General features: G+C 61.2%; 55 protein-coding genes and 1 pseudogene (2 of these 56 only partly in view). 26 read left to right on the forward strand and 30 right to left on the reverse strand.

Annotated features, from left to right (window positions below):
• Both M5C71_RS00515 and M5C71_RS00520 read left to right on the forward strand, forming a co-directional pair.
• Positions 1-4: the 3' end of a LysR family transcriptional regulator gene (locus M5C71_RS00515; protein WP_248745804.1), read on the forward strand. 890 nt of this gene lie to the left of the window's left edge; 4 of the gene's 894 nt are visible here — the last part of the coding sequence; its start codon lies off the left edge, out of view; the stop codon is at positions 2-4.
• Between the two features lie 149 nt (positions 5-153).
• Positions 154-990, forward strand: coding sequence for an alpha/beta hydrolase (locus M5C71_RS00520; protein ID WP_248767473.1), 837 nt, complete (start codon positions 154-156; stop codon positions 988-990).
• A gap of 72 nt (positions 991-1,062) precedes the next feature.
• Here the strand turns inward: M5C71_RS00520 and M5C71_RS00525 are convergent, their stop codons facing one another.
• The 3 genes from M5C71_RS00525 to M5C71_RS00535 are packed head-to-tail and all read right to left on the reverse strand — an operon-like array spanning position 1,063 to position 2,678.
• Positions 1,063-1,773, reverse strand: a complete 711-nt coding sequence (locus M5C71_RS00525) for an SDR family oxidoreductase (RefSeq protein WP_248766999.1) — start codon at positions 1,771-1,773, stop codon at positions 1,063-1,065.
• Between the two features lie 42 nt (positions 1,774-1,815).
• Complete coding sequence (locus tag M5C71_RS00530) at positions 1,816-2,466, reverse strand: DsbA family oxidoreductase (RefSeq protein ID WP_248767000.1); 651 nt, start codon at positions 2,464-2,466, stop codon at positions 1,816-1,818.
• Positions 2,463-2,678, reverse strand: coding sequence for a 4-oxalocrotonate tautomerase family protein (locus tag M5C71_RS00535; protein ID WP_100939466.1), 216 nt, complete (start codon positions 2,676-2,678; stop codon positions 2,463-2,465). Before M5C71_RS00535 ends, M5C71_RS00530 begins: the two co-directional genes overlap by 4 nt.
• A gap of 294 nt (positions 2,679-2,972) precedes the next feature.
• On the opposite strand from M5C71_RS00535, the gene M5C71_RS00540 reads away from it, so the two are divergent.
• The 3 genes from M5C71_RS00540 to M5C71_RS00550 all read left to right on the forward strand — a co-directional run bounded on the left by M5C71_RS00540 (position 2,973) and on the right by M5C71_RS00550 (position 6,743).
• A complete protein-coding gene (locus M5C71_RS00540; protein WP_248767001.1) occupies positions 2,973-4,862 on the forward strand; it encodes an ATP-binding protein in 1,890 nt (629 codons plus the stop codon).
• Positions 4,863-5,055: 193 nt separating this feature from the next.
• On the forward strand, positions 5,056-6,294 hold the full coding sequence (locus tag M5C71_RS00545; protein ID WP_103494360.1) for a porin: 1,239 nt from the start codon (positions 5,056-5,058) through the stop codon (positions 6,292-6,294).
• Complete coding sequence (locus tag M5C71_RS00550; RefSeq protein WP_248767002.1) at positions 6,294-6,743, forward strand: substrate-binding domain-containing protein; 450 nt, start codon at positions 6,294-6,296, stop codon at positions 6,741-6,743. The genes M5C71_RS00545 and M5C71_RS00550 overlap by 1 nt, the downstream gene beginning before the upstream one ends.
• A 4-nt stretch (positions 6,744-6,747) precedes the next feature.
• Here M5C71_RS00550 and M5C71_RS00555 read toward each other — a convergent pair whose 3' ends face one another.
• Together M5C71_RS00555 and M5C71_RS00560 are read right to left on the reverse strand one after the other, a co-directional pair.
• The gene (locus M5C71_RS00555; protein WP_248767003.1) at positions 6,748-9,120 is read right to left on the reverse strand and encodes an EAL domain-containing protein; all 2,373 of its coding nucleotides are present in this window, start codon (positions 9,118-9,120) and stop codon (positions 6,748-6,750) included.
• Positions 9,121-9,468: 348 nt separating this feature from the next.
• Positions 9,469-10,371, reverse strand: coding sequence for a LysR family transcriptional regulator (locus tag M5C71_RS00560; protein ID WP_248767004.1), 903 nt, complete (start codon positions 10,369-10,371; stop codon positions 9,469-9,471).
• 117 nt (positions 10,372-10,488) lie between these two features.
• Here M5C71_RS00560 and M5C71_RS00565 point away from each other — a divergent pair, with 117 nt between their 5' ends.
• Genes M5C71_RS00565 through M5C71_RS00585 form a run of 5 tightly spaced genes read left to right on the forward strand, consistent with a single transcriptional unit; the run spans position 10,489 to position 15,341 of the window.
• On the forward strand, positions 10,489-11,679 hold the full coding sequence (locus M5C71_RS00565) for a CoA transferase (RefSeq protein WP_152740877.1): 1,191 nt from the start codon (positions 10,489-10,491) through the stop codon (positions 11,677-11,679).
• Between the two features lie 15 nt (positions 11,680-11,694).
• Entirely contained in the window at positions 11,695-12,663 is a 969-nt protein-coding gene (locus M5C71_RS00570) for a hydroxymethylglutaryl-CoA lyase (protein WP_248767005.1), read from the forward strand.
• The gene (locus tag M5C71_RS00575) at positions 12,660-13,055 is read left to right on the forward strand and encodes a VOC family protein (RefSeq protein WP_103494366.1); all 396 of its coding nucleotides are present in this window, start codon (positions 12,660-12,662) and stop codon (positions 13,053-13,055) included. Before M5C71_RS00570 ends, M5C71_RS00575 begins: the two co-directional genes overlap by 4 nt.
• Positions 13,052-13,993: a D-2-hydroxyacid dehydrogenase gene (locus M5C71_RS00580; protein WP_248767006.1), complete on the forward strand. Its 942-nt coding sequence runs from the start codon at positions 13,052-13,054 to the stop codon at positions 13,991-13,993. The genes M5C71_RS00575 and M5C71_RS00580 overlap by 4 nt, the downstream gene beginning before the upstream one ends.
• Before the next feature lie 31 nt (positions 13,994-14,024).
• Complete coding sequence (locus M5C71_RS00585; protein WP_248767007.1) at positions 14,025-15,341, forward strand: dicarboxylate/amino acid:cation symporter; 1,317 nt, start codon at positions 14,025-14,027, stop codon at positions 15,339-15,341.
• A gap of 31 nt (positions 15,342-15,372) precedes the next feature.
• Here the strand turns inward: M5C71_RS00585 and M5C71_RS00590 are convergent, their stop codons facing one another.
• On the reverse strand, positions 15,373-15,555 hold the full coding sequence (locus M5C71_RS00590; protein ID WP_248767008.1) for a hypothetical protein: 183 nt from the start codon (positions 15,553-15,555) through the stop codon (positions 15,373-15,375).
• Positions 15,556-15,570: 15 nt separating this feature from the next.
• Positions 15,571-15,747: a hypothetical protein gene (locus tag M5C71_RS00595; protein ID WP_248767009.1), complete on the reverse strand. Its 177-nt coding sequence runs from the start codon at positions 15,745-15,747 to the stop codon at positions 15,571-15,573.
• 209 nt (positions 15,748-15,956) lie between these two features.
• On the opposite strand from M5C71_RS00595, the gene M5C71_RS00600 reads away from it, so the two are divergent.
• A complete protein-coding gene (locus M5C71_RS00600) occupies positions 15,957-16,814 on the forward strand; it encodes a helix-turn-helix transcriptional regulator (RefSeq protein ID WP_152740883.1) in 858 nt (285 codons plus the stop codon).
• A 57-nt stretch (positions 16,815-16,871) separates the two neighbouring features.
• Here the strand turns inward: M5C71_RS00600 and M5C71_RS00605 are convergent, their stop codons facing one another.
• The gene (locus tag M5C71_RS00605; protein ID WP_247263142.1) at positions 16,872-18,929 is read right to left on the reverse strand and encodes a carbon starvation CstA family protein; all 2,058 of its coding nucleotides are present in this window, start codon (positions 18,927-18,929) and stop codon (positions 16,872-16,874) included.
• 163 nt (positions 18,930-19,092) lie between these two features.
• Here M5C71_RS00605 and M5C71_RS00610 point away from each other — a divergent pair, with 163 nt between their 5' ends.
• The 4 genes from M5C71_RS00610 to M5C71_RS00625 all read left to right on the forward strand — a co-directional run bounded on the left by M5C71_RS00610 (position 19,093) and on the right by M5C71_RS00625 (position 23,565).
• Positions 19,093-20,454, forward strand: a complete 1,362-nt coding sequence (locus M5C71_RS00610) for a cache domain-containing protein (RefSeq protein WP_152739601.1) — start codon at positions 19,093-19,095, stop codon at positions 20,452-20,454.
• A gap of 28 nt (positions 20,455-20,482) precedes the next feature.
• On the forward strand, positions 20,483-21,115 hold the full coding sequence (locus M5C71_RS00615) for a response regulator transcription factor (RefSeq protein ID WP_103499785.1): 633 nt from the start codon (positions 20,483-20,485) through the stop codon (positions 21,113-21,115).
• A gap of 108 nt (positions 21,116-21,223) precedes the next feature.
• Positions 21,224-22,549: an LLM class flavin-dependent oxidoreductase gene (locus M5C71_RS00620; RefSeq protein ID WP_248767010.1), complete on the forward strand. Its 1,326-nt coding sequence runs from the start codon at positions 21,224-21,226 to the stop codon at positions 22,547-22,549.
• A gap of 77 nt (positions 22,550-22,626) precedes the next feature.
• The gene (locus M5C71_RS00625; RefSeq protein WP_177099177.1) at positions 22,627-23,565 is read left to right on the forward strand and encodes a 5'-nucleotidase; all 939 of its coding nucleotides are present in this window, start codon (positions 22,627-22,629) and stop codon (positions 23,563-23,565) included.
• Here M5C71_RS00625 and M5C71_RS00630 read toward each other — a convergent pair.
• Entirely contained in the window at positions 23,550-24,314 is a 765-nt protein-coding gene (locus M5C71_RS00630; RefSeq protein ID WP_177099176.1) for an SDR family NAD(P)-dependent oxidoreductase, read from the reverse strand. The two genes, M5C71_RS00625 and M5C71_RS00630, sit on opposite strands and share 16 nt — an antisense overlap.
• A 108-nt stretch (positions 24,315-24,422) precedes the next feature.
• On the opposite strand from M5C71_RS00630, the gene M5C71_RS00635 reads away from it, so the two are divergent.
• Positions 24,423-24,854: a helix-turn-helix domain-containing protein gene (locus M5C71_RS00635; protein WP_103499782.1), complete on the forward strand. Its 432-nt coding sequence runs from the start codon at positions 24,423-24,425 to the stop codon at positions 24,852-24,854.
• 111 nt (positions 24,855-24,965) lie between these two features.
• On the opposite strand, the gene M5C71_RS00640 is transcribed toward M5C71_RS00635, so the two are convergent.
• The 3 genes from M5C71_RS00640 to M5C71_RS00650 all read right to left on the reverse strand — a co-directional run bounded on the left by M5C71_RS00640 (position 24,966) and on the right by M5C71_RS00650 (position 28,650).
• Positions 24,966-25,964: a bile acid:sodium symporter family protein gene (locus tag M5C71_RS00640; protein ID WP_248745826.1), complete on the reverse strand. Its 999-nt coding sequence runs from the start codon at positions 25,962-25,964 to the stop codon at positions 24,966-24,968.
• A gap of 174 nt (positions 25,965-26,138) precedes the next feature.
• Positions 26,139-27,215, reverse strand: a complete 1,077-nt coding sequence (locus M5C71_RS00645; RefSeq protein ID WP_248767011.1) for an alginate lyase family protein — start codon at positions 27,213-27,215, stop codon at positions 26,139-26,141.
• 181 nt (positions 27,216-27,396) lie between these two features.
• Positions 27,397-28,650 (reverse strand): MFS transporter, encoded by a 1,254-nt coding sequence (locus M5C71_RS00650; RefSeq protein WP_248767012.1) that lies wholly within the window; start codon positions 28,648-28,650, stop codon positions 27,397-27,399.
• A gap of 74 nt (positions 28,651-28,724) precedes the next feature.
• Between M5C71_RS00650 and M5C71_RS00655 the strand changes: the two genes are divergently transcribed.
• Entirely contained in the window at positions 28,725-29,417 is a 693-nt protein-coding gene (locus tag M5C71_RS00655; protein ID WP_248767013.1) for a helix-turn-helix transcriptional regulator, read from the forward strand.
• A gap of 5 nt (positions 29,418-29,422) precedes the next feature.
• Here the strand turns inward: M5C71_RS00655 and M5C71_RS00660 are convergent, their stop codons facing one another.
• On the reverse strand, positions 29,423-30,145 hold the full coding sequence (locus tag M5C71_RS00660; protein WP_248767014.1) for a CerR family C-terminal domain-containing protein: 723 nt from the start codon (positions 30,143-30,145) through the stop codon (positions 29,423-29,425).
• 99 nt (positions 30,146-30,244) lie between these two features.
• Between M5C71_RS00660 and M5C71_RS00665 the strand changes: the two genes are divergently transcribed.
• From M5C71_RS00665 to M5C71_RS00675, 3 genes are read left to right on the forward strand one after another with little or no spacing between them, the layout of a single operon-like run.
• On the forward strand, positions 30,245-31,351 hold the full coding sequence (locus tag M5C71_RS00665; RefSeq protein WP_103499777.1) for an HlyD family secretion protein: 1,107 nt from the start codon (positions 30,245-30,247) through the stop codon (positions 31,349-31,351).
• Positions 31,344-32,930, forward strand: coding sequence for a DHA2 family efflux MFS transporter permease subunit (locus tag M5C71_RS00670; RefSeq protein WP_248767015.1), 1,587 nt, complete (start codon positions 31,344-31,346; stop codon positions 32,928-32,930). The genes M5C71_RS00665 and M5C71_RS00670 overlap by 8 nt, the downstream gene beginning before the upstream one ends.
• Entirely contained in the window at positions 32,927-34,351 is a 1,425-nt protein-coding gene (locus tag M5C71_RS00675; protein ID WP_248767016.1) for an efflux transporter outer membrane subunit, read from the forward strand. Before M5C71_RS00670 ends, M5C71_RS00675 begins: the two co-directional genes overlap by 4 nt.
• A gap of 41 nt (positions 34,352-34,392) precedes the next feature.
• Here M5C71_RS00675 and M5C71_RS00680 read toward each other — a convergent pair whose 3' ends face one another.
• From M5C71_RS00680 to M5C71_RS00690, 3 genes and pseudogenes are all read right to left on the reverse strand, one after another.
• The gene (locus M5C71_RS00680; RefSeq protein ID WP_248767017.1) at positions 34,393-35,961 is read right to left on the reverse strand and encodes a sensor domain-containing diguanylate cyclase; all 1,569 of its coding nucleotides are present in this window, start codon (positions 35,959-35,961) and stop codon (positions 34,393-34,395) included.
• Between the two features lie 162 nt (positions 35,962-36,123).
• Positions 36,124-36,216, reverse strand: a pseudogene (locus M5C71_RS00685) (AsnC family transcriptional regulator); the annotation flags it as partial.
• Positions 36,217-36,256: 40 nt separating this feature from the next.
• Complete coding sequence (locus M5C71_RS00690) at positions 36,257-36,712, reverse strand: GFA family protein (RefSeq protein WP_248767018.1); 456 nt, start codon at positions 36,710-36,712, stop codon at positions 36,257-36,259.
• Positions 36,713-36,977: 265 nt separating this feature from the next.
• Between M5C71_RS00690 and M5C71_RS00695 the strand changes: the two genes are divergently transcribed.
• Positions 36,978-37,871: a LysR family transcriptional regulator gene (locus tag M5C71_RS00695; protein ID WP_248767019.1), complete on the forward strand. Its 894-nt coding sequence runs from the start codon at positions 36,978-36,980 to the stop codon at positions 37,869-37,871.
• 17 nt (positions 37,872-37,888) lie between these two features.
• Here the strand turns inward: M5C71_RS00695 and M5C71_RS00700 are convergent, their stop codons facing one another.
• The 3 genes from M5C71_RS00700 to M5C71_RS00710 all read right to left on the reverse strand — a co-directional run bounded on the left by M5C71_RS00700 (position 37,889) and on the right by M5C71_RS00710 (position 40,191).
• Positions 37,889-38,575 (reverse strand): amino acid ABC transporter permease, encoded by a 687-nt coding sequence (locus M5C71_RS00700; RefSeq protein WP_248767020.1) that lies wholly within the window; start codon positions 38,573-38,575, stop codon positions 37,889-37,891.
• A gap of 1 nt (position 38,576) precedes the next feature.
• Entirely contained in the window at positions 38,577-39,305 is a 729-nt protein-coding gene (locus tag M5C71_RS00705) for an amino acid ABC transporter permease (RefSeq protein WP_248767021.1), read from the reverse strand.
• A gap of 79 nt (positions 39,306-39,384) precedes the next feature.
• Positions 39,385-40,191: an ABC transporter substrate-binding protein gene (locus tag M5C71_RS00710; protein WP_152739620.1), complete on the reverse strand. Its 807-nt coding sequence runs from the start codon at positions 40,189-40,191 to the stop codon at positions 39,385-39,387.
• A gap of 214 nt (positions 40,192-40,405) precedes the next feature.
• Here M5C71_RS00710 and M5C71_RS00715 point away from each other — a divergent pair, with 214 nt between their 5' ends.
• Positions 40,406-41,065, forward strand: a complete 660-nt coding sequence (locus tag M5C71_RS00715) for an isoprenylcysteine carboxylmethyltransferase family protein (RefSeq protein WP_152739621.1) — start codon at positions 40,406-40,408, stop codon at positions 41,063-41,065.
• A gap of 9 nt (positions 41,066-41,074) precedes the next feature.
• Here M5C71_RS00715 and M5C71_RS00720 read toward each other — a convergent pair whose 3' ends face one another.
• Positions 41,075-41,509, reverse strand: coding sequence for a GNAT family N-acetyltransferase (locus tag M5C71_RS00720; protein ID WP_248767022.1), 435 nt, complete (start codon positions 41,507-41,509; stop codon positions 41,075-41,077).
• 172 nt (positions 41,510-41,681) lie between these two features.
• Between M5C71_RS00720 and M5C71_RS00725 the strand changes: the two genes are divergently transcribed.
• On the forward strand, positions 41,682-42,605 hold the full coding sequence (locus M5C71_RS00725; RefSeq protein WP_248767023.1) for an alpha/beta fold hydrolase: 924 nt from the start codon (positions 41,682-41,684) through the stop codon (positions 42,603-42,605).
• Between the two features lie 46 nt (positions 42,606-42,651).
• Here M5C71_RS00725 and M5C71_RS00730 read toward each other — a convergent pair whose 3' ends face one another.
• Both M5C71_RS00730 and M5C71_RS00735 read right to left on the reverse strand, forming a co-directional pair.
• Positions 42,652-42,960 carry a hypothetical protein gene (locus tag M5C71_RS00730; protein ID WP_103496189.1) on the reverse strand — a complete coding sequence of 103 codons (309 nt, stop codon included), beginning with the start codon at positions 42,958-42,960 and terminating at the stop codon, positions 42,652-42,654.
• Between the two features lie 40 nt (positions 42,961-43,000).
• Complete coding sequence (locus M5C71_RS00735; RefSeq protein WP_248767024.1) at positions 43,001-44,113, reverse strand: AbrB family transcriptional regulator; 1,113 nt, start codon at positions 44,111-44,113, stop codon at positions 43,001-43,003.
• Between the two features lie 109 nt (positions 44,114-44,222).
• Here M5C71_RS00735 and M5C71_RS00740 point away from each other — a divergent pair, with 109 nt between their 5' ends.
• Positions 44,223-44,828 (forward strand): TetR/AcrR family transcriptional regulator, encoded by a 606-nt coding sequence (locus M5C71_RS00740; RefSeq protein ID WP_177099162.1) that lies wholly within the window; start codon positions 44,223-44,225, stop codon positions 44,826-44,828.
• Positions 44,829-44,830: 2 nt separating this feature from the next.
• Here M5C71_RS00740 and M5C71_RS00745 read toward each other — a convergent pair whose 3' ends face one another.
• Positions 44,831-45,055, reverse strand: coding sequence for a hypothetical protein (locus M5C71_RS00745; protein ID WP_248767025.1), 225 nt, complete (start codon positions 45,053-45,055; stop codon positions 44,831-44,833).
• 44 nt (positions 45,056-45,099) lie between these two features.
• Between M5C71_RS00745 and M5C71_RS00750 the strand changes: the two genes are divergently transcribed.
• Positions 45,100-45,492: a hypothetical protein gene (locus M5C71_RS00750; RefSeq protein WP_248767026.1), complete on the forward strand. Its 393-nt coding sequence runs from the start codon at positions 45,100-45,102 to the stop codon at positions 45,490-45,492.
• A gap of 381 nt (positions 45,493-45,873) precedes the next feature.
• On the opposite strand, the gene M5C71_RS00755 is transcribed toward M5C71_RS00750, so the two are convergent.
• From M5C71_RS00755 to M5C71_RS00770, 4 genes are all read right to left on the reverse strand, one after another.
• Positions 45,874-46,062: a hypothetical protein gene (locus tag M5C71_RS00755; RefSeq protein ID WP_177099156.1), complete on the reverse strand. Its 189-nt coding sequence runs from the start codon at positions 46,060-46,062 to the stop codon at positions 45,874-45,876.
• 137 nt (positions 46,063-46,199) lie between these two features.
• The gene (locus tag M5C71_RS00760) at positions 46,200-47,126 is read right to left on the reverse strand and encodes a sugar ABC transporter substrate-binding protein (RefSeq protein WP_103496195.1); all 927 of its coding nucleotides are present in this window, start codon (positions 47,124-47,126) and stop codon (positions 46,200-46,202) included.
• Between the two features lie 98 nt (positions 47,127-47,224).
• Positions 47,225-48,013: a TIM barrel protein gene (locus tag M5C71_RS00765; protein WP_248745847.1), complete on the reverse strand. Its 789-nt coding sequence runs from the start codon at positions 48,011-48,013 to the stop codon at positions 47,225-47,227.
• Entirely contained in the window at positions 48,013-49,032 is a 1,020-nt protein-coding gene (locus M5C71_RS00770; RefSeq protein ID WP_103496197.1) for a Gfo/Idh/MocA family oxidoreductase, read from the reverse strand. The genes M5C71_RS00765 and M5C71_RS00770 overlap by 1 nt, the downstream gene beginning before the upstream one ends.
• 211 nt (positions 49,033-49,243) lie before the next feature.
• Between M5C71_RS00770 and M5C71_RS00775 the strand changes: the two genes are divergently transcribed.
• Positions 49,244-51,247, forward strand: coding sequence for a sigma 54-interacting transcriptional regulator (locus M5C71_RS00775; RefSeq protein ID WP_248767474.1), 2,004 nt, complete (start codon positions 49,244-49,246; stop codon positions 51,245-51,247).
• Between the two features lie 110 nt (positions 51,248-51,357).
• Here the strand turns inward: M5C71_RS00775 and nhaA are convergent, their stop codons facing one another.
• The 3 genes from nhaA to M5C71_RS00790 form a co-directional block, all read right to left on the reverse strand.
• A complete protein-coding gene (gene nhaA, locus M5C71_RS00780) occupies positions 51,358-52,701 on the reverse strand; it encodes a Na+/H+ antiporter NhaA (RefSeq protein ID WP_248767027.1) in 1,344 nt (447 codons plus the stop codon).
• Between the two features lie 167 nt (positions 52,702-52,868).
• Positions 52,869-54,191 carry a chloride channel protein gene (locus M5C71_RS00785; RefSeq protein WP_248767028.1) on the reverse strand — a complete coding sequence of 441 codons (1,323 nt, stop codon included), beginning with the start codon at positions 54,189-54,191 and terminating at the stop codon, positions 52,869-52,871.
• 133 nt (positions 54,192-54,324) lie between these two features.
• On the reverse strand, positions 54,325-55,832 hold the 3' portion of the coding sequence (locus tag M5C71_RS00790) for a methyl-accepting chemotaxis protein (protein ID WP_103496200.1). The gene runs 166 nt beyond the window's last position; the window shows 1,508 of its 1,674 coding nt (coding positions 167-1,674); its start codon lies off the right edge, out of view; the stop codon is at positions 54,325-54,327.

Below are 55,832 nucleotides of genomic sequence, written 5' to 3' on the forward strand. Positions count from 1 at the left end.
GTGAGCGGGGTGTTGTTCAAGGCTGATAGGTTTTGCGTATGAAAACCTTCCTGAATCAGGAATTTACAGAAAACCTGATTCCCTTGAGATTGTCGCCCGTACCGTCGGCAATTCGTGTCCGTGCGAAAACCTTTTGTTCAAGGAGTTACTTCCGTGCCCTCACCGGAAACATTCACCCATACGCAGCTCCCTCTTACAGTCGAAGGGGTTCAACTGAACGTGGCGGCCATTTATCGTGAGGGTGACTTGGCACCCATTGTCTTCCTGCATGGTTTTGGCTCGACCAAGGAAGACTACGCCGACATCGTGCTGCAGGGTGCCTTTTCCGGTCATCCCTTTGTCGCGTACGACGCGCCGGGCTGCGGTGAGAGCCAGTGCAGTGATTTATCGAGGATCTCCATCCCTTTCCTGCTGCAGACGGCCTTGCAGGTGCTGGAGCATTTCGGTATCGGGCGCTTCCATCTGGTCGGTCACTCCATGGGCGGACTCACCGCGCTGATGCTGGCCCATCAGTTCCCGGAGCGGATACTCAGCTTCGTCGATATCGAGGGCAATATTGCCCCGGAAGACTGCTTTCTCAGCCGACAGATCGTCGATTATCCGGCGGACGATCCCGAGGTTTTTTTTGCCGCGTTTATCGAGCGTACCCGCCAGGCTCCGGCGTATGCCAGCGCGCTATATTCGGCCAGCTTGCGACACAAGGTGCGGGCCGGCGCGGTGCGTGGGATCTTCCAGTCAATGGTCGAGCTTTCCGATAACGCTGACCTGATGGGCAAATTTCTCGGCCTGAAATGTCCGCGCATGTTCATGTATGGCGAACAGAACGCCTCGTTGTCCTATCTCTCGCATATCCAGGCCGAAGGCGTGCGGCTGGCCCCCATCGCGCAGTGTGGCCACTTTCCCATGTATTCCAATCCGCTTGCGATGTGGCAGCAGATTGCCGATTTTCAGAACGCCGGCCAACGGAGTCCTTTACCCAACATGGATTGAGCCTGGCCGTCGACCTCCAATAAAAACGCCCCGAATCCTGCAGGTCGAGGCGTTCTTCTTCAGCTCAGGTGCTTAGTGCCCGGCGCTCTGCCCACCGTCCACATGCAGGATCTCACCCGTCACAAACCCGGCAGACTCCAGGTAGACAATCGCCTGGACGATATCGCTGGTTTCCCCCATCCGCCCGACCGGATGCAGGCGGCCCAGCGCCTCATGGGTTTCTTCGGCATGCATCGGGGTCTTGATGATCCCGGGGCTGACCGCATTGACCCGGATCCCGCGCTTGGCGTACTCGATGGCCAGGGACTTGGTCGCCGAATTGAGCCCACCCTTGGTCAGCGAGGCCAGTACCGACGGCACCCCGTCGATGGCGTGATCCACCAGGCTGGTGGTGACATTGACGATATGGCCCTTGCCTTGTTTCTCCATTTCGGTAATCGCCAGCTGGCTGATGTAGAAGAAACCATTCAGGTTCACCGCCAGCACGTTGGCATAGTCTTCGTGGGTGTAGCCGGTGAACGGCTTGGCGATAAAGACCCCGGCGTTGTTGATCAGGCTGTCGATACGACCAAAACGGGCGACACCTTCACGGATGACGCGCTCGGCGGTGGCCGGGTCGGCAATGTCACCGGCGACGGTGAGGATGTCCGGGTCTGTGGACGGCTTGACCGAGCGGGCTGTGGCAACCACCCGGTAATCGAGATCACGGTAGGCCTTGACCAGCGCCGCGCCGATCCCTTGGGAAGCGCCAGTAATCACAACGACTTTTTTTGCATGGCTCATGATGAAACCTCGATGGAAAGTAAGGGGGTAGGGCGTGATCAATCAAGCAGTGGCGGAGGCGATTTCCCGCAGCATCTGTTCGTAGTACTCGACCGACTGTGAGCCGGACACCAGATGACGGCCGTTGAGGATCATGGCCGGCACCGAGTTGATGCCGCGTGCGCGGTAGAAAGCCTCGAGTTCACGGACTTCGTCGGCGAACGCGTCGCTGGCCAGCATTTCACGGGCAGGCGCCGCCTGCAGTCCCGCTTCGGTTGCCAGACGCACCAGGGTTTCGCGGTCGCTCGGGTTCTGCCCGTCGCTGAAATAGGCGCGCAGCAAGGCTCGCTTCAGTTCGAGCTGCCGACCTTCCTGCAAGGCCCAGAGCAACAGGCGGTGGGCATCGAAGGTGTTGTAGAAATGGCTGCGTTTTTCCAGGTCGAACTGAAAACCGATGGCCTCGCCCCGGGTCATCAACATCTGCTTGCCGGCGGCGACTTCTTCGGCGCTGCGGCCGTATTTGCGCATCATGTGCCGGACCGCGTGCTCGCCTTCGGCCGGCATGTCCGGGTTCAGTTCGAAGGGTTTGAAGGTCAACTCGACCGAGACTTCATCGGCCAGGTTGGCGATGGCCTGTTCCAGGGCCGTCACGCCCAGGGCGCACCAGGGGCAGACCACATCGGAGATGAAGTCGAGCTTGACGGGCGCGTTCATGACGGGTTCTGCGCCAGTTGCTGGCGGTATTGGGTGGTGCTGATGCCGGCGTAACCCCAGTTATCGGTGTCGACTTCCTCGATCACGATGTGGGTCAGGTCCGGGCGCTTGTTGAGCACCCGTTGCAGGGTTTCAGTGATTTCGGCAATCACCTGGGCTTTCTGCTCCGAGGTAACGCCATCGCGGGTTATGCGCACGCTGACAAAAGGCATGACAAGTCTCCAGTGACCTGCCCATCGGCATGATGGCAGGCAGTGGGAGCAATTTATTGGGTTGTTAAACTCGGATAAAGGTGGGGTCAAGAACATCATTAGTGAGGTGGTGTAATGAGTTTTGCGCTTGATCGGCGGGTTCGCTTACCCGGTTTGTGATCTATAGTCCTTATCGGATCAGTTGATAATCTCTTTCGCACGGACGCTACAAGGAGCTCCAGCCCGCTCCTTGGGCCATAACCCCGGCGGATGCCCTCTAGCCTAGAAGTGTTGGTACAACGCAGGGAGCACAGCATGTCGATCCAACGACCAGACGGACTGAGGTCGGCTCCCACTATTGCCAGGTCTGCGGCCGCCATTGCCAGGACCACCCGCAGTTTTTTCCAGCGTGGGCTCGATCAGGTCAAGGAAGCCTATATCCTGTTTCCGCTGCTGGCCGCTGTCCTTTTGCTGGTCATCTGGACGGCAACGCTGCACCTCATCAGCAGTGAGCTGGCACGGGCGCAGCGCGGGGCAAGCACGGCCAGCCTGGAGATCGGTGCCACCTACGAGGCCCAGATGTTGCGTGCCGTCCACGAAATCGATCAAACCCTCAAGCTGGTCAAATACACCTATGAGGCCGAAGGCGAGCGTAATCCACTGCCCAGGCTCAAGGAGCGGGCGTTATTGCCGCCGCCCCTGTTGTTTGACGTCAGTGTGGTCAACCCGGACGGCGGGCTGGTGGCGAGTACGCGGGCCAACGATACGGAAGCCATTTCGGACCGGGATGAGCAACAGGCACTGCAGCACGACGACACACTGTTGATCAGTCACGCCTGGAAAAAACCGCAGACGGGAGAATGGCGGCTGCGTTTCAGCCGCCGGCTGAATGCGCCGGACGGTGGGTTTTCGGGCATCGCCCGGGTCGAGGTCGATGCGGCCTATTTTGTCAGCAGCTATGACGCCTCGAAACTCGGCGACCATGGCGTCCTTGGTTTGTTGGGTACCGACGGCATTTTTCGGGTACGCCGAAGCGGCGATGCGGTGCTGGCCGGCGATGCGGTGGATTATGCGGCGTTGGTCCCGGACACCGATGACACCCAAGCGCTGTTGGCGACCAATACCTGGGACGGCGTGCGCCGCTACACCAGCGCCCGTCAGCTCTATGACCTGCCCCTGGCAGTGATCGTCGGGCTGTCTGAAGAAGAACAACTGGCCACGGTGACCGGTCAGGCGCATACCTATTTGTGGCGGGCCGCGGGCGGCAGCCTGCTGCTGGTGTTGCTGGTCGGCCTGCTGAGCCGGATGAGCTGGCAGCTCGCGCAAAGCCGCTTGCGCACGGCCGAAGCCCAGGCCCAGCTGGTCGCCATTGCGCGTCAGGCCGGGATGGCGGAAATCGCCACCAATGTCCTGCATAACGTGGGCAATGTGCTCAATAGCGTGAATGTCTCCGCCGAAGTGGTTACCCGCAAGTTGCGCACCAGCAAAGCCCTGGGGCTGAGCAAAGCGGTGCAGTTGATGAACGAGCATGCCGAGGATCTGGGTCACTTCATCTCCCAGGACGAGAAAGGCAAGCTGCTTCCGGGCTATCTGAACCAGTTGGTGGACGCTTTGGCGCTCGAACAAAAGAGCATGACCGACGAACTCGATCAATTGACCCAGAGCATCGATCACATCAAGGAAATCGTCGCGGCCCAGCAGTCTTATTCAGGGGCATCCAGTCTTGCCGAGGCCGTACAGGTACCGCAGTTGATCGAGGATGCCCTGCGCATGAATGCCAGTTTCCTCGCTGCCCGCCAGGTCACCGTGGTGAAAGAGTTTGCCGAAACGCCCTGTTTGCAACTGGACAAGCACCGCTTGCTGATGATCCTGGTCAACCTGATAAAAAATGCCGGCGGCGCGATGGACAATCCAGCCGATCGACCTCCGCTGATTACCCTGCATACCGAGATGCTGCCGGAGCAGACCCTGGTCATCAAGGTGATCGACAATGGCGAGGGGATTGCCGAGGAGAATCTGACACGGATTTTTGCCCACGGATTCACCACGCGCAAAGACGGCCATGGTTTCGGATTGCACAGCTGCATCCTGGCGGCCATGGAGATGGGCGGGGCATTGAAGGTCCACAGTGACGGGCCGGGACAAGGGGCAATCTTCACCCTGGAACTGCCCAGCCAGGTTTCGAGCCCGGCAGCGGCTGCATAACCCGGGCGTATGGGGTTTTGTCGTCTACAATTTTGCTCGTGGTATCGCTGGATTTTATTGAGCCAACGTTACAAGGAATAGAACGAATGGCCGCAGTCCTCCTCGACACTTCATCAGTCAATCGCCAAGCGTGTTCCCGAGCGAAAGCGTGCCCGGATGTATTCGCATCCCCTGTTGTGGTTGCATTGAACCCATGAGGCTCGCACTCAATACGCTGGCCTTGGCCGTGATGACGTTATATACCGCCACCGTGAAGGCCGACGACGCCACGATGCCCACGTTTTCCCTGAGCAGTTTCGGCACTGCGGGTATTGTTCACTCCAGCGAAAAAAACGCCGACTTCACCTCCAGCATCTACAAACCCAACGGTGCCGGTCACACCCGTAGCTGGGATGCGGATGTCGACAGCCTGATCGGCGCCCAGGTAACGGCCAACTTTACCCGGCAGCTCTCGGCCGTGGTGCAGGTCATCTCGGAGCAGAATTACGACAACAGCTACCGTCCCACCCTCGAATGGGCGAACTTCAAATACCAGTTCACGCCCGATTTCAGCCTGCGCGCCGGTCGCACGGTGCAGCCGGCTTTCCTGCTCTCCGACAGCCGCAAAGTGGGTTACACCCTGCCATGGGTACGCCCGCCGGGAGAGGTCTATAGCCTGATACCGGTCACCAGCACCGATGGCCTTGACCTCAGCTACCGGCTGCACTTCGGTGACCTGACCAATACCGTGCAGGGCAATGTCGGCCAGGGCGATTTCCGGATGCCCGCCAACACCGGCAGGACCTTGAGCAGGGACGCGTGGGGCATTTCCAATTTGACTGAATACGGGGACTTGACCACCCGCGTCACCTACCAGAAAACCCACGTGACCGTGGAGTCGTTCAATCCACTGTTCGACGGTTTCAGGGACTTCGGTGCGCAAGGCAATGCGATAGCCGACCGTTATGATGTCAAGGGCAAGCCCTTTGAGTTTATCGGCGTGGGGGCCATCTATGATCCAGGCAAGTGGTTCGTCATGGGCGAATGGGGGCATATCGACAGCCATTCGGCAATAGGGACGATAAACGCCTGGTATGTCAGCAGTGGCTATAGAATTGACACCTTCACACCCTATGTCACCTACGCCCGCTCCAAGACGGTCAGCGAAACGTCCAGCGCGGGTCTGACGACATCGGGTTTATCGCCAGACCTCGCGAGCGTCGCGGCTGGCCTTAACGGCGCACTCAACACCCAACTGGCATCGGGCAGCGGCCAGCAGACCCTGTCCGTCGGCATGCGCTGGGACTTCACGAAGAATATGGACGCCAAACTGCAGTACGATCACACGCGTTTAGACAGTAACGCCAGTGGTCCGTTGGTCAATCTCCAGCCGGGCTATGAGCCGGGAGGCTCGTTCAATCTGCTCAGCCTCGCTGTCGATTTTGTCTTCTGATGGCGCCGATCCTGCGGTGTCTCAAACGTGCCGGTTGCACGCTGGCAGGGTTCGCCCTGTGCCTGGGCAGCACGCTTGCCATGGCCGATGTGGTGGTGGTTGTCGCCGCTGCCAGCCCGGTGCAGGCGTTGACGCGCAATCAGGTGGCGGACATCTTCCTGGGCAAGACCAATCGTTTCCCCAGCGGCAAGCCGGTCACTCCGATCGACCAGACGGAAGGCTCCGCAACCCGTGATGAGTTCTACACCAGCTTCACCGGCAAGTCGGCCGCGCAGCTCAAGGCGCACTGGTCGAAAATCATTTTTACCGGCAGGGGCCAGCCGCCGGAAGCGGTAGCCAATAGCGCGGAAGTGAAGAAACGGATTGCCGGGAATCCCGACAGTATCGGCTATATCGAGTCCCGTGAAGTGGATGCCAGCGTCAGGGCGCTTCCTCCCGACCCGCAATGAGGGGTTACCTGCCGAGGGTCTTGTTGGCTGCCTGTGCCTGGAGCAAGACCCCGAACTGATCGGCGGGCACCGGCTTGTTGAAGTAGAAACCCTGGAATTCGTCGCAGGCGTTGTCCCGCAGGAAATCGGCCTGTTCGCGGGTTTCCACGCCTTGGGCCACCACGGTCAGGCTGAGGGTTCGACCCATTGCGATAATGGCCTCGGTCAGGGCCTTGTCTTCCGCCACGCTGGTGACGTCACGGATAAACGAGCGATCGATCTTGATTGAGTCGAGTGGAAACTGCTTGAGTGCCGAGAGCGAAGAGTAGCCAATCCCGAAATCATCGATGGCGATCCGGATCTTCAGCTTTTTCAGGCCGTTCAACACCTGCAGCGCTCTTTTGACATCCTGCATGAGCAGGCTCTCGGCGATCTCCAGTTCCAGCAGGCCGGGCTCCATGCCGGTCTCTGTCAGTATCGTGGCGAGGTCGGTGAGCAGATTGTCATCGACAAACTGCCGGGCCGTCAGGTTCACGGCAACCCCCAGATGCGGCAGCCCCTGCCGTTGCCAGGCGATGTTTTGCAGGCAGGCCGTTCTCAGCACCCACTTGCCGATGGGCACGATCAAACCGGTTTCCTCGGCAACGGGGATAAACTGCATGGGGGCTATCAGCCCCAGGTCCGGGTGTTCCCAGCGTAACAGGGCCTCCATGCCGGTGATCCGGCCGCTACGGATATCGCGTTTGGCCTGATAGTGAAGCCGGAACTCGTTACGTTCCAATGCATGGCGCAAGCCGAGTTCCAGGGTCAAGCGTTCCAGCGACTCGGCGTTGAGTTTCTCGGAGTAGAACTGGAAGTTGTTTTTACCCTGTTGCTTGGCCTGATACATGGCGATATCGGCATGTTTGGTCAGCGTCTGCTCGTCCAGGCCATCTTGCGCATAGAGGCTGATGCCGACGCTGGCGGTTACCCGGAACTCTTGTCCTTGAAGCTTGAAAGGCTTGGCGATGGCCGAGAGGATTTTCTGCGCGGTGTCCGCCACATATTTGGCCTCGGACAGCTCCGGTAGCAGGACCACGAATTCGTCGCCACCCAGGCGGGCGACGGTATCGCTGGCGCGCAGGCAGGCCGTGAGGCGGCCCGCGACTTCCTGCAGCAGTTGGTCGCCGGCATGGTGGCCCAGCGTATCGTTGATGTGTTTGAAGCGGTCGAGGTCGAGGAACAGCACCGCCAGTTGCCGATGATCACGGCGCGCTTCACTGATGTTCTGGCTCAACAGTTTGCTGAACAGGCTGCGATTGGGCAGCGCCGTGAGACCGTCGTGGTAGGCGAGGTACTCGACGCGCTCGGCATAGGCGACCTTGTCTTCGGCGGCGCGCAAGCGACTTTGCGCCAGCTGCCAGTTCATGCGGCTCAGCAGGCCGGCCAGAAGCACCAGCAGCAGACTGCCGGCGGCGGCTCGCCACAGGTAGGTCTGCGCTTGCCGGGTCACGGCGGCCAGGCGTTCTTCGGCGGATAACCCGACAATCACCGCCAGGGGAAAGTCATACAGCTGGCGGACACTGGTGTAGCGTTGCACGCCATCCCAGGCATTGGTCGAGAGCCGCGCCTGGGTGTCCTCGGTATTGGGCGCCAGTGTCGCGTAGTCGACGGCATCGCCGGCCAGCACCGACTCTCCGCTGCGGCGTACCCGGAAGATGCCATCGGTGCCCAGGAGTCCGAGTACGCCCCGCTCGCCGAGTTTCGAGTCGTCATAACTGCTGACGAAATAAGCCGCATCGACTTCGACCCGGGCAATGCCCGAGAACGCGCCGTTCGCTGCATTGAGCCGACGGCTGAAGCGCAATCGCCATTCCCCCGTCAGCGGATTTTTCCAGGGGCGACTGATCAACAGCGTATCGTTGTGCCGCAGCGTCTGTTGTTCATCCGGTTCGGTGATATTTCCCGCTTCGTTGGCGCGAGTACTCGCCACGGGTTCACCGTCCGGAGTGACCACGCTGACGTCAAACAACAGAGCTGGCGGCAACAAGGCCCGTTCCTTGAGTCTGGGCAGGGGATTACGCTCACCCTCGGTCTCATAGGTGTATTTGACCAGCTTGAGGGTTTGGTCAATTTCACGAACGGCGCGCAACATCTGCGCTTCGTAGGTAGCGCTGATCTCCAGGCTGGTGGTGGCTGCGTTGCGCTGGGCCCGGGTCTGTTCGATCTTGATCAGGTAGAGGGTGGCCGACCAGATGGCCAGCACCAGCAGGGCGGCCAGCAGCGGGAATAAAATGTAGGCTTCCTTGATCGGTTCCAGAACTCGCCGGAACAGGCTGCCACGGGGCTCGGAAGGGGGGGCGACGGGCGTTGCGCTACCGGAAGCCGACCTCAGTCCGTTTGTCCGTTGGATCGACATGCTGTGCTCCCTGCGTTGTAGCAACACTCTAGGCTAGCGGGCATCCGACGGGGTGATGGCTCGAGGACGGGGCCTTGTAGCGTCCGTGCGAAAGAGATTATCAACTGATCCGGTAGGAACTATAGACCACAAAAGACACCTGCCTTCCGAGGGACACTCCGGGATATTCGATCTATCCCTTCTCTGAATCCTCAATACCGGCAAGCAGGTCCGTGGCCAATGCGAATGCCGCCGTTCTGGCGGGAGCGCCCAGCGTCTGCGTTCTGGCACCGGTCGTCAGCACAAACGCCACCCGGTTGAGTGGCATTTTTGTGGGCGCGCGCTTACTTCTCCAGCACGACCGGCGGTTTACCTTTCTGCGCTGCTCAGATACTCAAACAACTTGGCCGCCTCCGGGGCCAGTTGCGCTGCGTCCTTGACCCCGACAAACAAGGTGCGCCGGGCCCAGTCATCGCTCAGGTCGACGGCTATCAGGCGAGTGCCGAGCAGTTCGCTCCGTACCGCCTGCAACGGCAATATCCCGATCCCCAAACCCGCTTCGATCATGCGGCAGATACCGTCGAAGCTGCTGACCTGAATGCGTACCTTGAGGACCTTGCCCGCGCTCACGGCGGCATCGTTGATCCGGCGCAGCAGCGAGCTGCCCTGATTGAGCGCTACGTAATCGAAGCCGAGCGTGTCCGTGAAGGACACACGGCCCGCATTGGCCAGCTCATGGCCGACAGGCACCAGCAGCACCAGGCGATCGTTGCGATAGGGCAGTGTGTAGAGCCCCTCGGCCGGCACGTTATCGGCAAAAATACCGATATCGGCGCGTCCGTTCTCCACGGCTTGAATGATCGGTTCGCTGAGAGCTTCTTCCAGTCCGATACGCACGTGGGGGTTGGCGTGCAGGAACAGCGTCAGGTCACCCGGCAGGAACTGGACCACCGCCGAGGTGTTGGCGAATAGCCGTATATGCCCGCGCACGCCCACCGAGTAATCACTGGCATCAGAGGCCATGCGGTTGACCCCTTCAAGAATCGTCCTGGCGTGCTCGACCATCCCTTGTCCCGCCGCCGTCAGTTCAAGCCCCCTCGGCAACCGCACGAACAACGGACACTGGGTCGTGCGCTCCAGCTCGGCCAGGCGCTTGCTGGCCGCCGAGACCGTCATATTGGCCTTGTCGGCGGCGCGGGTCAGGTTGCCGGCCTCGGCGGCGAAGATCAGCAGGCGCAAGGACAGCAGGTCGAAATGCAGGGGATTGATCATCAAAGGAGTCCAAGGCTTTCCAGTTTGGAAAGGATAGTGGCGAAATATGAAATTTTCATCTGCCGGGTTTGTGTCGATTATCCCTGTCACAAGTACTCGACAAGAACGGAAAACGCCATGGATTTACCTCTGCAAGGTGTGAAGGTCGTGGAGCTCGGCCAACTGATCGCCGGGCCCTTTGCGGCGAAGATGCTCGGTGAGTTTGGCGCCGATGTGATCAAGATCGAGCCGCCAGTCACCGGCGACCCGCTGCGCAAGTGGCGCTTGCTGCACGACGGGACGTCCGTCTGGTGGGCCGCGCAGTCACGCAACAAACGCTCGCTGACCCTGGATTTGCGCCAGGCCGAGGCGCAGCAGGTGGTGCGCCAACTGGTGGCCGATGCCGATGTGCTGATCGAGAACTTCCGTCCGGGTACCCTGGAAAATTGGGGGCTGGGCTGGGACACACTGCACGCATTGAACCCCAGACTCATCATGTTGCGCGTCTCCGGTTACGGTCAGACCGGACCCTATCGTGACCGGCCCGGCTTCGGCGTGATCGGCGAAGCCATGGGCGGCCTGCGGCATCTCTCCGGCGAGCCCGGGCGCACGCCGGTCAGGGTCGGCGTTTCTATCGGCGACTCGCTGTCGGCCCTGCACGGGGTGATCGGGATTCTGCTCGCCTTGCGTCACCGTGAACAGAACGGCGGGGAAGGCCAGCAGATCGACGTGGCGCTGTATGAATCAGTGTTCAACATGATGGAAAGCCTGCTGCCCGAATACTCGGTGTTCAACACCGTGCGTGAACCCGCCGGCAGCAGTTTGCCGGGAATCGCCCCGACCAATGCCTATCGTTGTCGCGACGGCGGTTTTGCCCTGATCGCCGGCAATGGCGACAGCATCTATCAACGCCTGATGGAAGTGATTGGCCGCCGTGATCTGGCGAGTGATCCCGACCTCGCGCAGAACGACGGCCGCGTGTTGCAGGTCGAGCGCATCGATGCCGCCATCTCCCAATGGACCGCGCGGCTGGGCCTCGATGAAGTGCTGTCGATCCTGACCGAGGCGCGGATTCCGGCCGGCAAGATCTACAACGCGGCCGATATCGCCCAGGACCCGCATTACCGGGCGCGCGACATGCTACTCGACAGCCAACTGGACGACGGCACTCCAGTGACCTTGCCCGGCATCGTGCCCAAGCTGGGCAGCACACCGGGCCGCGTAGCGCGCCCGGCACCCACTCTCGGCCAGCACACCCGCGAGATTCTCGACCAGCTTGGCATCGAGCCCGCGCAGCAGGCCGACTGGCGCCAGCGCGGCATCATTTGAACCCGAGGAATGCCCATGCAACGTCTTTTCCTGCAGGAAGTCGCCACCCGTGACGGCTTCCAGAACGAAGCACGGTTTATCGAAACCGCCGACAAGATTGCCTTGATCGATGCCCTCAGCCAGTGTGGCTTCGCCAAGATCGAGGTCACCTCGTTCACTTCGCCCAAGGCCATTACCGCGCTGCGGGACGCCGAAGCGGTGATGCATGGCATCCGCCGCAATCCGGCGGTGGAGTACACCGTGCTGGTGCCCAATGTGCGCGGCGCCGAACGGGCCCTGGCGTGCACTATCGATGAAGCCAATCTGGTGATGTCGGTCAGTGAACCCCACAACCGCTCCAACCTGCGCATGAGTCGCGAGCAGTCGTTTGCCCAGCTCAGCGAAGTGTTCAGTGTGATCGGCCAGGCACCGGTGGCGATCAATGTGTCGTTGTCGACGGTGTTCGGTTGCCCGATGCAGGGCGATGTGCCGGTGGGGGAAGTGTTGCACTGGGTCGAGCGCTTTGCCGAACGAGGCGCCCGCGGGGTGACCTTGTGCGACACCACCGGCATGGCCTACCCGAGCCAGGTCGAGGCGCTGTCTCGTGCGGTGCGCGAGCGTTTTCCGGCGCTGCAGCTGACCCTGCATTTCCACAATACCCGTGGCATGGCCCTGGCCAATGCCCTGGCGGCCATCGAGGCCGGTGTCGACCGTTTCGACGCCTCCCTTGGCGGCCTCGGCGGTTGCCCCTACGCGCCGGGGGCCAGCGGCAATGTCTGCACCGAAGACCTGCTGCACATGCTGCAGTTGATGGGGTTTGACACCGGGGTCGACCTGGACCGCGTGCTGGCCGCAGCCGCGCAGTTGCCGGGGCTGGTCGGCCACGAGATTCCCAGCCAGATCCTCAAGGCCGGCAAGCGCCTGGACCTGCACCCGATACCCGCCCATGTCGCCAGCCTGGAAAAACAGGTGCCATCGACCCGAACCCAGGAGTTGCAACCATGATCGACCATCTTGACCACCTGGTGCTGACCACGATCGACCCCGTGGCCGCCGAAGACTTCTACGTGCGGGTCATGGGTATGCAGGTGCAGACCTTTGCTGGCGGGCGCAAGGCGTTCGCCTTCGGCCAGCAGAAAATCAACCTGCACGTGCGCGGTCACGAGTTCGAGCCCAAGGCGCACCTGCCGGTGCCGGGGGCGCTGGACCTGTGTTTTATCGCCTCGATCCCCCTGGACCAGGTGATTGCCCATCTGGCCCGTGTCGACTGGCCGATTATCGAAGGCCCGGTGTTGCGTACCGGAGCCACCGGGCCGATTCGCTCGGTGTACGTGCGTGATCCGGACCTGAACCTGATCGAGATTTCCGAGCTCGTGCAGCCGGAGCGTGCAGTATGAGGGTGGTGTTTCTCGACAGCGCCAGTCTGCCCGTGGGCATTGCACGTCCAGCTTGGGTGACGGACTGGCAGGACCGTTCCGACACGACACCGGAGCAGGTGGTGGAAGCTGCCCGCAATGCCGATGCCGTAATCACCAACAAGGTCCGCATCGGCCGGACCGAACTCGAGCAACTGCCCAACCTGAGATTTATCTGCGTCGCCGCCACCGGTTACGACTGTATCGACCTGGTGGCCTGCCGTGATTTCGCCGTAACGGTGTGCAATGTCCCGGCCTACTCGGCGCAAAGCGTCGCCGAGTCGGTGATCGCCTCGATCTTCGCCTTGCGCCGGCAGCTGTTCGCCTACCAGGCCGCCGCCGTGCGCGACTGGCCGGATTCGCGGCACTTCTGCGTCCATCGCGCGCCGATCCGCGATGTGCAGGGCAGCGTGCTGGGTATCATCGGCAAAGGCGCCATCGGCCAGGCCACGGCCCGTCTGGCCAGTGCCCTGGGCATGCAGTTGCTCTATGCCGAACACCGTGGTGCGATCCCGGTGCGCAAGGGTTACCAGGCCTTTGAAACGGTGCTGGCGCAAAGCGATGTGATCTCGCTGCACTGCCCGCTGACCGAACACACCCGCCATCTGATCGGTGCCGCGGAGCTGGCACGGATGAAACCCGGCGCCGTGCTGATCAATACCGCCCGCGGGCCGTTGGTGGATGAGGCGGCGGTGCTCGCCGCCTTGGACAGCGGCCGCCTCGGCGGCGCGGCCCTCGATGTGCTGGGCCAGGAGCCGCCAACGGCTGACCACCCCTTGCTCACCCAGCGCCATGCCAACCTGATCGTCACGCCCCATGTGGCCTGGGCCAGCCAGAGCAGTCTGCAACGCCTGGCCGACGGCATCCTCGGCAACCTGCACGGCTACTACTCGGGGAACCTGATCAACCTCGTCTCGTAACGGCTTCACCCCCTAACAAGAAGGTCGACCCATGACAACAATAACAATAGGAAAACCGCGCCCTTCAAGGCTGCGCGGGGTGTTTCGCCATCTGTATGTACAGGTGCTGCTGGCGATCGTGCTGGGCATTGTCTTCGGGCATTTCTACCCCAGCCTCGGCGAAGAAATGAAGCCGCTGGGCGACACCTTCATCAAGCTGATCAAGATGCTGATTGCGCCGATTATCTTCTGCACCGTGGTCAGCGGCATTGCCAGCATGCAGAGCCTAAAGCGCATCGGCCGGGTCGGGTTCAAATCGTTGCTGTACTTCGAGGTGCTGACCACCCTGGCGCTGGTGGTGGGATTGATCGGGGTCAACCTGATGCAGCCCGGCACCGGCATGCATATCAACCCGGCGAGCCTAGATGCCCATGCCATCGACGGCTACAGCAAGCTGGCCCATGAACAGAGCGTGGTGGGGTTTCTCACCCATATCGTGCCCGGTACCGTGTTCGGCGCCTTCGCCGAGGGCGATATCCTCCAGGTGCTGTTCATTTCCATCCTGTTTGCCTTTGCCTTGCAGATGCTCGGCGCCGCCGGCAAGCCGCTGCTGAACCTGATCGACCTGGTGGCCCAGGCGTTTTTCCGCATGGTCCGGATCGTCATGTACGTCTCGCCGTTGGGGGCCTTCGGCGGCATGGCCTTTACGGTTGGCAAGTACGGCGTGGGCTCCCTTGGGGCGTATGGCAACTTGCTGATCTGCTACTACGTGACGGCGCTGTTTTTTGTCCTGGTGGTGCTCAATCTGGTGGCGCGATTGGCGGGCTTCAGCCTGTGGCAGTTCCTCAAGTACATTCGCGACGAGCTGTTCCTGGTGCTGGGCACCTCGTCTTCGGAGTCGGCCTTGCCGCGTTTGATGGGCAAGCTGGAGCGCCTCGGCTGCGAGAAATCGGTGGTGGGCCTGGTGGTGCCTTCGGGTTACTGCTTCAACCTCGATGGCAGCTGTATCAACATGACGGTGCTGGCGATTTTCATCGCCCAGGCGCTGGATATCCACCTCGACCTCTGGCACCAGGTGACCTTGCTGTTCATTCTGCTGCTGACCTCCAAGGGGGCGGCCAGTATCACCGGCGGGGCGTTTATCACCCTGGCGGCGACCCTTGGCAGCCTGGATGTCATCCCGGCGGCGGGGTTGGTGCTGGTACTGGGGGTCTACCGGTTTATTTCCGAGGGCGGGGCGTTGATCAATGTGATCGGCAACGGTGTGGCGACGCTGTTTATCGCCAAGTGGGAAGGGGCGCTGGACGAAGAGAAGCTGGCGGCCGAATTGCACAAGGGCTGTGCCCGTGAGCGAGAGGTAGAGTCCTGAACGAGTTGTCGTGAGGCAGCCCCAAGACCGCTCAGTCCACGAAAACTGAGCGGTTTTGGGTTTTTGAAGCAGCTTGCCCCGACTTGCTGGCGTTGTTTTCCCCTGCGTCGGGAGCGCCAAGCACAAAGGTCCCGAACTTGAGGGTATCGGCGAGTCGCTCCAGCGTCAGGGCGAACAGGTCCGCCAGGCAAGGCAGGCTGAAATGCGCTTCCATGGTCGCCGACGCGTTCTAGTAGCCGGTCATGATCCAGACGTCATGGCGCGAAGAGCAGCGCGTCAGGCTGTACGAGGTGCAACCGGAGAGGTTCTGCAAGGTTTCAACCAATGCGTTCAGTCGAGCCTGCAGGGCTGTTGAACAACTGTCTCTTGCGTGGATTTCAACGGTGCTGATGGCAACGAGGTGCATGGGGGTTACCTAGGTCAAGGTGGATCGGCCCGTGTGTATCCAGACCCGCGGGAACTGTGTGGCATCGACCCGCATGTCCGTACTCCTGGGTACTCAATAGGATCACCCACACGATACCCAGCCCTCGACTGGACGTCATTGCACAATATGGTCACACTATTTTTCAAAACGGCCAAATGTTCCTTCAGACCCGAGGTTCAATTTCCTTGATGCAACGTTCATCCGACGATCTGGCGGGCTCACGGGATGTCGATAACATTCCCCGTCCCGTTTATGCCCTGAATGCTTCCCTGGTCTCCGAAGACTGGGAGCATGCCAAGCACCAGCACCGCAAGGCACAACTGCTGTATTCGGTACGCGGCATCCTCAATTGCGAGGTCGAGGACGGGGTCTGGATCGTGCCGCCGCAATGTGCGGTGTGGATCCCGGGCAGCATGCTGCATGTGGCTCGCAGTTCTGGCGAAACGGAGTGCTACTGCCTGTTTATCGAGCCTGAGGCCGTCGCCAATCTACCTCGATTCTGTTGCACCCTTGCGGTCTCGCCGCTATTGCGGGAACTGATCCTGCGGGCGGTGAGCCTGCCACATCTGTATGACGAGCAGGGGCGCGATGCCCGTCTGGTCGCGACGTTGCTCGACGAGTTATGCGAGGCTCCGGTGGAAGACCTGCACTTGCCCATGCCGCGAGACCGGCGACTACGGCAACTGGCGCAGCGGCTGCTGGACGAGCCTTCGGCCAAGGTGCCGATGAGCGAATGGGCTACGCGTATCGGCATGAGCGAGCGGAGCATGAGCCGGCTGTTGTTGCAGGAAACCGGCGTGAGTTTCGGTCGCTGGCGCCGACAGTTGCATATCATCCTGTCACTGCGACGCCTGACCCGGGGTGACAGTGTGCAGGCGGTTGCCCTGGACCTGGGCTACGAAAGTTCCAGCGGGTTTGTCACCATGTTCCGCAAGGCGGTCGGCAAACCCCCGGCGCGCTATCTGCTGGAGCGCGTGGTCAACACCACGCGGGAGGGCGGCTTTGCCAATGTGCCCGGTGGTATTGTGCTGGCTGCGGATCAATGAAAAAGGCTCCGTATCTTTCGATACGGAGCCTTTTTCATCTACGTCGGCAATCCTCGATCAAGCCTGCGGAATAGCCTGGAAAGGCGACTCCTTATCCGTACGCTCCTTGCTGCCCCAGGCCGCGACACCGACCTTGATGGCATAGAACAGGATGCTGAAGACCACGAACAGGAACAGTGCCGTCAGCGTGGCGTTGGTGTAGGCGTTGAAGATCACGTGCTGCATCTGGGTGATGTCCTTGGCCGGGGCGATCACCTGGCCGGCGTCCAGCGCGACGCTGTATTTCTTCGCCAGGGCGAGGAAGCCGATGGCCGGGTTGGCATCGAACAGCTTGATAAAGCCGGCGCTGGTGGTGCAGATCAGCAACCAGGCGGCAGGCAGCAAGGTCACCCAGATATAGCGCTGGCGTTTCATCTTGATCAGCACCACGGTGCCGAGCATCAGCGCGATACCGGCCAGCATCTGGTTGGAGATACCGAACAGCGGCCACAGGGTGTTGATGCCGCCCAGCGGGTCGATCACGCCTTGATACAGCAAGTAACCCCACATGGCCACACAACCGGCGGTGGCGATCAGGTTGGCGGTCCAGGACTCGGTGCGCTTGAGCGCCGGGACAAAGGAGCCGAGCAGGTCCTGCAGCATGAAACGTCCCGCCCGGGTACCGGCATCCACCGCCGTCAGGATAAACAGCGCCTCGAACAGAATCGCGAAGTGGTACCAGAACGCCATGGTGTTTTCACCCGGCAGCACATGGTGGAGGATCTGCGCGATACCGACCGCCAGGGTCGGTGCACCGCCGGCACGGGCCAGCACGGTGGTTTCGCCGATGTCCTTGGCCACGGCCAGCAGGGCGTCTGGAGTAATCGCGAAGCCCCAGCTGCTGACGGTCTGCGCCACGCTCACTGCATCAGCGCCCACCACGGCCGCCGGGCTGTTCATGGCGAAGTAGACGCCCGGATCGATGACCGAGGCGGCGACCATCGCCATGATGGCGACGAAGGACTCCATCAGCATGCCGCCGTAACCGATGTAGCGGGCATGGCCTTCGCTGGCCAGCAGCTTGGGCGTGGTGCCGGAGGCGATCAGCGCGTGGAAACCGGAGACCGCACCGCAGGCGATGGTGATGAACAGGAACGGGAACAGGCCGCCTTTCCAGACCGGGCCGGTGCCGTCGACAAACTGGGTCAGCGCCGGCATTTTCAGCACGGGCATGGTGATCAGGATACCGATGGCCAAGGCCATGATGGTACCGATCTTGAGGAAGGTCGACAGGTAGTCGCGGGGTGCCAGGATCAGCCACACCGGCAGTACCGCGGCGACAAAGCCGTAGCCGATCAGCATCCAGGTGATCTGGATCCCGGTAAAGGTGAAGGCTTTGGCCCAGACCGGGTCGGCGGCGATCTGCCCGCCGAGCCAGATCGAGCCGAGCAGCAGAAGCACGCCGACAACCGAGATTTCACCGATGCGGCCCGGGCGGATGTAGCGCATGTAGATGCCCATGAACATCGCGATCGGGATGGTCGCCATCACCGTGAAGATGCCCCATGGGCTCTCGGCCAGGGCCTTGACCACGATCAGCGCCAGCACCGCGAGGATGATGATCATGATCAGGAAGCAGCCGAACAGGGCGATGGTCCCCGGCACGCGGCCCATTTCCTCGCGGACCATATCCCCCAGGGAGCGACCGTTGCGGCGGGTGGACATGAACAGGACCATGAAGTCCTGCACGGCACCGGCCAGCACCACGCCGGCGATCAGCCAGAGCGTACCGGGCAGGTAGCCCATCTGTGCCGCCAATACCGGACCGACCAACGGCCCCGCGCCGGCAATGGCGGCGAAGTGGTGACCGAAAAGAATGTGTTTGTTGGTCGGCACATAGTCCAGGCCATCATTGTTGAGGACGGCGGGGGTGGCGCGACTGGGGTCGAGCTGCATCACCTTGTTGGCGATAAACAGGCTGTAGTAGCGGTATGCGACGAGGTAGATAGCGACTGCGGCGACTACGATCCAGAGGGCGTTGATGGCTTCGCCGCGGCGCAGGGCCACGACACTCAGCGCAAATGCTCCCAGGACAGCCACGGCAAACCAGACAAGGTGTTTAGCCAGACGGTTCATTGCGTGTCTCCTGCCAACAGTCGGTAGACTGCGGCGGTAATTTTTATAATTGTGTCCGCGGTGCGGAGCTGGCCCAATATCCGTGGATGCGGTCAACAAAAGTATCCGCACGACTACGTACGCAGCCTCTACGTAGTTCTACTGAGAGTCCCTGGAATTCGTCATGCAGCTCAAGCATAAAATCGTTGCCCTGGGGATCCTGCCCCTGGTCCTGGCTATCGCGGTCATCTGCGCGCTGGTGATCTCCCTGAACCGCCAACTGGGCGATCAGCAGGCGCAGCTGATCGAAGACAGTATTCTGGCGAGCAAGCGTGCGGAGCTGAAAAACTACGTCGCCATGGCGCAAAGCCTGATCGCGCCGCTCTATGACGACGGCAAGGGGGACGCCCATGCCCAGCAGCAGGTGCTGGAAGAACTGCGCAAACTGAGCTTCGGGATCAATGGCTACTTTTTCGTCTACGACCGCCAGGGCCGCAGCCTGATGCACTCGCGACAGTCGGAGCTGGTGGGCCAGTACCTCTGGGATATGAAGGACCCCCACGGCCTGCCGGTGATCCAGGCCTTGCTGAAAAGTGCCGAATCCGGGGAGGGCTTTCAACGCTACGCCTGGAACAAGCCCTCGACAGGGCAGGTGACCGACAAGCTCGCCTATGTGGTGATGCTGGATAATTGGGGCTGGATGCTCGGGACCGGCATTTACCTCGAGGACGTTGAGCGCGCCACCCTGCAGGCCCGTGACGAGGTGGCCCAGGGCATCCGCAAGACCATGCTGGCGATTGCCGCGGTCGCCCTGGTGGCGGTGCTGTTGGTCTTTGCCAGCGGCATGACCCTGAACGTCAGCGAGCATCGCCTGGCGGACAAGAAGCTTCAGCGTCTGACCCAGCGCATCGTCAGTTTGCAGGAGGAGGAGCGCTCGCGGGTTTCCCGTGAGCTGCACGACGGTATCAGCCAGGTCCTGGTATCCATCAAGTTTCAGTTCGAGCTGGCCAGTCATGTGCTGGAGAAAGGGCAGGACCGGGGCCTGGGTATTTTGCGAGAGGCCGTCGAGCGCCTGGGGGAGGCGATTGGCGAGGTGCGCAGTCTTTCCCATGATCTGCGCTCGTCCTTGCTCGATACCCTGGGCCTGGCGGCGGCGATCGGTCAGCTCGCCGCCGAGTTCGAGCAGCGCAGCGGGTTGCTGGTGACCTACGACAACAATGAATTCGATTGCCAGTTGGCCGATGGGCTGCCGGTCTCGTTGTTTCGTATCGTGCAGGAAGGCCTGACCAATATCGAACGCCATGCCCAGGCGCACAACGTTTCGATTACCCTGCACGGGTCCGCCGAGTCCATCAGGCTGACGGTGATCGACGACGGTATCGGTTTTAACGTCGCCCAGGTCGAGCGGCGTCACGCCGGCATCGGCTTGCGTAATATCCGTGAACGGGTCGAGCATTTTGGCGGGCGCCTGGAGCTGGCGTCGATGCCGGGAAGAAGTGTGCTGGATGTGCTGCTGCCGCTTAAGATGCCCGCTACAAAGTACTGACAGCCCATAACAAGAGCGAACGCCCCTGATGAGCCTGGTTTACCCAATCCGCGTCGCCCTGGTCGACGATCACTCCCTGGTCCGGGATGGGATCAAGGCCTTGCTGGCGATCATGCCCGCCCTGGAAGTGGTGGGCGAAGCCGAGAGTGGCGCCGAGGCGCTGGAGATGGTGCGGCGCTGCCAGCCGGACCTGCTGCTGGTGGATATCGGCCTGAAGGACATGAACGGACTCGAGCTGACCCGGGTGTTGAGCAAAACCTACCCGTTGTTGAGGATCCTGGTCCTGAGCATGTACGACAACACGGAGTATGTCAGTGAGTCCGTGCGTTCCGGGGCCAGTGGTTATGTGCTGAAGAATTCCCCTTCACGGGAAATCATTGCCGCCATTGAAGCCATCGCCAGCGGCGGGACCTTCTACAGTGCCGCCATCGCCCAGCGGCTGATCGCCGACAAGCCCGCCGATAACGAGCTGACACCGCGCGAGAGCCAGGTGCTGCGCAAGATGGTCGAGGGCATGAACAACAAGGAAATGGCCCGCGAACTGGATATCAGCGTGCGCACGGTGGAGACCCATCGGTTGAGCATCCGCCGCAAGCTCAACATCGACAAGCCCGCGGCCCTGGTCAAATATGCGATTGACCATGGGATCATTTCGCATTAAATCGGCTTAAGGCCGCAGCGCAATGGCATAAGCCAGCACGTTTGATTATTGGACAGGAAAAGCTCGTCCGGTCGATGCTCGGGAATCTTCTTGACGATGGAGTTCCCCATGAGTGCACGACGTCAACTCAAACTGGGCGCCTTTATGCGCCCGGTCAGCATCCACACCGGCGCCTGGCGTTACCCTGGCGCCTATCCCGACGCCAACTTCAACTTCACCCACCTCAAGCGTTTCGCCCAAAGCCTGGAGCGCGCCCGGTTCGATGCGTTTTTCATGGCCGATCACCTGGCCTTGCTGAATATGCCCATCGAAGCCTTGAAGCGCAGTCATACCGCCACCTCCTTCGAACCCTTCACGCTGTTGTCCGCCCTCAGCCAGGCCACCGAACATATCGGCCTGGTGGCGACCGCATCGACCACCTATGACGAGCCGTTTCATATCGCCCGTCGGTTCGCTTCCCTCGATCATTTGAGCAACGGTCGCGCCGGCTGGAATATCGTCACCACCGCCAACCCCGATGCGGCCCTGAACTTTGGCCTGGAGCAGGCCTTCTCCCATGATGAGCGTTACGCCCGGGCGCGGGAGTTCTACGATGTGGTGACCGGGTTGTGGGACAGTTGGGCGGATGACGCCTTTGTGCGCGATGCCGACAGCGGCGTGTACTTCGATCCGGACAAATTGCACACCCTGGACCACAAAGGCCGTTATCTGAGCGTGCGCGGACCCTTGCATATCGCCCGCCCGGTGCAGGGTTGGCCGGTGATTGTCCAGGCCGGCTCATCCGAGCCGGGACGCCAGCTGGCGGCTGAAACGGCCGAGGTGATTTTTGTCGCGCCCGGCACTCTGGAGGAGGGCCGGGCGTTTTATGCCGACATCAAGCGCCGCATGCAGCTGATCGGTCGCAACCCGGAACACCTGAAGATTCTTCCCGGGGCCTTTGTGGTGGTGGGCGATACGCAAGAGGAGGCCCGGCGAATCCGCGCGCACCTCGACAGCCTGGTGCATGAGCAGAGTGCGATGGCCTCGCTGTCGGTGGCCCTGGGGGTCGACGCCACGAAGTTTGATCCGGACGGGTTTCTCCCGCCAATCCCCGAAACCAATGGCAGCCAGAGTTCCCGCGAACGGGTGCTGGCCCTGGCTGATCGCGAGCAACTGACGGTCCGTCAATTGGCCCAGCGCCTGGGCGGTTATGCTGGGTTGTCGTTCGTGGGGACGGCCCGGAGCATTGCCGATGAGATGCAGCAATGGCTGGAGACCGAGGGCAGTGACGGCTTCAACATCATGTTTTCCTGGTTGCCGGGCGGACTGGATGATTTTGTCGACAAGGTGGTTCCCGAGTTGCAGGCACGGGGCATTTTCCGGCGCGAATATGAGGGGACGACCCTGCGGGAAAATCTCGGATTACCACGCCCGGAGAATCGATTCTTTTCCTAGGTGCCGGGTGGCAGGCTGGTCACGGCCATCGACTGACGGTTACTGATAGTATGTCGCCATGACGATGGAGATTGGTTATGCCCTATGAGCTGGATAATCGCTTGGTGATTGGCGTGGCATCGAGCGCTGTGTTTGACCTCAGTGCTTCGGATGCGGTCTTCAAGAGTCAGGGGGAGGAGGAGTATCGGAAATTCCAGGAGCGCAAGCTGGACGAGCCGTTGCCCAAGGGTATCGCCTTTCCTTTTATCAAGCGCCTGCTCTCTCTGAATGATCTGAGCGCCGATCCGGAAGACCCCCTGGTGGAAGTGGTGCTGTTGTCCAAGAACGATCCGGACACGGGGCTGCGGGTGATGAGAACCATCGATCACTATGGGCTGGGCATGACGCGGGCGATCTTCATGCAGGGCAAGTCGCCCTACGAGTACATCCCGGCCTTGAATATTGCGCTCTTTCTTTCGGCCGACAAGACCGATGTGGATGCCGCCATCAAGGCCGGGTATCCGGCGGGTCAGGTGATGGACTCGAAATCCGATGATGACGAGGATGACGATACCCTCAGGATCGCCTTCGACTTTGATGGCGTCCTCGCGGGGGATGAATCCGAGTCGGTGATGCAGGCGTCCGGGCTGGTGGGTTTTCACGCCCATGAAGTGAAGAATGTCGCGCAGCCCCACAATCCGGGACCTCTCAAGGAGTTCTTTGTGCGTATTGCGAAGATCCAGTCGGAGGAAGAGAAATACAAGGCGCAGAACGCCGAGTACAAGAACCGTCTGCGGGTTTCCATCGTGACCGCCCGTAGTGCGCCGTCCCACGAACGGGCGCTGAATACGCTGAAGAGTTGGGGCGTCATGGCCAACGACGCTTTTTTCCTCGGCGGCATCGAGAAAGGTCGGGTGCTGGCGGTGCTGAAACCGCACATCTTCTTCGACGACCAGTCGGGGCACCTGAAGTCGGCCAGCGCGGTCGTGCCTTCCGTGCATATTCCGTTCGGTGTGACGAATCAGCCGAAAAGCTGACTCATCCTGGTCATCTGCCGGAAAATGCTAGCGGGTGCGATTCGGCTTGCGATCTTCAGTACGTTGCTGAGACCTGGGCGGATTTCGGGCTTTCCGGCCTCTATCCCTTTGATTGCAAGTCGTACCAGAAGCGCCACCTCCATGCCTTTTGTACCCTTCATTTCCTGAGCAAACTCGTCTCGGTATAACGGGGTTTCAGTGCCCGGCGGAGCAACCTCGACAACCGAGACGCTGGACTGCTTCAGTTGCGCCCGTAAGCATCGGGTATACGCATGGAGTGCGGATTTTGCTGCGCTATAGATAGGCGCGGCGGGGAAGGGAACAAACGCGAGACCGGAGGATATATTGACGATCATGCTCTCCGGCTGTTTGAGTAACAGCGGAAGAAACTGCTGGATCATCCATATCGGGCCATTCAGGTTGATGTCTATTTCCTGGGTCAGGTTGACGAGCTCGAACTCGTTCTTCAGCCGGATATTACGCATCACACCTGCATTGTTGATCAGTATGTCGAGATTGGCGAATTGTTCGCTGACGTTCAGAAATAATGAGCGAATACTCTCCGGGTCACTCACGTCGCTTTGAAAAGTGTGTATGCCAGGCAGTAACGCTTGGACTGAGTTGAGCTTCTCCCTATCGCGCCCGGTAATAATTACGGTATTCCCTAGCGCCATCAATTGACGGGCCAGTTCGAGTCCGATCCCACTGCTTGCGCCCGTAATCAGGACAACACGGTTATTCATTTTCATCAGGTTAGCCCTCGTTTTTTGATACGAGCGGCCAGCATGGGCGATACACTATCCAAATGAAAGAAGGCACCCAAACGTTAGATACTTACCCGGCGGAGAGTGTAAAAGATGAGGGACATTCCGAACTTTACCGAGGAGCAGATTGCGGCGGCGCGGTTCTATTCCAGCCTGACTCCCCCGGTAGACATAGATCCGCGTATTTCATCGTTGGTGACGGACCTTATCGGTCGTGTCGCGGACAAATGGACGATGTTGATCCTTGAGGCCTTGATTGATAAAAAACCTTTGCGCTTCACTCGTTTGAGCGAGCGGGTAGAGGGCATCAGCCAGAAAATGCTGACTCAGACCTTGCGCGCGATGGAGCGTGATGGATTGGTGCAACGTACGGTGTACGCCGTGGTTCCCCCGAAAGTCGAGTACACCCTCACTTCTTTAGGCGTGACCTTGAGCGCGGCGTTTTGTGGCGTTTGGGTTTGGGCCGCCAATAACCTGGATGAGATCGAGAAGTCGCGTCGAGATTTCGACGAGAATAAAAAATAAAGCCGCCCATTGTCGGGAGGCTATATCTTGCAGGTCGGCAAGTCCGCAGCCAGCGTTGCCGTCAAGGCTTCTGCCGTATAGGCCGCCGGGTCGCGAAAGCCGACAAAACCATCAAGGATCGACCTGGCCCATCAGCTCAGCCACCGACTCCTGCCGTTTGGCATAACGCTGGGCTAGCACCGCACAGACCATCAGCTGAATCTGATGGAACAGCATCAGCGGCAGGATCAGCACGCCGATGGTGCTGCCGGCGAACAGCACCTGGGCCATCGGCACGCCGGTGGCCAGGCTTTTCTTCGAGCCGCAGAAGAGGATGGTGATGCGGTCTTCCTGGTCGAAGCCAAAGGCCTTGCCCAGCACGGTGGACGCCAGCAGCACCAGCCCGAGTATCACGCCGCAGACCACCACCAGGCCGGCCAGGTCCCAGAGCGGGATCTGATGCCAGATGCCTTCGTTCACCGCTTCGCTGAAGGCGCTGTAGACCACCAGCAGGATCGAGCCCTGGTCAACGAACTTCAGCCAGGCCTTGTTACGTCCCACCCAGGCACCGATCCAGCGTCGGGCGATCTGCCCGGCAATGAACGGCAGCAGCAGTTGCACGCTGATCTTCAGGATCGCATCGAGGGTCGAGCCACCGCTGCCGTGCACATCCAGCAACAAGGTCACCAGCAACGGGGTGAGGAATATGCCGAACAGGCTCGACGCCGCCGCGCTGCAAATCGCCGCCGGCACATTGCCCCGGGCCAGGGAGGTGAAGGCAATCGCCGACTGCACCGTGGCTGGCAGGGCACAGAGGTAGAGCATGCCCATATACAGCTTGTCGCCGATCAGCGGCGACAGCAGCGGCTTGAGCGCGACGCCCAGCAACGGGAACAGGACAAAGGTCAGGCTGAACACCAGCAGGTGCAGGCGCCAGTGGCCGGCACCGGCGATGATCGATTCGCGCGACAGTTTGGCGCCATGCAGGAAGAACAGCAGGGCAATGGCGATATTGGTCAACCAGCTGAAACCGACGGCGACCTGGCCGCTGGCGGGCAGGAAGCTGGCGAGAAGCACCACGCTGACCAGGGTCAGGGTGAAGTTATCGGGCAGGAAACGAGGGCGAGTCATCAGGTGGGTCATCCAGAAGCCAGAAACAGTAGAGGGACTTTAGCCTGTCTATGGATTGCCGACTAACGCCAATAAGTCCATGAATGTCGCCTAACGGACATAACGCATGGCCCCGTCAGACGATTTTCTTTACCGACACCTGAATCGTTCGACGCCAAGTCGAAAGTGTCCTGTCTACTTCAAGTAGCAGGCTCCGATCCAGTCCTGGGGGTTGGGTGCCAGTTGCCGGGCCAGGGGCAAGTAACGGGCATCCAGTTGCGCGGCGAGCCAGTAGAGTTTGTTGCTGCTTTTCGGCTCCCAGGTGCCGCTGTACCCGGCCTCTCCGACGTTGGCACGGTCGCGGTCAAACTTCACGCTGGTATGCACGAACTCCTGATGGCTGCGTTGACCGTTGGCATAGGGCACCAGCCAATCGAGCGAACGGACCAGGGAGGAACCGGTGGGGGCGGTGTAAGTCAGCCAGTTGCCACCGTAGGGCTTGGCCGCCAGGGCCGCCTGAACCAATGGCTCCAGGTCATAGACCACGTAGTGCAGTGCATCGCGCTCCCTGAAGTCGAACACCGAACCATCCGGCAGGAGATTGTCCGCCACCTGTTGCTGGAACAGCTGGAAGGCCTGCTCCAACATGGCGTGATCGGCCAACGCGGCGGCGGCCAGGGTCGCCAGCTTGACGCGATGGCTCTGCCAGTTATTGATATTTTTACTACTCTTCGAGCCATGGAACTGTTGGATCTGCGCGATATAGCCGTTCCCGAGTTGACGCAGGAAAGCACGGCTGGCCTCACGCGTTTCCGGACGCAGTGCGCTGGCAGTGAGGGTGTAGGCATCGATCAGTTGATCGAGATTGGTCTCGTCAATCGGATTGAAGTCCGGCTGATAGGTGCGGGTCCAGGCGGCAAGCCCTTCGTCGACCTGCTGCAGATAGCGCGGGTCGGCGCTCAGGCGCCAGGCCAGGGCCGCCTGGCGCAGTACCGGCCAATCCTTTTCCGCCGCGATGCTCTGCTCGCGAATGCCCTGGTTCGGCAGGGTACCTTCCGTATGCAGATGGGGCAGGGCGTGGATGCCATCGCCGAGATGTCCTTGTGCGGCAGCCAGCAGATGCTTGGCGGATGGGCTGGTGGCAGCGGGCTGGCAGAGGTTCATGATCTGAGGTGAGGCGGCGACAGTCGAGGCGGCGCACGAGAAGGTGCTGAGCAATGTTGCGCTGATGCCGAAGACCCATGTTGCTGTACCGGGAAAAGCTCGTGACATGCTCTATCTCAACGTTTGGTAGGTGAAACCAGTGCTGCTGGTGAGTGGTGGAAAAACTAGCACAGCGTGGTTTCTTTCTTGATGAAACCGGCGAGCGGTAACCGCCACGAAGAGGACGACAACGGCCATGGAGCTCAACACTTCGGCGGCTTGCAGCAAGTAGACCCGGTCAAAGCCGCCGTCAGTGTGAGGGCCGGCTGAATTCCGGAATTTTTTGAGCCGAATGTCGGTTACCCACCACCAGAGCCAATATCGCCAGCCCCTGGACCCCGGCCGCCAGCCCCAACAGCAGCAGTTCGCCATGGGACCCGCCCAGCGACTTCAGTGCACCAAAGAACGCTGGCGCAAAGGCATAGCAGCCTTGGGCGGTGGCGACGATCAGCGTCACCACGCGTTGTGTTTGCTGGCGCGGGAATTCCGCTTGGGCAATCAGCGGCGGCAAGGAGGTGGCGTTGCCGATCCCAGCGCCAAAGAGGCTGACCCCCAGCCACAGCAGGTCGGGGAAGCTGCCTAATCCGGTCATGACCAGGCAGCCGAGCAACTGGCAGCCATAGCTCAGGCAGGCAACGGTGCGCCGGTTGGCATTGGGTGGCATCAGCCAACCGACCAGAAACCGGCCGGCGATGGCGCTTGCCGTTGCCAGGCCCATTGCCAGGCCGGCCTTTGCCTCTGTGACGTGATCGACCAACAGCAGGAACAAGTGGGTAATCAGCCCGATCTGGGCGAACAATCCCAGGGACATGGCGGCCGCCAATGTCACGAATCGACGATTGCACCATAGCGAGGTTGCCTTGCTACCCGGGGAGACGGTCGGCTGCTCAGGTGGCTGATCCGCCCCATCGGCATATTGCCCGAGGTCTTCAGGCCGAACCTTGAAGACCTTGATCGACAGCACGGCAATCGTCGTTATCGACACCAGGCCAACCCCTAGCGCGGCCTGGGTGAAGCCGATCCGGTCGATCAGGAACACCCACGCGGATGAAAAGATCACCCCGCCGATACTGGCGCCGTTGTAGGCCATTGCCAGAGCCGCCGGACGCTTGGCCACAAACCATGGGGCGATCAGCGCGTTGACGGCGGCGGCGCCCATGGTCACCCAGCCCAATCCACTGAGCAGTGCGGCCAGGAGCAATTGGTAGGGTTGATCGGCTACCGACCATCCATAAACGCCGATGCCGAGCAGGATCGATCCGAGCACAGTGGTGCGGGGCAGGCCCAGGCGCTTGTACAAGACGGGCAGGTTCACCACCACCAGGGTGCCCGCGAGAAAGTGCAGGGTGACGGCGGCCGAGCACAAGGGCAGCGACCAGCCGGTTCGCTGAATCACCGCGTAGAGGAAGATCGGCGGACCGTAGAAGCCGATCCCCCAGCCGAATACCGCCATCACAAAGGTCGCCGCCACGACCTTTCGGCCAAAAAAATTCGATTGCTGCATGGGTGAATCCCTTCAAGTGGTTTGGCATCAGTATGATGATGAAAAAACCGCGATACTTCGCAAAGGAGTGAACTATGGATGTCGAAGCGGCTGATCTTTCCCTGGCGGCGGTGGCCGGTGCGATTGCCGATCCGGCCCGCTCGCGGATGCTTTGCAGCCTGCTGGATGGGCACGCGCGCACGGCCACGGAGTTGGCCGCCGTGGCCGATATCGGCGCGTCCACCGCCAGCGGCCATTTTTTGCGTTTGCGTGAGCAGGGGCTGGTGGAGATGCTGGTCCAGGGGCGGCATCGCTATTACCGATTGGCCAATCCCCAGGTGGCGCATGCGCTGGAGGCCTTGTTATCGCTGACTGATCGGCGCATGACGCCGTTTCAGCCCAGCACGCCTTCGGCCTTGAAGCGGGCCAGGACCTGTTATGACCATATCGCCGGGGAAGTCGCGGTCAAACTGCATGACGCCTTGTTGCAGGCGAGCTGGATCGAAGAGCAGGGCAAGGACTATGTCCTCACGGAAACGGGCGCCGCGTCGTTGGTGCGTCTGGGCATCGATATCGAGGCCGTGTCGCGCCAACGCCGACGCCTGGCCTATCCCTGCATGGACTGGAGCGAGCGCTCACCCCATATCGGCGGTGCGTTGGGCGCAGCCCTTCTGGACCTGCTGCTCAAGCGCGGCTGGGTGAACCGCCATCTCGACTCCAGGGCCCTGAATCTGACGCCGAAAGGCGCAAAGAGCCTGGCAACCGCGTTTGGCCTACAGGCTCGTTAAAGGCGTCACTGCGCCGTTTCCGCGCCTGCCGCGTCGCGCTCACTGACCAGCGCCAGCAGTGTCAGGCGATTCTGTGACAGCATCACGTTGCGCACGGTTTCCATGCGTTGCTGGTCGATGGTGTCCCAGCCCAGCGCCCGCAGGACGGGCGCGCGCTTCACGCGAAACACGATGCTCTGGCTGTTGAGGGCCATCGTCCGGATGATCGTGGCTTCGTCATCGGCGGGCCGTCCGGTCAGGCGCCCGACGATGCTGCGGGTGACGTGGGACAACCGCTGATTGAGGCCTTGCTCCATCAGCTTGGCGGCCGATGGCGGACCCAGGCCGGCTTGCTCGCAGGCCATGAAGCGACGCCAGTCGGCGGATTCCGGCGTCTCGAGAATGAACGACAGGAAGACGCCAAGAATATCCAGGTAACGCTCGATCAATGTCCGGTCATCGGCGTGGGGATCTTCCAGCGCCGCTTCGGCGGCCGAGACCTCGTCGGTCAGCTGTGCCCAGAGCTGCGCGAGGATGTGCTCGACGCAGGCCAGGTAAACCCCTTCCTTGTTGTCGAAATAGTATTGCAGCGCCGGCGCATTGACCCCGGCAGCGGCTGCGATCTGGCGCGTCGAGGCGCTTTCGAAACCATGGGTGGCGAACTGGTCCACGGCGGCTTCGATAATCCGCAGGCGCGTTTCTTCACCGCGCTGGTAGCCGCCTTCATTTGCTGGTCGATGTCGTGCCATGGGTAAGCCTGGAAAAAGAATGCCCGGACAAATTATATCACTTGACATAAATTCGCCATCGCCGCATTTTTTACCAACTGGAATATTTTGGAGTGCGGCATGTCCGTCGATCAGCCTATCGGTCAACACGGTCGCCTTGAGCCCGTGGCTGACAGCAATCTTTCCGAGCGTCGCAACAAGCCGCCACGAGCCTTGATCGGGGTCGGCGTTGTCGCGCTGCTGGCGCTGACCGGCTGGGGCGCGCACTGGTGGTTCAGCGGGCGTTTTATTGAAAGCACCGATGACGCTTACCTGCAGGCCGACAGCATGACCGTGGCGCCCAAGGTCGGTGGGTATGTCGCGCAAGTGCTGGTCAGTGACAACGAAACCGTGAGTATCGGCCAGCCGCTGGTGCGCCTGGACCCGCGCAAGTATCAGGCGGCGCTCGACGAAGCCCAGGCCACCGTGATCTCGCACCAGGCCGATGTGGCCCGGGCCGAAGCCGAGTTGGTGGAGCAGGGGGCCAGTATTGCCCAGGTTCGCGCCCAACTGGACGGCGCCAACGCCGACTTGCGACACGCCCAGACCCAGGTCAAACGTTACGCGCCACTGGCCCGTTCCGGTGCCGAGACGGAAGAACATCTGGCCGACCTCAACAATCAACTGGCCCAGGCCAGCACCGGCCTGACCGCGCATCAAGCCTCGTTGCGCGCGGCCGAAACCCGCATCGGCACACTCAAGGCACAATTGCAGCAGGCCCAGGCGCAACTGGCGGTGGCCCAGGCCAGTGCCCGGCAGTCGCAGCTGGACCTGGACGACACCACGGTGATCAGCACCCTGGCCGGCCGGGTGGCCGACCGCAGTGTGCGGGTCGGTCAGTTCACCCAGCCCGGTACACGCCTGCTGACCGTGGTGCCGGTGCAGGCGCTATACCTGACGGCCAACTTCAAGGAAACCCAGATTCACCATATGCAACCTGGCCAGGCAGTCACGGTGCACGTTGACGCGTTGGGCAGTGAAGATCTGAGCGGGCATATCGACAGCCTCTCGCCCGGCACCGGTTCGCAGTTCGCGCTGTTGCCGGCGCAGAACGCCACCGGCAACTTCACCAAGATCGTCCAACGGGTCCCCGTGCGTATCCAGCTGGATGTGCCGGAGTCGGCGCGCGCGGTGCTGATGCCGGGCCTGTCGGTGACCGTCGACGTGGACACCCGCCACCATGGCTAACGCCGCGACGGCCGCCACCACGCAGGGCGCGCCGCAGGAGGCCAATGCCTCGGTGACCGACTGGATCGCGGTCGCGGCCGGTTCCCTCGGTGCCTTGCTGGCCACGCTGGACATCTCCATCACCAACTCGGCCTTGCCGCAGATCCAGGGGCAGATCGGCGCCTCGGGCACGGAAGGCACCTGGATCGCCACCGGCTACCTGATGTCGGAGATCGTCATGATCCCGCTGGCGGCCTGGCTGACCCGGGTCTTCGGCTTGCGCCGGTTCCTGATGGGCACGGCAATGGCCTTCACGCTGTTTTCGTTTTTCTGCGGCATGTCCAGCAGCCTCACGGGCATGATCCTGGCGCGTGTCGGCCAGGGCTTTGCCGGTGGCGCGATGATCCCCACGGCACAGACCATCATCGGCACCCGCTTGCCCCGGCACCAGATGGCAATCGGCATGTCGATGTTTGGCCTGACCGTTTTGCTCGGGCCCTTGATGGGGCCGGTACTGGGCGGCTGGTTGACCGAGAACGCCAGTTGGCGCTGGTGCTTTTTTCTCAACCTGCCCATCAGCCTGGCGCTGATCGCCTTGCTCTGGACCGGCATCCGCCCGGAAAAAGCCGACCTTCAACAGTTCATCAAGGCGGACTGGATCGGCATCCTTGGCCTGGCCCTGGGTTTGAGCTCGCTGACGGTGATCCTGGAAGAGGGCCAGCGTGAACACTGGTTCGAGTCCTCGCTGATTGTCGGTCTGAGCCTGCTGATGTTGCTGGGTTTTATCCTGATCGCCATCGGCCAGTTCACGGCCCGCCAGCCCATCATCAAGCTCAGCCTGATGCATAACCCGCGCTACGCCAGCGTGATTCTGATCGTGTCGACGGTGGGGGCGGCCATCTATGGGATTTCCTACCTGCTGCCGCAGTTTCTCAACAGCATTGCCGGTTACAACGCCCAGCAATCCGGGGCAATCATGCTGCTCTCCGGCGTACCGGCGTTCATGATGATGCCGATCCTGCCGCGGCTGATGCAGCGCTATGACAGCCGCTGGCTGGTGGGCACCGGACTGGTGCTGTTCGTGATCAGTTGCATGATGAGCCTGAACCTGACGGTCGATAGTGTCGGCCATGATTTCGACGCCTCGCAGCTGGTGCGCGGGTTCGCCCAGATCCTGGCGATGATGCCGCTCAACCAGATCACCATGGCGGCTGTCCTGCCCCACGAAAAAGGCGAGGCGGCAGGGCTCTACAACATGTCGCGCAATATCGGCGGCTCCATCGGGCTGGCCCTGACCGGGGTGCTGATCGATCGGCGCAGCAGCTATCACGACGCGATGATTCGCGAATCGCTGACGGCCAACAGCACCTTGGGCCAGGACCATATGGCGGCACAGACGGCGTCCTTCATGAGCCAGGGCGGTGACCAGGCCCTGGCGCAATTGCAGACGGTCGGCCAGTTGAGTCGCGACATCGCCTTGCAGGCGTCGGTCATGACCTTCACCGATTGTTTCTACCTGCTGGGTATTGCCTTGGCCCTGTGTATTCCCCTGGCCCTCTTACTCAAGAAACCGACCCTTGCGCTGAGCCCTGCACGATGATCGATAGAACCCTGATTTCGGCCCTGATCGTGGGCCTGCTCGCCGGTTGCACCGTCGGCCCCGATTACCACGGCGCGCCCGCGGTTGCAGAGAAAACCGTGGCCGCGGGACGTTTCGCCCACGCGGACCCGGTTGCCGTCAGCACCCCGGCGGTCGCCCACTGGTGGCATGAGCTGGGTGATGCGCAACTCGACAGCCTGGTGGAAACCGCCCTCAACGACAGCTCGGATATCCGCGTGGCCCAGGCGCGCTTGCGTCAGGCCCGGGCCGGGCTGCACGGCCAGCAGGCCGCCGAGCTGCCCAAGATGAGTGCCAATGCCACGGCGATTCGTATGCGCTCTCCCGACCTTTCCAGCCTGACGGGGCAGCAGAGCAGTGGTGGTCGCGGGCCGCTGTCGCTGTATCTGACGGACTTCGATGCCAGCTGGGAAGTCGATATGTTTGGCGGTACACGTCGCGCCATCGAGGCGGCTTCTGCCAGCGCCGATGCCTCGGCCGAGAGCCTGGCCGATGCCCAGGTGCAACTGGCTGCCGAAGTCGTGCAAGCCTATGTCGGTTTGCGTGACCAACAAACCCGCCTGGCCCTGGTCGATGCCTCGGCGGGCCTGGAAGCCCAGGTGGTCGATCTGACCCGGCAACGCCGCAGCCGTGGCGTGGCTTCGCAATTGCAGTTGGAACAAGTCACCACCCAATGGCAGACCACCCGTGCGCAGCGCCTGCCGTTGCAGGCGCAGATCATTGAGTCGCTGGATCAACTGGCGGTGCTCTGTGATCTGGAGCCGGGCGAACTGGACGGCCGGCTCGGTCAACCGGGTGCGTTGCCGAGCGTCCCCGCCAGCGTGCCGGTCGCGGATCCGGCGGCGGTGATCAAATCCCGCCCGGACATTCGTGCCGCCGAACGTCAACTGGCCGCCAGCACCGCGCAGGTCGGCGAGAAAAAGGCCGACTGGTTTCCCAAGTTATCCCTGACGGGCGATCTCAGCTTCAGTGCCGCGGCGCCTTCGCATCTGGTGCGCACGGACAACGCCACCTGGCTGCTGGTCCCGCGCCTGACCTGGAACGCCCTGGACTTCGGTCGTGTGGCAGCCGATGTCGACAGCGCCGAAGGCGGCGTCGACGAAGCCCGGGCCCATTACCGTGGCGTGGTCCTCGGCGCGTTGCGCGACGCGGATACCGCCCTGGCGCGCTACGGCCACCAGCGTGAAAACGTGGTTCTGCTCCGTGATATCGAAGCCTCATCGGCCCGCGCGGCGAGCTTGACCCGAGAACGCTACGACGCCGGTACCGCCAGCACCCTGGACTGGCTGAATGCCGAGCGCACGCGCTTTGATGCCGAGCAGAATCGAGTGAGCGGGGACAGTGAATTGCTGAAGGATTTTGCTTCGTTGCACAAGGCCTTGGGGTTGGGCTGGCAGGGCTGAGTCAAGCTGCAGTGCTGGCAGCGTGCCGCCGATGAAGCCCATCAGGCCAGGGCGCTGGACAGATTGTTGGAAATAACCGTCCGGTTTCGGCCATTGGATTTTGCGACGTACAGGGCTTTGTCAGCGATATCGATCAACTGCTCGGGGGTGTCGGCCTTTGATCCGGACAAGGCACTGATGCCAATGCTGATGGTGACGACCTTGGCCGGTGATTCACAGTGTTGAATGGCACTGCGCTCCACGTCTGTTCGGATTTTCTCGGCGATGATAAAAGCGCCGACATAATCGGTACCAGGGAGGACGATGGCAAATTCCTCTCCGCCATACCTGGCCGAAAGATCATGTTCCCGAGTGATATTTTTCTTGATCAGGGTGCTCACGGATTTCAGGCATTCATCGCCTTGTACGTGGCCGTAATGGTCGTTGTACTTCTTGAACAGATCGATATCGATCAGGATGAGGGCGAGGTCATCGGGTTTGCGCTTGGCTTTACTTATTTCCGAGTCGATAAACAGGTCGAACTTGCGGCGATTCGAGAGCCCGGTCAAGCCATCTTCGAGTGCCAGTTGGCCGAGCGCCTTGTTCGCCTCGATGTAGGCTCTTTCGGAATATTGCAGTTCTTTTTGTGCTTGAATCTGCTGGCTCATGATTTTTATCAGGCGATAGCCCAGCAGGCCGAGAATAAGCAGCAATATGGACGATATGATAAAACTGGCAAGGGACTCTCGACGCCAGTCCGTCAATATTTCATCTCTTTCAAAAGCCGCGATGACCACAAGCGGATAGCCATCGACGCGGTGAAAACTGATGATGCGGACGACATTGTCAATAAATGACCTTATTGTTGCGGTGCCCGAGGCGACACCCGGCGTCAATAAGGCGAATACCTCCCCGCTTGAAATGTCCGTACCCACCTCAGTGTCGTGAAAGGGGTGACGCACGATGATCTGCCCTGCCGAGGAGGTGAGATTGATGATGCCATTCTTGCCCATGTCGATGCTGTCGTAGAGGCTGAGGAAGTATTTGAGATAGACAGTGGCTATTGCCACGCCTGCAAAGCTGCCGTCAGGATGATCGATCCTGCGCGATAGGGTGATGACCCATTCGTTTGTCAGGCGGCTGCGGATCGGAGGGCCCAGGAATGGAGTGGAACCGGCATGGTCGCGATGGTAGATGAAATAGTCGCGGTCCGAGTTGTTCAAGTTGGATTGGTTTCTATCGTTTGAGTTTAATAACCAACGTCCTTGTTCGTCGTAAATGGAAAAGCCATAGATTTGTGGTAGGCGTTTTTGTTGAGCTTTTAATATGATCTCCAGATTTTTCAGCTCCTCCGGCCCAGTGCCTTCAACGTTGATCCGTTCCTGGACACCGAGTATTGCGGTGTCGGCTTGGGTGAGGGTGGCGGCTATGCTGGACGACAAGGCCTTCGAGAGGTTTGACATCTCGATCTCTTTTTCATGCAGGTGATACCCCAGGGAGTTGGAGATTCCCCAGAGGCTGATGCCGATCAATGAGATACAGACCGCCGCCACAAAGAGAATCACATGACTGATCTTGAGCTTGGTATCCGCCCACTTGGCGCTGAAAGCTGAAGTTGTTTTTGTGAGCATGAACAACACATCCATGTGGTTGAAATGGCTTTGTGTAGTTTAGGTTTATTTTATTAAAGTGAAATCATCTTTTTGGGTGTTTTTGTTGTGTTAGTTAATCTTTTTGAGTGTGATTCAAGGGCGTTTTGTCTTGCCGAGAAGTGTAGCGGACAGGCGCTGATATCACAGCGCGAGGGCTCGATCCTGAATGACTTGCTTCATCACGAGAGTTGAGCTGAGACGCTGCACATTGGGCAGCACGGACAGTCGCTCATCGCGCTGGTATTGCTGGTTGAATAGCGCCTTGCTTGAATCCTTATGCCTGATGCCGCTGCGCATACTGCTGCGCCAGCGTTATAAAGTCCTGTGATTCGGGGAACGCCTCGAAGCCATGCACGGCCCCGGTGGTGACCCAAGGCAGCTTTTCACGAGTCCAGGTTTCAATGAACGGAGCGAATTGTCCTGGGTTATCCAGCAGACTGGAGCGGACACCGACGATCGCTTCGTTGCCCGCTGGGCGGGTAAACAACCAGCTCAGGCAATGAGGGCAGAAGTAGTGTCGCGTTGTCCCGTGCAAGCCGCCGATCACCGGCTCGCCTTGGGTGATCACGAACTGCTCGTTCGGCACTAGCGCACTGAGGGAGAACGCACTGGCCGACATTTTCTGGCAGCCGGTGCAATGGCAGGCCGTGGTGATGATCGGTGGGGCGTGCAGCTCAAAAGCGACCTGGCCACAGCGACAACTGCCGTAGGCGAATACTGGGCGACTCATCACTACCTCCTTTCGTCTTGATGTTTTAGTGAACGCTACTGGCGTCTGGCCCTGTGGCCAGCTGGGCAGCCCGTCCGGCAGGATCAGCCTGGGTGTAGCTCATGGCGCGACAGCGGCATTGGTCAGTGAGTGGCATGGGTAAAACTCCTTCAAGGGTAGAGGTGGCGGACGAAGCGGGGTGTCCGTGGGATATGCTTGACCAGCATGAGGCCGCGCCTCACGAAAGAAAATTAGCCAAAATTGCCCAGCGGCTCACAGGAAATGTATGAACGCGCCTCAGCTACAGTGGGAAACCCAGCGTGCCTTTCTGGCGGTATTGCGCACCGGCAGTCTATCGGGGGCGGCCCGTTTGCTGGGCATCGCGCAGGCCACCGCGCGTAGGCGGATCGAGGCGTTGGAGCAGAGCGTGGGCGTCAGCCTGTTTATCCGCTCGCCAGCGGGTCTGCTGCCGACGGAGATGGCCAAGGACCTGATCAGCCATGTCGAAGCCATGGCCATGGCGGCTAACGCGTTCAATCGAGCGGCGTCGGCGGATGCGCAATTGTCGGGCGGCACGGTGCGCCTGACCAGCAGCAAACTGCTCGGGGTCGAGGTATTGCCGCCCATGTTGCGCACGCTACGCCAGACCTACCCGCAACTGGCTGTCGAGCTCAGTGTGTCGAACCGTCTGCAGGCGCTGGCCCGGCAGGAGGCCGATGTGGCGGTGCGTATCCGTCGGCCGACCGAAGCGGCGGTGGTCACGCGCAAGGTCGGTGATCTGCAAGTCGGCCTGTATGCCACCCCTGAACTCCTGGCGGAGCAGGGCGCGCCGGATACCGTTGCGCAGTTGGATGACTATCCGCTGATCGGGCCTGACCGCAATCTGGTGGAACTGCAGTTTCTGCGTGAGCGCGGCTTCGACTGCACGGCGCAGCGCACGCTGGTTCGTACCGATGATCACCTCGCACAACTGGCGGCGTTGCGCGCGGGGTTGGGGATCGGCGTCTGTTCCAGCCAACTGGCCCGACGTCACGGACTGATACGCGTACTGCCCGGACAGGTGGAATTTTCCGTGGATGTCTGGATCGCCATGCACCAGGACATGCGACGGGTTCAGCGTATTGCCTTGGTGTTCGATGCGCTGGGAGCATCGCTGACGCAGTTTCTGGGGACTGACTAAGTCCCCGGGTTGCCAGATCAAGCGTGCTTCACCGTCTGCTTTCTGCTCGCGAAATTGGCCAGCAAGTCGAGACTGGAGCAGAACACAAAGTAGACCAGCGCCACGAACAGGAAGATCTCCGTAGGGTGGACCATCACCCGGTTGCTGACCTGGGTCGCCACGAAGGACAGTTCGCCGACACCGATCACATAGGCCAGGGAGGTGTCCTTGATTAGCGAGATCCACTGGTTGAGGAACGACGGCAGCATGATCGGCAAGGCTTGCGGCAGGATGATCAGGCGCATGACCTGGACGGGTCGCATGCCCAGCGCGCGGGCCGCTGCCCATTGGCCGTCCGGCAGGCTCTGGATACCGGCATGGACCGAGTACGCCAGGTAGGCGCCGCCGATCAGCGACAGGGCGCAGACCACGGTGAACAGCGCCGGGATATCCACGTGGAAGATGATCGGCAGCAGGAAGTAGCTCCAGAAGATCAACATCAGTACCGGGATCGCCCGCAGGAAACCCAGCACCGCGATCAATATTCCCCGTGGCCAGCCCTTCAGGCTGCTCAAGGCTATGCCCAGCACCAGGCCCAGAAGGGCGGCGGATACTCCGGACAGTACGCTCAGCATCAGGGTCAGGGCCGCGCCGCCCAAGGGACCGTCGGGGTAGGCGCCGATCAGGAAGTACTCGAGGTTGTCGCTGATAACGGAAAAGTCCATGTCATGCGGCTCCCTGGCGATAACGTTTGGTCTGGCGGATCCATTGGCCGGCCGCTTCGAGCAGCGCAATGCTGAAGATGTAGAGCAGGGTGGCGAAGCCGAAGGCCTGGAAGGTCTTGAAGGTTTCGGTCTCCACCTGGCGCGAGGCGTAGGACAGCTCGGCGAGGCCGATGGCCATGGTCAGCGAGGAGTTCTTCAACGCATTCATGTATTGCCCCAGCAGCGGCCCGAGGGCGGTGCGCAAGGCTTGGGGCAGGACGATATAACGCCACACCTGTGCTGGCCGAAAACCCATGGCCACGCCGGCCTCGCGTTGCTGCGGGCGCACTGAGGCGACGCCGGCGCGAAACTCCTCGGCGATAAAGGCCGAGGTATACAGCGTCAGCCCCCAGAAACCGGCGATAAATTCAAAGGACGGCCAGCTGATTTCAGTGCCGGCCACGCTCACTTCATGGGGCGTGTTCAGCCAGCTCACCAGTCCTTCGGGCAGCAGGGCACTGAGGCCGAAATACCAGAAGAACAATTGCACCAGCAGCGGCGTGTTACGAAACAACGCCAGGTAGGCCCGTGCTGGCCAGGACGCCAGGCGCGAGCTGCCCAGACGCGCGAGGCAGATCAGGAAGCCGAGCCCGGTGGCCACCAGGCAGACCACGGCGGACAGGGCCAGGGTGAGGAGAAAGCCATCGAACAGCCATTTCAGGTAATGCGGGCCCAGCAATTCACCAAACATCAATCACGGTGTCCATCCAGAATACAAAGAGCCCGCGCGGAAAACCGCGCGGGCTGTGGGTGTACGACAGGGAGGGCGATCAGCTCTTGTCGCCGATCTTGTACAGGCGGGCCAGCGGTGTCTTGGTGTCCGGGCCGAACCAGGTGTCGTAGATCTTCTGCGCCTGGCCTTTGCTTTCCAGCTCGACCAGCGTCTGGTTGACCAGGTCGGTCAGGGCGGTCTCGCCCTTGGGCAGGCCGACGCCGATCAGGTCATTGGAAATGGTGAAGGGCGGCACTTCGTACTTGTCCTTGTCCGGGACGTTGGCCAGCAGGCCGATCAGCTTCGGACCGTCCTGGGTAATGGCCTGGACATTGCCGTTGCGCAAGGCGGTGAAGGCGAACGGGGTGTCGTCATAGGCGATGACTTTGGCGCCGGGGAATTTCTCGCGCAGCACGCCTTCGTTGACCGTGCCCTTGTCCACGCCGACACGCCATTTGTTCAGGTCCTCCTGGGACTTGAGGGTGCCTTTCTTGACGATGAACTGCTGGCCGGAACTGAAGTAGGGAATGCTGAAGTTGACCTGCTCGGCGCGCTCCGGGGTGATGGTGAAGTTGGCCAGGACCAGGTCGACCTTGTTGGCGACCAGCAGTGGGACGCGGTTGGCCGGGTTGGTCGGTTGCAGTTGCAGCTTGACGCCCAGCTTGTCGGCGATGGCCTTGGCGTAGTCCACGTCCAGGCCTTCGATCTGTTTGCTCTTGGCATCGATAAAGCCGAAAGGCGGGTTGCTGTCGAACGAGGCGACGCGCAGAACGCCGGATTTCTTGATGTCCTCCAGGCGGTCGGCATGGGCCAATCCCGAGAGGACGGCGAGGGTGAGGGCAGTGAGGGCAGTCAATTTCTTCATGGGTGATCTCAACACTTAGTGGATGATTCTGGTGCCGAGTCTTGCAGTCCATGAATAAACAATAAAAGAATATAAAAGAATTTGTTGATACTTTTATGGAATAAGTCGGATTTCCGGGGACTTCGTGTAAACCGCGGGCTAGAGCGTTGCCGATCACTGGCTCGGACGAATGCTTCTACACTGAAAGCATCAGGTTTATCCCGTCGAGGGCAATATGAAAATCTCACTTCGCTTGGCGTTTTTCAGCGTGGCGGCGACGCTGGGCTATCTCGGGCTGGCGGTGTGGGGATTCGGTGGCTGGTCAGCCTTTGCTGCCCAACCCGCATTGCTTGCGATCGCCGTGGTGACCCTGTTGTTGGCGGGCTCGGCGCTGTTTACCGAAGCCAACCTCAGCTCCGGCGTGCGCGAGGATCGCGGCAATCGCTGGGTGATTCCGGTCATCGGCGCCCTCGGCTTGCTGCTGGTGGGGCTGGTGCCCTGGACGGCTCGCCTGGGCTGGTGGACCTTTGGTGGTGAGGGCGTGCGTTGGCTCGGCGTGCTGCTGTTTACCGTTGGCGGTGTGTTGCGGATGTGGCCGGTGTTTGTGCTGGGCAAGCGCTTCAGCGGGCTGGTTGCGATCCAGCCGGGGCATCGGCTGGTGACCACCGGGCTCTATCGGGTTTTGCGCAACCCGAGCTACCTCGGGCTGCTGGTCAACTCGCTGGGCTGGGCACTGGCCTTTCGCTCCGGTGTCGGGGTGTTGCTGACGGCGTTGACGCTGATCCCGCTGATTGCGCGCATGCACTCGGAGGAGGCCTTGCTCAAGGCCGAATTTGGCGAAGAGTACGAGGCTTATCGTGCGCGCACCTGGCGCCTGCTGCCCTGGGTTTATTGAGCTGTTGCGTCACGCGTTCTGATTGCCCGAGCGGGTAAACGAATAGCGGTCGATATCCTGCCGGAGCTGCCAACCCTGGCTTTGCCAATAACGGGCCGCGTCCTCATTGGTCTTGAACACGTCGAGATGACACTTGAGGATGCCGTGGCTTTCCAGGATCGACAGGCAGCGTTCGACCAGTGCATTGGCGATGCCCTGGCGCCGATAACGGGGCAGCACGAGCAAGTGCTGCAAGTAGCCCCGACGACCGTCATGCCCGGACATGATGCAACCGCCGAGTTCGCCGTCGACTTCAGCCACGAAGCTCATCCCCGGGTTTCGTTCCAGGTAGCGGGCGGTCGACTCACGGGAGTCGGCGTCACGCAGGGAAATGCCGGGTGTATTGCGCATAAGGTCGATGACCGCCTGGTAATCGTCCATCGTCATGACACGGATATTGATCATGGGGCTGAGCCTGGCTGTGTGGATTGTCCGGCCTGGCAGCCTATCAGAAGCCACTCAAGCGTTGGCATTCCGATCCGCCAAGGCACCTTGCTGGCGGATGCCTGTTCTGTTTTTATGACTCGACCGGTCGCGCGGAGACTGGTTTCGCCAACCCTGTTCCGGAGACGTGTTGATGTTCCTGATCCTTGCCCTGATCGTCCTCCTCGTCGTATGGGGATGGTGGACCTATCCACGTGTAGGAGGTCTGCTGTTTGACCTGATCACGAGTCTGGAAGCACGGCTCTCCCGGGTGAAGGAAGTCCCGGTGGCGATTGAGCGGATGACCTTGTCGACCTTCCAGGGCGGGACTCAAAGCAACACGCCGCCGCTGTTGCTGATCCACGGTTTCAGTGCCGACAAGAACCTCTGGCTGCGCTTTGCGCGATCCTTCGTTGCTGACCACCGGGTGATCATTCCCGACCTGGCCGGGCACGGCAAAAGTGGTTTCGAAACGGGTGGCGACTACAGTATCGCGACCCAGGCGCAACGCATGGTCGAACTGCTGGACGCCAGCGGGATCGACAAGGTGCATGTGGTCGGCAGCTCCATGGGCGCTTACGTCGGTACCTGGCTGGCGGCGCATTTTCCGGAGCGGGTGTTGTCCCTGGCGTTGATGGGACCGGTGGGGGTCAACCTGCCGCAACCCAATGAAGTGGAAGAGTTGGTCAAGCAAGGCAGGAACCCTTTTCTGATCCACTCGCGGGCGGAGTTCGATCGGTTTTTCTCCATGACCATGGCCTCGCCCCCCTGGATACCTGGCGTGTTGCTGGCGGCGGAGTCGCAGACCTATATCGATCGGCGTCCTGAACTGGCGGAAATCTTCGACGACTTCCATGACAGCCCGCGGATGGAGCCCTGGCTGAACACTATCCGTGTCCCGACCTTGCTGCTGTGGGGGCGTGAAGACCGCATGGTCCCCCTGGCCAGTGCAAAAAACTGGATCGCTGGCATTCCCCATGCGCGCCTGGAGTGCTGGGACGGCGTGGGCCATCTGCCGATGGTCGAGCGCCCGGAGCAGACGGCGGCGCTGTATCGTGAGTTTCTGACTGCGCAATAAGCGATGGACGCGCCACCGCTCTTTTCGCCAAGAGCGACGCCAGGGGTCAGGCTCGGGAGGAGGGCGCACGAACCTTGCCGAAGTGCACGGACAGGTAAGTCCCGATCGCCAGGGCTCCGACCATCAGTGCGATGAACTCCGAATTTAAGCCGACAGTCACGGGCTGTCTCGACAGCAGGGCAAGGCCCACCAGCAGATTGAAGGCACCCCAGAGAAAATTCACCAAGGGTGACGAGGGGCCTTTTCCTCGTGGTTTTGCAAAGGGCGTGGGAAAGACTTGACCGCACAATCCGGCAGCGATGTGCGGAAGGGCATTGCAAAGAAAAACACCGGCAAAAAACGCTGTGATGGACATGGATCACCTTCAGGCTGGGCATGGATAAAGGTTGCTGGTTTCAGCTATCGGTAGCGCGGCTTGTCGGGGCGACGCGCCGGGAGATGAAGGCCGCGATTGCCGGTCCGGCCAGCAGCACCACGCCGAAGCGCGCCATCTGCATGGTCATGACGAAGGGCACGTCGACGTGGCTGGAAGCGGCGATGATCGCGACGGAATCCGCGCCGCCCGGGCTGGTTGCCAGGTAAGCGGTGAGCGGGTCGATGCCGGCGGCAAAGACGAACACCAGTGCCAGGCAGCCACAGATCGCGATCAGCGCCAGGGTGCTGGCGAGGATCGCCGGAAAGGCTTTCAGGGCGTACCTCACCAGTGGTCGGGTGAAGGGCAGGCCGATCCGCCAGCCAATAACCGCATAACCGAGTGCCAGCAACCAATGGGGGATCTCGATGCTGATCAAGCCCTGATGCGTGAGGAAGATCCCGCCGATCATCGGCACCAGCAGGGAGGCCACCGGTATTTTTGCCAGGCGTGCGACCAGCGGGCCGGCGGCCACAAGGGCCAGGGTCTGGGCCAGTGGTAGCCAGTCAATGCTCGGAAACCAGATGACCGAATGCACCTCATGCACCACGCCGGCACCGGTGAAGTGGGTAATCAGCGTGGCGATGACCGCCACCAGGATCACGCGGGTGTACTGCATGCAGGCGACGAGTTGCGCGTCGGCCCCGGCGTTCTCGGCCATCAGGATCATCACCGTGGCGGCGCCCGGGCTCAGCCCCCAGATAACGGTGGTTCCCGGCAATACCCGCAGGAGGGTCAGTCCCCAGCCCAGCAAACCGGCGGCGACGACGACACCGATCACGCCCAGTACAAACAGCGGCCAACTGCCGATGGCGGCACCGGCAAGCGATTGCACCAGGGTTCTGGCAATCATGCAGCCCAGAATGCCCTGGGCGAAGGCGGAGGCCAGCCCTGGAATCCGCACCCGGGTGTTGACGAAGGTGATGGCGGTGATGACGGCGCCCAGCATGGGGCCGAGCAGCAAGGCAGCTGGAATGCCGACCCAGGTCAGGGCCAGGGCGAACAGGGCTGACAATCCCAGGAGCACGCTCCACTGTCCTATCGAGGCGAGCTTGCCGGTTCTGGAAATGGCGAGATGAGCATCTGCGTTGGACATGGAAACCCCTTGATGAAACCGGACTGGAGGCTGGGCGTTGCTTCGGGTCGGTGCGATGCTAGAATGAGAGGATATCCTCTAGTAAAAATAGTGAAGGACATCCTCTCATATGTCAACAAAACCTATCGCCAAGGGTCAGGAGCCCAAACGTGCCAAAGGGCATATTCGTGTGGCGGCCATTCTGGAAGCTGGGGTCGAGCTGTTTACGGAAAAGGGTTTTGATGCGACGACAATGACGGAGATCGCTGCGCGCTCGGGGACGGCGATTGCCTCGCTCTACCGGTTTTTTCCGACCAAGGAGTCCGTGGCTGAGGCGCTGTTGATGAACTACGTCGAGCACGCCTTTGAATCTCTCGCTGAGCTGGGCGCGCAAGCCCGCACCATGACAGCGTCGGAACTGGCTTCTGCGTTTATCGACTTCAGTCTCGCGCTGCAGTCTGAGCGTCAGTTCGCCATCAACCTGGTGGATGTCGCGGGGGCCAGCGAAAGCCGGCGGCAACAGTTTCGCAAGGCCATGGTGGAAGGTATCGAGGTGGCATTGCGTGAGGTGATTCCGTCCCTGGCCCCGGCCAAATCGAAGGCCGTGGCCATGACGCTGCTGAACGTGTTCAAGGGCGTGGGACGGATCAGCGGGGAGGCGCCCGCCATGCAACAGGTGCTGCTGGTGGAGGCCAAGGATATGGTTCGGCTTTATCTTTCGGCGCTGGAGGCCTAGGTCTATACCGGGTTTTCGTCAACGTCGACCTGATTGATGCGGTTGTACACGTCTTGCAAATGGGCAAAGTCGGCGCAATAGAGGTCTTCGATGACTTTGGTGTCGGTGATGGGCCGTTCGAAGGTATGGCCAAAGTCATCGGGGGCGTCGAGGCCTATCGTGCGTTTACTGGCCTTTTCAGCGCTGAGGGGGGCTTGCGAGCGAGCACTGCTGCCGAAGCGGTGCAATCCCGATATCCTGTCGGGCTTACTTCACTAACGCGGATCACGCCATGTCCAGGTTATCCTTCGCCATCCGAATACTGTTCGCGTGTTGCCTGTTGATCGCTACCGCTAACCACTTGCGGGCAGATTTTCAGCACGGATTCTTCTGGGACTACGGGTATGGGGAAAGTGCGCACTGGGCCAGTCGTGTGTTCTGGGGCGCGTTGACCTTCCTTGATCCGTTGGCCGCGCTGCTGCTATTCATCAAGCCCAGGGCCGGCATTGCCCTGACCGCCGCGATTATCGTGGCTGACGTTGCCCATAACACTTACTACGTCGCGCTGAATCAGCAGTGGCTGGCGTCTTTCTATCTGTCTCAGGTGGCCTTTCTTGTCGCGGTCATGCTGCTTTCGCCCAAGGTCTGGCAGGCGACGCCAAGCCGTCTGCGCCTCGATTCGTAAGTCCTATCAAACTGAATGATTGCTGAACGACCTTCGGATGGAGGCGAATCAAGCCAAATGCCGCACATGTAGGCCATGTTGTGTCTGATATTGTCTAGCCATTACTTATGCTTAAGCGTTGGGTCAAATAAATTCAGCAAGGGATAATGCGATTTGATCAGGTACAGCTCGTTGAATGGAGCAGGGCGCTACGCCTTGTTCTGCATGGTTCTATGCATACTCAGCTTGCCCTTTCAGCTATTTCCGTCCCATTCGGATTTTGGTCTTCAAGGAAAGACAGTCAAGTTGTTCAATGGGACGCTCAACCATGTAGCTTATCATCGGGGCCCCGGTGTGGACCTCGTGACAAAGAACCTGGAAACCGGGAGCTATCAGGTGTTTTCAGTCGTCAGACTGAGCAATTTCAGCAATAGATCCGGCCTGCTCAAGGGGCAGCCCATTGAGCTGAGCCATCTTGCAGGCAACGTGTTGACATGCCGGATCAATGGCATCGAGTTCTGTGCCGCGCGTTGTTGGGATGCAGCCAGCTGCATCAAAATGCAACGCTTGGTTAGCGACAAAACCGGCCAATTTTTCTCGTGGTTCTTATTTTCGTTCGCTGCGTTCTTTGCTGTGTGGTCCTTCGCAGAGCATCTGTACCATAAGCGCTTGAGCAGAGTGCGAACGTGATTCAAAGGAGGGGGCTTGCGCCACCCTCCAATTCGACACTACTTGTAGTGCTGCTCAAACATCGCCACCTGCTCCGGCTTGATCAGCTGGAACGGCACCCACACATCCGGTTCAACCGCTTCGCCCTTGATCATCTTGATCGCCGACTGGACCGCCACGGTCGCCTGGGCCTTGGGGTCCTGGAAGACCGAGGCTATCAGCATCCCGCGCTTGATGGCCGCGAGGCCGTCAGGCAGGCCGTCGATGCCGACAATCGCAATCTCACCCTTGGCCTTGCCGGCCTGCTGCAAGGCCATGGCGGCGCCAATGGCCATCTCGTCGTTGTTGGCCACAATGGCGTCGAAGTGGGTGCCCGCCAACAGCCAGTTGCTGGTCAGGTCCATCCCTTTGTTGCGCTGCCACTCGGCACTTTGCTGCTCGACAATCTTGATCCCGGGATAGTCCTTGAGCACCTGTTTCACACCCTCGGTTCGGTCATGGGTGGCATTCTGCGCGAGGTCGCCCATGATGATCGCCAGGCTGCCTTTGCCCCCCAGCTTCTCGGCCAGATAACGCATCTGCAGTTGCCCGGCCTCGATATCATTCGACGCCACGGTGACCACACCCTTGGGCAGGGTACGTTCGTCCGGGTGGCGGTTGACGTAGACCAACGGGGTCTTCGCCTCGACGGCAGCGCGGGTCATATTGGCGGTGGCGGAGGTGTCCACCGGCAGGACGATCACCGCATCAACCTTCTGGCTGAGAAAGCCCTCGACCTGGTTGAGCTGACGCACCACATCGCCCTGGGCATCCTCGAACTGGATCTGCACGCCCTCCTGTTTGGCGGCGGCTTCCAGGCCATTGCGCACATAGGTCATGAAGTTGTCGTCAACCCGGGCAATGCTGACGCCGATGCGATAACCGGCGCTGGCCCATTGGCTGAAGAGCAGTAACAGCGTGGCAAAAAGCAGTGTGTAGCGACGCATGATGGTTTTCCTTTTGTTGTTATGAGTTGAAATTCATCAAGATCAAACATGAAGACCTCCAGCGCACTGCAAGTTGAATCCGCCGGAAGTACCGGTCCTCAATCAAGCGTGAACGCCTGCCGAAAGCGCTCAAGTGCCGTTTCGCTGTCGCCGCTGGCCCAACCCTCGAGCCCGACCACGCCGGTATATCCCATGCCGAACAAGGCCCTGGCAATAGCCGGATAATGAATCTCGCCGGTGCCGGGCTCCTTGCGTCCGGGGACATCGGCGACCTGGATTTCGCCGATGGCGGGGCCGGCGCGCTGGATCAGTTCGATCAGGTTCCCTTCGCCGATCTGCGCGTGGTAAAGGTCAAGGTTCATCTTCAGATGCGGGCTCCCCACAGCCTCGATCAGCGCCAGGGTGTCATCGGCGCGGGCGAACGGGGTACCGGGGTGGTCGACCTCGGTGTTGAGGTTTTCCAGCAGAAACACCCGGCCGGCGTCTTCACCCAGGCGGGCGATTTTTTCCAGGGTCTTGCAGGCGCTCAGCCACATGCGGCCGGTGGTGCAGGCCACCGGTTTGACCGGCAGGCCCTTGTCGCCCAACCCCGTGCCATGCAGGTTGAGGCTCGGGCAGTTCAGTTGTGCGGCCACGGCCAGGGATTCCCGGGCGCTGTCGAGCAACTGGCGGATCTCTTCGGGGTCGGTCAGGTTGCCCGAGATATAGCCGGTCATGGAGGTGAAGTCGGCACCGGTGGCGACCAGGGCGGCGATGTCCTTTTTTGTCCAGTCCCAGATTTCGGCGCTGAAGCCCAGTGCATGAATGCGTTTGACGCGCTCGGTAAACGGCAGGTCGAGGAAAACCATTTCGGCGCTGATCGCCAGCTTGAAGGGTGAAAAGCTCATCAATGGGCTCCTTGCACACGTACGGTTTTACCTTGCTGGAAGGACTCGATACAGGCGCGGGCAATGGCCAGTGCCGCCCGGGCATCTTCGCCGCTGGCCAGGGGTTTTTCCCCGGAACGTACACAGCCGACAAAGTGATTGAGCTCGGCAATGTAGGCATCACGCAGCAGGTCGGTGTCCAGGCGCAGCGTGTCGGCCTGGATACCGCCGGCCAGATAGCGCACCAGGTCCGAGTCATTGACGTTGCCCATGGTCAGCATGCCGGCGCTGCCGAAGACTTCCCCGCGCACATCGTAGCCATACACCGCCTGGAAGTTGGCCTCGGCCGTGGCGATGGCGCCGTTGTCGAAGCGGATCGTCACCACGGCGGTGTCCAGCAGGCCCTTGTCCTTGTACTCCGGGGCGATCAGGGCATCGGCCATGGCATGCACCTCGACGGCTTCAGCGCCCGGGTTGAGGTAGCGCAGGGTGTCGAAGTCATGGATCAGGGTTTCGAGAAAGATCACCCACTGCGGTGAGGCGGCCGGGTTGTTCAGCGCCGGGTCGCGGGTCAGCGAGCGCAGCAGTTGCGGCGTGCCGATACGGCCGGCGACCACATCCAGGTGGGCGGTGCGAAAGCTTCTGGCAAAGCGCCGGTTGAAGCCGACCTGCAGCGTGACGCGGGCATCGGCGGCGGCGGCGATGGCGCGGTCGGCTTCGTCCAGGGTGATGGCCATGGGTTTTTCGCAGAACACGCCTTTGCCGGCGCGGGCGGCGCTGATCACCAGTTCGGCATGGCTACGGGCCGGGGCGGCAATCAGGACGGCGTCGATCTCGGGGTCATCGAGCAGTTGCTGTGGATCGGTATAGACCCGTGCCCCGCCCAGCTCCGCCGCCAGGCGGGCGGCCTGGCCGGGCACCGGGTCGGCGATAGCACTCAGGCAGGCACCGGGAATGTGCCGGGCGGCGGTCTGGGCATGAAAGCTGCCCATGCGACCGGCGCCGATAAGTCCCAGGCGGATGATCTTGGATGTGCTCATGAAAAATGACTCCGTCTTATTGTTGTTCATAGGGCTTGGCAGCAGGCAATGCCGTGGCTGGTACAAGGCATGGGAGCAAAGGCTGTGCCAATATTTAACTACTTGATATTTAACGGATTTATCTATGAGTATTTGAGGTGATTGTTCAATCGGATGACATGTCTATACTGACATGTCAAAAATATGAACATTTAGGTGGATATCGATGGCGATGAACCCACAACTGATGGCCTTCAGTGCGCAGGATCTCGACTATCTGACCGCCTTGGGTCCCGCATCCTTGAGCGAGGGGCCGATTGCCGCCCTGGAGCAGGCTTGGTTGGCTTGCCGGCAAGGGCATCAGGATCGACCGGAAGGGGTCAGGCAGGTGATCTGGGACTCCTGGCGGCGCAGTGTCAGTGTCGGTCTCGATCCCGAGGACGGCGAGTATCGTCTGGTGACTCCGCAGGCTCTGACCGCAACGCTGTCGGCCAATCGCGCGTTGATCACCGCCGCCGCGGAAGTCATGCGCGGGTTGCTGGCCTACAACCCCAGGGGTCATATCAACCTGACGGACGCCGAAGGAACGACCCTGTATTTCTGCGGCCTGGACCTCACACCCGTGGGCAGCCGATTGCTGGAGTCGGTCCAGGGCACCAACTGCACGGGCTTGGCACTGGCCGAAGACCGCCTGATGTACGTGCTGGCCGAGGAGAATTTCGGCACTGGCCTGCGTCGACGGCGCATGCACTGTGCCGCCGCACCGATCCGCGATGCCCAGGGCCGGACACTGGCCATGCTGACCCTGACCGCGGAGCCGGGCTGGTTCCATTTCCATACTTTGGGTACCGTGCAGGCGGCCGCCGAAGCCGTGTCGCGGCAGATGGCCTTGCAGGCCCTGCTGGATGAACAACAAGCCGTCCTTGAGGTGCTCAACGAAGGGCTGGTGGTGCTTGATGAGCGCGGCTGCATCAAGGCGCTCAACCGTTATGCCCGGCAACTGTTTCGCGTCGGCCGGGACCTGCTGGGCAGTCCGTTCGAGCGCCTGGGGCAGAGCGAGCTGACCGCCGAAATGTTATTGCGCAGCGGCGAGGGACTGCGGGATCTGGACTGCACCTTCGAGCTGCCTGACCGCAGCCACCTGGCGTGCCTGGTGTCGGTGTGCTCACTGGAGCAGGGCGGACGGATTGTTTCGCTGCGGGAGAACCGCCGTATCCGCGAAATTACCCGACGCATTATCGGCACCCAGGCCAGTTACACCTTCGAAACCATCCAGGGCAGTTCGCGGGCCATCCAGGACGCCTTGCACCTGGGCCGGATCGCCAGTCGCAGTGATTCCACCACCTTGATCCTGGGGGAGAGCGGCACCGGCAAGGAGCTGTTCGCCCAGGCGATCCATAACGCCAGCGAGCGTTGCAGCGGTCCGTTTGTCGCGGTCAATTGCGGCGCCATTCCCCGCGACCTGGTGCAGAGCGAACTCTTTGGTCATGTCGAGGGCGCCTTTACCGGCTCGGCCCGTGGCGGTTCGGCCGGGAAGTTCGAACTGGCCGATGGGGGTACCATCTTCCTCGACGAAATCGGCGATATGTCCTTCGAAGCCCAGGTCAGCTTGCTGCGGGTTTTGCAGGAGGGCGAGGTGACGCGGGTAGGGGCGAAAAAATCCCAGCGGGTCGATGTGCGCATTATCGCCGCCACCCACCGCAACCTGAGCCAGGCCGTGGCCGATGGGGCTTTTCGCGAAGACCTTTACTACCGCCTCAATGTCCTCAACCTGACGGTCCCGCCGCTGCGGATGCGCCGCGAGGATATTCCCTTGCTGGCGCGATATTTTCTCGGTCGCTGTGCCCAGTCGCTACGCAAGTCGGTGTTGGACCTGTCCCCCGAGGCCCTGGAGATACTGTTGGCCTACCACTGGCCGGGAAATGTCCGCGAGCTGGAAAACACCATCGAGCGCGCGACCAACCTGGCGATGACCGAGTTGATCCAGCCGGGCGACCTGCCGCTTGAAATCAAGCAGCGGCTCCAGCCGCCGGTACCGGGCCGTGTTCCTGAGCCCCGGGCGGCGTTGGACCTGGGCACCCATGAGATGAACGCGATCATCGCGGCCCTCAAGGACACCCGAGGCAATGTCCGCGTCGCCGCCAGGCAACTGAACGTCTCCCGTGGCGGGCTGTACAACAAGATGCAGCGCTTCGGACTGAACGCCGACGCGTTTCGTGATGCGGCAAGCGGTTGAGCTGCTGGCTCGATCCGCTTGCCTTGGAAGTGACGCCGTAATGCCCTTGGCCACGTTGGGCCTCGAGGGTGCGGCTCCAGTCGTCCCTCTTGCCGACGCCGGCGACCCATTCATCCTTTCAACCGGGTCCTCCCCCAGAGCAACCCCAACACCGCCGCCAGGGACGACGCGGCGAGCACGCTCAGTTTTGCCGCCGAGAGTAGCGTCGGATCGGAAAACGCCAGCGACGAAATGAAAATCGACATGGTAAATCCAATACCTGCCAGCAGGCCGACCAGGGCGACACCACTCCAGGTCACGCCTTCAGGCAGCCTGCAGATGTTCAGCTTGACCAGAACCACGCTGGCCAGCATGACCCCCAGGGGCTTGCCCAGTACCAGCGCCAGTATCACGCCCATGAACACATGCAGGGACAGCCCATCGTCCAGATTGACCCCCTGCAGGCTGACGCCCGCGTTGGCCAGCGCGAAGAGCGGCATGACGCCGAACGCCACCCACGGATGCAACCCGGCCTGAACGCGCTGGACCGGCGGCAACATTTCCCGCTGGGCCTGCCGGAGTTGCTTCAGGGGTTTGGCCACGGTCTGTGGGCTATCGCCCGAAGCGGAAAATCGATCCATCAGCTCCTGGAACGTCCGCCCGATAGTCTCCAGCGGCTGTTCCTTGGCGGGCCGGGAGCTGACCGGGGTCATCAGGCCGAGCATCACGCCTGCCAGGGTCGGATGCACGCCGGTCTTCAACAGCCCGAACCAGACAATAGCCCCCGGCAGCAGGTACGCATACGCCTTGCCGATGCCCATCCGCTGAAACACCAGCACCAGCAACAGGCCGCCGGCCGCGATCACCAGGCCCAGGTAATCCAGGCTGGCGGCATAGAAGAGGGCAATGATCAGGATGGCGACGATGTCATCGATAATTGCCAGGGCCAGCAACAGGACGCGCACCCCGCTTGGAATCGATTTGCCCAACAGGGCAAGGACACCCACGGCGAAGGCAATGTCCGTGGCGGTGGGGACGGCCCAGCCGTTGGCTGCCGGGGTACCGTGGTTGAGCAGGGTGTAGATGATCGCCGGCATCAGCACGCCGCCCAAGGCGGCACCCAGGGGCAGGGTGGCCAGCTTCAGGTTGGCCAGTGCCCCGTCCTTGATCTCCTGGCGGATTTCAGCCCCTACCACCAGGAAGAAGATGGTCATCAGTCCATCGTTGACCAGAAAGTGCAGTGAGCGCGAGACCGTGAAGTCGCCCAGGCCCACGGTGAGCGGGGTGTTCCAGAAATGTTCGTAGGAGTCCGCGACCGAGCTGTTGGCCCAGATAAGGGCCGCAATCGCGGCCAGCAGAAGCACGATGCCGCTGACGGCTTCGATATGCGAGAAGCGCTCCAGGGCCGACAAGGCGCGTTCGGTCAGAGCCTGCGGGCGAGGGATGGAAGGCAACGCTGGGTGTCTTTCAGGCACAGCAATTCTCCGTTGGCGGCCCGACCAACGTTTATGCTTTAACCTGCGCTGTGCCGTATGCAGCAGCGCACCCAGCGCGATGATAAGAACCTGATGGGCGAGATGCAAATCCCCTGTGCCACACGACTCGATGGAGGCCTGCTGGCTCGTCGCGACCCAGCCCTGGGTTATGGGGTTTCTTTTTTAGAGGCGCTGCCATCGTCCGAAGACTGAAGAAACCCCCGGGCCATCTGCTGGTACAACTCGGGGCTCATCCGTGAACTGACCGCCTTGGCAATCAGCGCGACGGCCATGAGGCTGATCACCATCCCATGACTGTCGATCATCTCCATCACAATGATCGCGGAAGTGATGGGGGACTGTGTCACGGCGGCCAGGAAACCCACCATGCACAGGGCAATCATCGGCTGCGCGGCCAGGCCGAAAAAGTCGGCGGCATTGGCCCCCACGGCGGCGCCGACGGCCAGGGACGGGGCAAAAATGCCGCCGGGAATACCGGAAAAATAAGTCACGAGGGTGGCGAGGAAACGCGTGACAGGCGCGTGCCAAGGCAGGCCGGTATCGGACGCAATGATATGGGTGGTGATGCTGTAACCGCTGCCAAATGACATACCGCCGCTGAACCAGCCCAGGACCGCCACCAGCAGCCCGCAGACGCCTGCGAACCAGACCGGGTGCGTGCGGCGCCACTCCCAGATGATGAAATGACGATGGCGCTGGGGCCACAGCAGCATGCGGCTGAACAAACCACCCAGCAACCCACAGCCGACACCGGTCGCCAGCGCCGCAATAGCGATATTGAGTGTGATCTCTTGAACGTTGAAGTGACCGAAATAGTTGTAGTTACCCTGCAAGGCGATGGCGACCATGCCCGACAGGATGATGGTGCTGAGCAGCACGCCACTGGTTCTGGTTTCCAGCTTGCGTCCCAGTTCCTCCACGGCAAACGCGACACCGGCGAGGGGCGTATTGAACGCGGCGGCGATGCCCGCCGCGCCGCCGGCGAGGATCAGGTCTTCGCTACGGATGATGCGTGCATTGGGCAGGTAGCGATGAAAGAAATGCATGATCGAGGCGGCGACCTGGACCGAGGGGCCTTCGCGTCCCGCGGAAAAGCCGCCGGTCAGGGCCAATGTACCAAGGCCTATCTTGGCGAAGGCGATACGCAGCGACACCAGGTGATTGACCGGCGCGCCCTTGTGGGCCAGGCGGGTGGCGGCGATCACCTGGGGAATGCCACTGCCCTGGGCTCCAACAAAAAAGCGCGTGGTCATCCACACCACCAGCATGCCAACCAGTGGCGTGTAGAGAAAGGGCAGCCAGGGGCGTTCGGCGGTGTGCAGGGCAAATTGTGTCAGCGCAAGGTCCGCCAGCCGGGCGAACATCACCACCAGTAATCCGGCGAGGGTCGCGGCAGCCCAGAGGGTTACGCGAGTGCGCCAGCGCAGGGAGGCAAAACGACGACGTAGCAGCAATAACGGTTTGATCACCCGGCAGGATTCCAGTTGAGGTTCAGGACGGCGCAAGGAGCAAGATTAGCCCGATAAGCGATCCCCTCCAACGGGTTTCGCGTGTATCGAAATGCTCCTGCGCCGAGCCCAGCCTGACCTACGGCGCCACCTGTTACAGCGAAAAGCGCGCCAGCATCCCATCCAGCTCCACTGCCAGACGCCCCAGCTCCTGGCTGGCATTGCTGGTTTGCGCCGCACCGCTGGCGGTCTGCATGGACAGATCGCGGATGCGTACCAGGTTATGGTCCACTTCACGGGCCACCTGGGCCTGCTGCTCGGCGGCGGTGGCGATCACCAGGTTGCGCTCGTCAATGCCGGCCACCGACCTGGAGATGCTCCCCAGCACATCCTTGGCCACCTGCGCCCGCTGGCGTGTGCGACCGGCCTGGGCGGCGCTTTCGGCCAGGGCCAGGACCGTGTCGCCGGTGCCCTGATGAATACCGTCCATCATCTTTTCGATTTCCCGGGTTGACGCATCGGTGCGTTGCGCCAAGCCACGCACTTCATCGGCCACCACGGCAAACCCGCGCCCCGCGTCACCGGCCCGCGCCGCCTCGATGGCCGCATTGAGCGCCAGCAGGTTGGTCTGGGCGGCCACGCTGCGGATCACCTCCAGCACCTTGCTGATGCCCTGGGTCTCCACCGCCAGGGCCTGGGCACGAAGGCTGGCCTGTTCGACCTGATCGGCGAGGACGCTGATATCGGCCATGGTCTCGTCCAGTTGTTGCTGGCCTTCGCGCACGGCGGTGCTGGAGCTGCGGGACTCGCTGGAGGTCTCCACCGCATTGCGCGCCACTTCCTCCACCACCTGGCTCATCTGGGTGACGGCGGTGGCGGCGTGTTCAATCTCGCCGTATTGCTGGTGCAGGTCCTGGGCGCTGTCATGCATGATCGCGCCCATCTCCTGGGTGGCCGCGTTCAGGCGGCCGACGGCGCCACCGATCTGATTGATCACCGCGTGCAGTTGATCGCGCATATGGCCGAGCATCTGCAGCAGTTGCGCCACCTCGTCCTGGCCATGGGCGACTACCAATTGACTGAGATCGCCGGCGGCCACGGTCTTGGCCACCTGCAAGGCCTGGCGCAGCGGCCGGGTGATGCTCACGCTCAGGCGCCAGGCCTGCAACAGCATCAGCACCAGCGCCACGCCGATGACAATCGGTAGTAACAGCTGGACCTTCTTGAAGGTACTGGCGGTGTTTTCCAGGGCCTGCGCGGTGGTCTGCTTGTTCAGCTCGCGGAGCAATTGCACCTGCATGTCCATCATCGAGCCCTGGTTGGCCAGGTCGTTGTTGGACAGGTTGGTGGCCTCGCTCATTTTCTTCTGCTCGACCAGATCGATGGCCTGCTTGAACAGGGTGACAAATTGCTGCGAAGCGTCCTGCAGCAACTTGATCGAGTCCCGTTCGGTGCCTTCCGGAACCTTGGCCAGGTACTCGGTAAACCCCTGGTTCACCTCGGCACTGAGCTGTTGCAAGTTGATCTTGCGGTTGGTCAGTTCGGCCGGGTCGTTGGCATACACCAGCAACAGCGCGGCTTCGGTGCGCATCTTGGCCAGGTCGATGGCGATGGCGTCGGCCTGGGCGATACTCGACAGCGGTCCTTGCTCGATCAACTCGC

Origin of the sequence: Pseudomonas sp. MWU12-2345 (assembly GCF_023242385.1) — a bacterium.
In the GTDB taxonomy this organism is placed as follows: Bacteria; Pseudomonadota; Gammaproteobacteria; order Pseudomonadales; family Pseudomonadaceae; genus Aquipseudomonas; species Aquipseudomonas gingeri_D.

Coding starts and splice junctions, on each gene's coding strand:
- M5C71_RS00775 (WP_248767474.1), top strand. CDS start 49,244: ATGAACCCACAACTGATGGCCTTCAGTGCGCAGGATCTCGACTATCTG.
- M5C71_RS00730 (WP_103496189.1), bottom strand. CDS start 42,960: ATGTCCATCACAGCGTTTTTTGCCGGTGTTTTTCTTTGCAATGCCCTT.
- M5C71_RS00710 (WP_152739620.1), bottom strand. CDS start 40,191: ATGAAGAAATTGACTGCCCTCACTGCCCTCACCCTCGCCGTCCTCTCG.
- M5C71_RS00655 (WP_248767013.1), top strand. CDS start 28,725: ATGGATGTCGAAGCGGCTGATCTTTCCCTGGCGGCGGTGGCCGGTGCG.
- M5C71_RS00610 (WP_152739601.1), top strand. CDS start 19,093: ATGCAGCTCAAGCATAAAATCGTTGCCCTGGGGATCCTGCCCCTGGTC.
- M5C71_RS00670 (WP_248767015.1), top strand. CDS start 31,344: ATGGCTAACGCCGCGACGGCCGCCACCACGCAGGGCGCGCCGCAGGAG.
- M5C71_RS00565 (WP_152740877.1), top strand. CDS start 10,489: ATGGATTTACCTCTGCAAGGTGTGAAGGTCGTGGAGCTCGGCCAACTG.
- M5C71_RS00690 (WP_248767018.1), bottom strand. CDS start 36,712: ATGAGTCGCCCAGTATTCGCCTACGGCAGTTGTCGCTGTGGCCAGGTC.
- M5C71_RS00535 (WP_100939466.1), bottom strand. CDS start 2,678: ATGCCTTTTGTCAGCGTGCGCATAACCCGCGATGGCGTTACCTCGGAG.
- M5C71_RS00650 (WP_248767012.1), bottom strand. CDS start 28,650: ATGCAGCAATCGAATTTTTTTGGCCGAAAGGTCGTGGCGGCGACCTTT.
- M5C71_RS00555 (WP_248767003.1), bottom strand. CDS start 9,120: ATGTCGATCCAACGGACAAACGGACTGAGGTCGGCTTCCGGTAGCGCA.
- M5C71_RS00580 (WP_248767006.1), top strand. CDS start 13,052: ATGAGGGTGGTGTTTCTCGACAGCGCCAGTCTGCCCGTGGGCATTGCA.
- M5C71_RS00695 (WP_248767019.1), top strand. CDS start 36,978: ATGAACGCGCCTCAGCTACAGTGGGAAACCCAGCGTGCCTTTCTGGCG.
- M5C71_RS00705 (WP_248767021.1), bottom strand. CDS start 39,305: ATGTTTGGTGAATTGCTGGGCCCGCATTACCTGAAATGGCTGTTCGAT.
- M5C71_RS00620 (WP_248767010.1), top strand. CDS start 21,224: ATGAGTGCACGACGTCAACTCAAACTGGGCGCCTTTATGCGCCCGGTC.
- M5C71_RS00700 (WP_248767020.1), bottom strand. CDS start 38,575: ATGGACTTTTCCGTTATCAGCGACAACCTCGAGTACTTCCTGATCGGC.
- M5C71_RS00665 (WP_103499777.1), top strand. CDS start 30,245: ATGTCCGTCGATCAGCCTATCGGTCAACACGGTCGCCTTGAGCCCGTG.
- M5C71_RS00765 (WP_248745847.1), bottom strand. CDS start 48,013: ATGAGCTTTTCACCCTTCAAGCTGGCGATCAGCGCCGAAATGGTTTTC.
- M5C71_RS00540 (WP_248767001.1), top strand. CDS start 2,973: ATGTCGATCCAACGACCAGACGGACTGAGGTCGGCTCCCACTATTGCC.
- M5C71_RS00615 (WP_103499785.1), top strand. CDS start 20,483: ATGAGCCTGGTTTACCCAATCCGCGTCGCCCTGGTCGACGATCACTCC.
- M5C71_RS00760 (WP_103496195.1), bottom strand. CDS start 47,126: ATGCGTCGCTACACACTGCTTTTTGCCACGCTGTTACTGCTCTTCAGC.
- M5C71_RS00720 (WP_248767022.1), bottom strand. CDS start 41,509: ATGATCAATATCCGTGTCATGACGATGGACGATTACCAGGCGGTCATC.
- M5C71_RS00570 (WP_248767005.1), top strand. CDS start 11,695: ATGCAACGTCTTTTCCTGCAGGAAGTCGCCACCCGTGACGGCTTCCAG.
- M5C71_RS00625 (WP_177099177.1), top strand. CDS start 22,627: ATGCCCTATGAGCTGGATAATCGCTTGGTGATTGGCGTGGCATCGAGC.
- M5C71_RS00560 (WP_248767004.1), bottom strand. CDS start 10,371: ATGATCAATCCCCTGCATTTCGACCTGCTGTCCTTGCGCCTGCTGATC.
- M5C71_RS00645 (WP_248767011.1), bottom strand. CDS start 27,215: ATGTCACGAGCTTTTCCCGGTACAGCAACATGGGTCTTCGGCATCAGC.
- M5C71_RS00675 (WP_248767016.1), top strand. CDS start 32,927: ATGATCGATAGAACCCTGATTTCGGCCCTGATCGTGGGCCTGCTCGCC.
- M5C71_RS00630 (WP_177099176.1), bottom strand. CDS start 24,314: ATGAAAATGAATAACCGTGTTGTCCTGATTACGGGCGCAAGCAGTGGG.
- M5C71_RS00770 (WP_103496197.1), bottom strand. CDS start 49,032: ATGAGCACATCCAAGATCATCCGCCTGGGACTTATCGGCGCCGGTCGC.
- M5C71_RS00680 (WP_248767017.1), bottom strand. CDS start 35,961: ATGCTCACAAAAACAACTTCAGCTTTCAGCGCCAAGTGGGCGGATACC.
- M5C71_RS00635 (WP_103499782.1), top strand. CDS start 24,423: ATGAGGGACATTCCGAACTTTACCGAGGAGCAGATTGCGGCGGCGCGG.
- M5C71_RS00530 (WP_248767000.1), bottom strand. CDS start 2,466: ATGAACGCGCCCGTCAAGCTCGACTTCATCTCCGATGTGGTCTGCCCC.
- M5C71_RS00640 (WP_248745826.1), bottom strand. CDS start 25,964: ATGACTCGCCCTCGTTTCCTGCCCGATAACTTCACCCTGACCCTGGTC.
- M5C71_RS00525 (WP_248766999.1), bottom strand. CDS start 1,773: ATGAGCCATGCAAAAAAAGTCGTTGTGATTACTGGCGCTTCCCAAGGG.
- M5C71_RS00605 (WP_247263142.1), bottom strand. CDS start 18,929: ATGAACCGTCTGGCTAAACACCTTGTCTGGTTTGCCGTGGCTGTCCTG.
- M5C71_RS00545 (WP_103494360.1), top strand. CDS start 5,056: ATGAGGCTCGCACTCAATACGCTGGCCTTGGCCGTGATGACGTTATAT.
- M5C71_RS00740 (WP_177099162.1), top strand. CDS start 44,223: ATGTCAACAAAACCTATCGCCAAGGGTCAGGAGCCCAAACGTGCCAAA.
- M5C71_RS00735 (WP_248767024.1), bottom strand. CDS start 44,113: ATGTCCAACGCAGATGCTCATCTCGCCATTTCCAGAACCGGCAAGCTC.
- M5C71_RS00715 (WP_152739621.1), top strand. CDS start 40,406: ATGAAAATCTCACTTCGCTTGGCGTTTTTCAGCGTGGCGGCGACGCTG.
- M5C71_RS00750 (WP_248767026.1), top strand. CDS start 45,100: ATGTCCAGGTTATCCTTCGCCATCCGAATACTGTTCGCGTGTTGCCTG.
- M5C71_RS00575 (WP_103494366.1), top strand. CDS start 12,660: ATGATCGACCATCTTGACCACCTGGTGCTGACCACGATCGACCCCGTG.
- M5C71_RS00550 (WP_248767002.1), top strand. CDS start 6,294: ATGGCGCCGATCCTGCGGTGTCTCAAACGTGCCGGTTGCACGCTGGCA.
- M5C71_RS00590 (WP_248767008.1), bottom strand. CDS start 15,555: ATGGAAGCGCATTTCAGCCTGCCTTGCCTGGCGGACCTGTTCGCCCTG.
- M5C71_RS00585 (WP_248767007.1), top strand. CDS start 14,025: ATGACAACAATAACAATAGGAAAACCGCGCCCTTCAAGGCTGCGCGGG.
- M5C71_RS00600 (WP_152740883.1), top strand. CDS start 15,957: ATGCAACGTTCATCCGACGATCTGGCGGGCTCACGGGATGTCGATAAC.
- M5C71_RS00595 (WP_248767009.1), bottom strand. CDS start 15,747: ATGCACCTCGTTGCCATCAGCACCGTTGAAATCCACGCAAGAGACAGT.
- M5C71_RS00725 (WP_248767023.1), top strand. CDS start 41,682: ATGTTCCTGATCCTTGCCCTGATCGTCCTCCTCGTCGTATGGGGATGG.
- M5C71_RS00660 (WP_248767014.1), bottom strand. CDS start 30,145: ATGGCACGACATCGACCAGCAAATGAAGGCGGCTACCAGCGCGGTGAA.